This window comes from Proteus vulgaris, from assembly GCF_033708015.1.
In the GTDB taxonomy this organism is placed as follows: domain Bacteria; phylum Pseudomonadota; class Gammaproteobacteria; order Enterobacterales; family Enterobacteriaceae; genus Proteus.
In genome coordinates, this window is sequence record NZ_CP137920.1 from 288,358 (window position 1) to 346,028 (window position 57,671).

57 protein-coding genes and 2 tRNA genes (1 of these 59 running past the window's edge) are annotated in these 57,671 nt (G+C 40.0%); 43 read left to right on the forward strand and 16 right to left on the reverse strand.

All coding sequences use genetic code 11. The features are described from left to right. The first annotated feature begins 45 nt into the window (after positions 1-45). Genes rpsF through rplI form a run of 4 tightly spaced genes read left to right on the forward strand, consistent with a single transcriptional unit; the run spans position 46 to position 1,495 of the window. Positions 46-444, forward strand: a complete 399-nt coding sequence (rpsF, locus tag SB028_RS01505) for a 30S ribosomal protein S6 (RefSeq protein ID WP_023583607.1) — start codon at positions 46-48, stop codon at positions 442-444. An 8-nt stretch (positions 445-452) separates the two neighbouring features. Next, positions 453-773 carry a primosomal replication protein N gene (priB, locus tag SB028_RS01510; RefSeq protein WP_069369873.1) on the forward strand — a complete coding sequence of 107 codons (321 nt, stop codon included), beginning with the start codon at positions 453-455 and terminating at the stop codon, positions 771-773. Between the two features lie 4 nt (positions 774-777). Beyond that, positions 778-1,005 (forward strand): 30S ribosomal protein S18, encoded by a 228-nt coding sequence (rpsR, locus tag SB028_RS01515; RefSeq protein WP_000135199.1) that lies wholly within the window; start codon positions 778-780, stop codon positions 1,003-1,005. Between the two features lie 40 nt (positions 1,006-1,045). Then, positions 1,046-1,495 carry a 50S ribosomal protein L9 gene (rplI, locus tag SB028_RS01520; RefSeq protein WP_023583606.1) on the forward strand — a complete coding sequence of 150 codons (450 nt, stop codon included), beginning with the start codon at positions 1,046-1,048 and terminating at the stop codon, positions 1,493-1,495. Positions 1,496-1,577: 82 nt separating this feature from the next. Here rplI and SB028_RS01525 read toward each other — a convergent pair whose 3' ends face one another. Together SB028_RS01525 and SB028_RS01530 are read right to left on the reverse strand one after the other, a co-directional pair. Further along, a complete protein-coding gene (locus SB028_RS01525) occupies positions 1,578-2,222 on the reverse strand; it encodes a LysM-like peptidoglycan-binding domain-containing protein (protein ID WP_286139130.1) in 645 nt (214 codons plus the stop codon). A gap of 61 nt (positions 2,223-2,283) precedes the next feature. Next, on the reverse strand, positions 2,284-3,984 hold the full coding sequence (locus SB028_RS01530) for a hypothetical protein (protein WP_318859754.1): 1,701 nt from the start codon (positions 3,982-3,984) through the stop codon (positions 2,284-2,286). 235 nt (positions 3,985-4,219) lie between these two features. On the opposite strand from SB028_RS01530, the gene SB028_RS01535 reads away from it, so the two are divergent. Genes SB028_RS01535 through zinT form a run of 3 tightly spaced genes read left to right on the forward strand, consistent with a single transcriptional unit; the run spans position 4,220 to position 5,256 of the window. After that, positions 4,220-4,468 (forward strand): type B 50S ribosomal protein L31, encoded by a 249-nt coding sequence (locus SB028_RS01535; RefSeq protein WP_069369870.1) that lies wholly within the window; start codon positions 4,220-4,222, stop codon positions 4,466-4,468. Positions 4,469-4,478: 10 nt separating this feature from the next. Beyond that, a complete protein-coding gene (ykgO, locus tag SB028_RS01540) occupies positions 4,479-4,604 on the forward strand; it encodes a type B 50S ribosomal protein L36 (protein ID WP_006535739.1) in 126 nt (41 codons plus the stop codon). 4 nt (positions 4,605-4,608) lie between these two features. Beyond that, complete coding sequence (gene zinT / locus SB028_RS01545; RefSeq protein WP_069369869.1) at positions 4,609-5,256, forward strand: metal-binding protein ZinT; 648 nt, start codon at positions 4,609-4,611, stop codon at positions 5,254-5,256. Positions 5,257-5,401: 145 nt separating this feature from the next. On the opposite strand, the gene SB028_RS01550 is transcribed toward zinT, so the two are convergent. Next, positions 5,402-6,850 (reverse strand): NAD-dependent succinate-semialdehyde dehydrogenase, encoded by a 1,449-nt coding sequence (locus SB028_RS01550; protein ID WP_069369868.1) that lies wholly within the window; start codon positions 6,848-6,850, stop codon positions 5,402-5,404. 260 nt (positions 6,851-7,110) lie between these two features. Between SB028_RS01550 and SB028_RS01555 the strand changes: the two genes are divergently transcribed. Beyond that, entirely contained in the window at positions 7,111-7,731 is a 621-nt protein-coding gene (locus tag SB028_RS01555) for a peptidylprolyl isomerase (protein WP_006535733.1), read from the forward strand. Positions 7,732-7,873: 142 nt separating this feature from the next. Beyond that, positions 7,874-8,614, forward strand: coding sequence for a 3'(2'),5'-bisphosphate nucleotidase CysQ (cysQ, locus tag SB028_RS01560; protein WP_318860130.1), 741 nt, complete (start codon positions 7,874-7,876; stop codon positions 8,612-8,614). 53 nt (positions 8,615-8,667) lie between these two features. On the opposite strand, the gene SB028_RS01565 is transcribed toward cysQ, so the two are convergent. After that, positions 8,668-9,228 carry a YtfJ family protein gene (locus SB028_RS01565; RefSeq protein ID WP_077885165.1) on the reverse strand — a complete coding sequence of 187 codons (561 nt, stop codon included), beginning with the start codon at positions 9,226-9,228 and terminating at the stop codon, positions 8,668-8,670. Positions 9,229-9,511: 283 nt separating this feature from the next. Here SB028_RS01565 and SB028_RS01570 point away from each other — a divergent pair, with 283 nt between their 5' ends. Continuing rightward, positions 9,512-9,718: a DUF1107 domain-containing protein gene (locus tag SB028_RS01570; RefSeq protein WP_069369866.1), complete on the forward strand. Its 207-nt coding sequence runs from the start codon at positions 9,512-9,514 to the stop codon at positions 9,716-9,718. Between the two features lie 79 nt (positions 9,719-9,797). On the opposite strand, the gene SB028_RS01575 is transcribed toward SB028_RS01570, so the two are convergent. Together SB028_RS01575 and msrA are read right to left on the reverse strand one after the other, a co-directional pair. After that, complete coding sequence (locus tag SB028_RS01575) at positions 9,798-11,177, reverse strand: hemolysin family protein (protein WP_069369865.1); 1,380 nt, start codon at positions 11,175-11,177, stop codon at positions 9,798-9,800. A 150-nt stretch (positions 11,178-11,327) separates the two neighbouring features. Then, complete coding sequence (msrA, locus tag SB028_RS01580) at positions 11,328-11,954, reverse strand: peptide-methionine (S)-S-oxide reductase MsrA (RefSeq protein ID WP_171729965.1); 627 nt, start codon at positions 11,952-11,954, stop codon at positions 11,328-11,330. A gap of 138 nt (positions 11,955-12,092) precedes the next feature. On the opposite strand from msrA, the gene tamA reads away from it, so the two are divergent. From tamA to SB028_RS01610, 6 genes are all read left to right on the forward strand, one after another. Continuing rightward, entirely contained in the window at positions 12,093-13,835 is a 1,743-nt protein-coding gene (gene tamA / locus SB028_RS01585) for an autotransporter assembly complex protein TamA (RefSeq protein WP_069369863.1), read from the forward strand. Continuing rightward, the gene (gene tamB / locus SB028_RS01590) at positions 13,832-17,656 is read left to right on the forward strand and encodes an autotransporter assembly complex protein TamB (RefSeq protein WP_069369862.1); all 3,825 of its coding nucleotides are present in this window, start codon (positions 13,832-13,834) and stop codon (positions 17,654-17,656) included. Before tamA ends, tamB begins: the two co-directional genes overlap by 4 nt. Positions 17,657-17,661: 5 nt before the next feature. After that, the gene (locus SB028_RS01595) at positions 17,662-18,009 is read left to right on the forward strand and encodes a gamma-glutamylcyclotransferase (protein ID WP_069369861.1); all 348 of its coding nucleotides are present in this window, start codon (positions 17,662-17,664) and stop codon (positions 18,007-18,009) included. A gap of 350 nt (positions 18,010-18,359) precedes the next feature. Further along, positions 18,360-18,623 carry an XRE family transcriptional regulator gene (locus SB028_RS01600; protein WP_069369860.1) on the forward strand — a complete coding sequence of 88 codons (264 nt, stop codon included), beginning with the start codon at positions 18,360-18,362 and terminating at the stop codon, positions 18,621-18,623. A 48-nt stretch (positions 18,624-18,671) separates the two neighbouring features. After that, positions 18,672-19,964 (forward strand): dTDP-4-dehydrorhamnose 3,5-epimerase family protein, encoded by a 1,293-nt coding sequence (locus SB028_RS01605; protein WP_069369859.1) that lies wholly within the window; start codon positions 18,672-18,674, stop codon positions 19,962-19,964. A gap of 8 nt (positions 19,965-19,972) precedes the next feature. Next, positions 19,973-21,163, forward strand: coding sequence for an MFS transporter (locus SB028_RS01610; RefSeq protein WP_069369858.1), 1,191 nt, complete (start codon positions 19,973-19,975; stop codon positions 21,161-21,163). Between the two features lie 40 nt (positions 21,164-21,203). Here SB028_RS01610 and ppa read toward each other — a convergent pair whose 3' ends face one another. Both ppa and fbp read right to left on the reverse strand, forming a co-directional pair. Then, positions 21,204-21,731 carry an inorganic diphosphatase gene (gene ppa / locus SB028_RS01615; protein ID WP_004246260.1) on the reverse strand — a complete coding sequence of 176 codons (528 nt, stop codon included), beginning with the start codon at positions 21,729-21,731 and terminating at the stop codon, positions 21,204-21,206. 199 nt (positions 21,732-21,930) lie between these two features. After that, positions 21,931-22,938, reverse strand: a complete 1,008-nt coding sequence (gene fbp / locus SB028_RS01620) for a class 1 fructose-bisphosphatase (RefSeq protein WP_036939388.1) — start codon at positions 22,936-22,938, stop codon at positions 21,931-21,933. A 165-nt stretch (positions 22,939-23,103) separates the two neighbouring features. Here fbp and mpl point away from each other — a divergent pair, with 165 nt between their 5' ends. After that, positions 23,104-24,483, forward strand: a complete 1,380-nt coding sequence (gene mpl, locus SB028_RS01625; RefSeq protein ID WP_069369857.1) for a UDP-N-acetylmuramate:L-alanyl-gamma-D-glutamyl-meso-diaminopimelate ligase — start codon at positions 23,104-23,106, stop codon at positions 24,481-24,483. A 58-nt stretch (positions 24,484-24,541) separates the two neighbouring features. Here mpl and argR read toward each other — a convergent pair whose 3' ends face one another. Next, a complete protein-coding gene (gene argR / locus SB028_RS01630; RefSeq protein ID WP_069369856.1) occupies positions 24,542-25,012 on the reverse strand; it encodes a transcriptional regulator ArgR in 471 nt (156 codons plus the stop codon). A 446-nt stretch (positions 25,013-25,458) separates the two neighbouring features. On the opposite strand from argR, the gene mdh reads away from it, so the two are divergent. After that, the gene (mdh, locus tag SB028_RS01635; protein WP_069369855.1) at positions 25,459-26,397 is read left to right on the forward strand and encodes a malate dehydrogenase; all 939 of its coding nucleotides are present in this window, start codon (positions 25,459-25,461) and stop codon (positions 26,395-26,397) included. A 102-nt stretch (positions 26,398-26,499) separates the two neighbouring features. Here the strand turns inward: mdh and SB028_RS01640 are convergent, their stop codons facing one another. Further along, positions 26,500-26,766 (reverse strand): helix-turn-helix domain-containing protein, encoded by a 267-nt coding sequence (locus SB028_RS01640; protein WP_069369854.1) that lies wholly within the window; start codon positions 26,764-26,766, stop codon positions 26,500-26,502. Positions 26,767-26,952: 186 nt separating this feature from the next. Between SB028_RS01640 and SB028_RS01645 the strand changes: the two genes are divergently transcribed. Beyond that, complete coding sequence (locus SB028_RS01645) at positions 26,953-27,303, forward strand: DNA-binding protein (RefSeq protein WP_069369853.1); 351 nt, start codon at positions 26,953-26,955, stop codon at positions 27,301-27,303. Between the two features lie 78 nt (positions 27,304-27,381). Further along, entirely contained in the window at positions 27,382-27,798 is a 417-nt protein-coding gene (locus SB028_RS01650) for a DNA-binding protein (RefSeq protein WP_023583583.1), read from the forward strand. Between the two features lie 48 nt (positions 27,799-27,846). On the opposite strand, the gene ispB is transcribed toward SB028_RS01650, so the two are convergent. Continuing rightward, positions 27,847-28,818: an octaprenyl diphosphate synthase gene (gene ispB / locus SB028_RS01655; protein WP_069369852.1), complete on the reverse strand. Its 972-nt coding sequence runs from the start codon at positions 28,816-28,818 to the stop codon at positions 27,847-27,849. Between the two features lie 263 nt (positions 28,819-29,081). Here ispB and rplU point away from each other — a divergent pair, with 263 nt between their 5' ends. From rplU to cgtA, 3 genes are all read left to right on the forward strand, one after another. Next, positions 29,082-29,390, forward strand: coding sequence for a 50S ribosomal protein L21 (gene rplU / locus SB028_RS01660; RefSeq protein ID WP_006535707.1), 309 nt, complete (start codon positions 29,082-29,084; stop codon positions 29,388-29,390). A gap of 19 nt (positions 29,391-29,409) precedes the next feature. Then, positions 29,410-29,667 (forward strand): 50S ribosomal protein L27, encoded by a 258-nt coding sequence (gene rpmA / locus SB028_RS01665; RefSeq protein ID WP_006535706.1) that lies wholly within the window; start codon positions 29,410-29,412, stop codon positions 29,665-29,667. A gap of 130 nt (positions 29,668-29,797) precedes the next feature. Continuing rightward, entirely contained in the window at positions 29,798-30,970 is a 1,173-nt protein-coding gene (gene cgtA / locus SB028_RS01670; protein ID WP_069369851.1) for an Obg family GTPase CgtA, read from the forward strand. A gap of 79 nt (positions 30,971-31,049) precedes the next feature. Here the strand turns inward: cgtA and dacB are convergent, their stop codons facing one another. Further along, a complete protein-coding gene (gene dacB, locus SB028_RS01675; protein ID WP_069369850.1) occupies positions 31,050-32,492 on the reverse strand; it encodes a serine-type D-Ala-D-Ala carboxypeptidase in 1,443 nt (480 codons plus the stop codon). A gap of 410 nt (positions 32,493-32,902) precedes the next feature. Between dacB and greA the strand changes: the two genes are divergently transcribed. Next, on the forward strand, positions 32,903-33,379 hold the full coding sequence (gene greA, locus SB028_RS01680) for a transcription elongation factor GreA (protein ID WP_069369849.1): 477 nt from the start codon (positions 32,903-32,905) through the stop codon (positions 33,377-33,379). Between the two features lie 121 nt (positions 33,380-33,500). Here greA and yhbY read toward each other — a convergent pair whose 3' ends face one another. Next, complete coding sequence (gene yhbY, locus SB028_RS01685) at positions 33,501-33,794, reverse strand: ribosome assembly RNA-binding protein YhbY (protein ID WP_036914752.1); 294 nt, start codon at positions 33,792-33,794, stop codon at positions 33,501-33,503. A gap of 144 nt (positions 33,795-33,938) precedes the next feature. Between yhbY and rlmE the strand changes: the two genes are divergently transcribed. From rlmE to SB028_RS01770, 17 genes are all read left to right on the forward strand, one after another. Continuing rightward, complete coding sequence (rlmE, locus tag SB028_RS01690; RefSeq protein WP_069369848.1) at positions 33,939-34,568, forward strand: 23S rRNA (uridine(2552)-2'-O)-methyltransferase RlmE; 630 nt, start codon at positions 33,939-33,941, stop codon at positions 34,566-34,568. A gap of 47 nt (positions 34,569-34,615) precedes the next feature. Next, positions 34,616-36,562: an ATP-dependent zinc metalloprotease FtsH gene (gene ftsH, locus SB028_RS01695; RefSeq protein WP_074454112.1), complete on the forward strand. Its 1,947-nt coding sequence runs from the start codon at positions 34,616-34,618 to the stop codon at positions 36,560-36,562. 82 nt (positions 36,563-36,644) lie between these two features. Continuing rightward, complete coding sequence (folP, locus tag SB028_RS01700) at positions 36,645-37,487, forward strand: dihydropteroate synthase (RefSeq protein ID WP_069369846.1); 843 nt, start codon at positions 36,645-36,647, stop codon at positions 37,485-37,487. Further along, on the forward strand, positions 37,484-38,821 hold the full coding sequence (glmM, locus tag SB028_RS01705) for a phosphoglucosamine mutase (RefSeq protein WP_069369845.1): 1,338 nt from the start codon (positions 37,484-37,486) through the stop codon (positions 38,819-38,821). The genes folP and glmM overlap by 4 nt, the downstream gene beginning before the upstream one ends. Positions 38,822-38,986: 165 nt before the next feature. Further along, a complete protein-coding gene (secG, locus tag SB028_RS01710; protein ID WP_036914692.1) occupies positions 38,987-39,331 on the forward strand; it encodes a preprotein translocase subunit SecG in 345 nt (114 codons plus the stop codon). A 58-nt stretch (positions 39,332-39,389) separates the two neighbouring features. Further along, positions 39,390-39,479, forward strand: a tRNA-Leu gene (locus SB028_RS01715). 60 nt (positions 39,480-39,539) lie between these two features. Continuing rightward, positions 39,540-39,616 (forward strand) — tRNA-Met (locus tag SB028_RS01720). Between the two features lie 202 nt (positions 39,617-39,818). Next, positions 39,819-40,271, forward strand: a complete 453-nt coding sequence (gene rimP / locus SB028_RS01725; protein ID WP_036914691.1) for a ribosome maturation factor RimP — start codon at positions 39,819-39,821, stop codon at positions 40,269-40,271. A 20-nt stretch (positions 40,272-40,291) separates the two neighbouring features. Continuing rightward, entirely contained in the window at positions 40,292-41,800 is a 1,509-nt protein-coding gene (nusA, locus tag SB028_RS01730; RefSeq protein WP_069369844.1) for a transcription termination factor NusA, read from the forward strand. Between the two features lie 22 nt (positions 41,801-41,822). Continuing rightward, complete coding sequence (infB, locus tag SB028_RS01735; protein WP_069369843.1) at positions 41,823-44,579, forward strand: translation initiation factor IF-2; 2,757 nt, start codon at positions 41,823-41,825, stop codon at positions 44,577-44,579. Between the two features lie 303 nt (positions 44,580-44,882). Continuing rightward, the gene (gene rbfA / locus SB028_RS01740) at positions 44,883-45,284 is read left to right on the forward strand and encodes a 30S ribosome-binding factor RbfA (protein WP_069369842.1); all 402 of its coding nucleotides are present in this window, start codon (positions 44,883-44,885) and stop codon (positions 45,282-45,284) included. After that, entirely contained in the window at positions 45,284-46,237 is a 954-nt protein-coding gene (gene truB, locus SB028_RS01745; protein ID WP_069369841.1) for a tRNA pseudouridine(55) synthase TruB, read from the forward strand. Before rbfA ends, truB begins: the two co-directional genes overlap by 1 nt. Before the next feature lie 123 nt (positions 46,238-46,360). Then, the gene (gene rpsO, locus SB028_RS01750; RefSeq protein ID WP_069369840.1) at positions 46,361-46,630 is read left to right on the forward strand and encodes a 30S ribosomal protein S15; all 270 of its coding nucleotides are present in this window, start codon (positions 46,361-46,363) and stop codon (positions 46,628-46,630) included. A 250-nt stretch (positions 46,631-46,880) separates the two neighbouring features. Further along, a complete protein-coding gene (gene pnp / locus SB028_RS01755; protein ID WP_069369839.1) occupies positions 46,881-49,010 on the forward strand; it encodes a polyribonucleotide nucleotidyltransferase in 2,130 nt (709 codons plus the stop codon). Positions 49,011-49,122: 112 nt separating this feature from the next. Further along, positions 49,123-50,010, forward strand: coding sequence for a lipoprotein NlpI (nlpI, locus tag SB028_RS01760; RefSeq protein WP_069369838.1), 888 nt, complete (start codon positions 49,123-49,125; stop codon positions 50,008-50,010). Between the two features lie 171 nt (positions 50,011-50,181). Beyond that, a complete protein-coding gene (locus SB028_RS01765) occupies positions 50,182-52,035 on the forward strand; it encodes a DEAD/DEAH family ATP-dependent RNA helicase (protein ID WP_069369837.1) in 1,854 nt (617 codons plus the stop codon). A 143-nt stretch (positions 52,036-52,178) separates the two neighbouring features. Next, positions 52,179-52,679, forward strand: coding sequence for a hypothetical protein (locus SB028_RS01770; RefSeq protein ID WP_260664038.1), 501 nt, complete (start codon positions 52,179-52,181; stop codon positions 52,677-52,679). A 12-nt stretch (positions 52,680-52,691) separates the two neighbouring features. On the opposite strand, the gene SB028_RS01775 is transcribed toward SB028_RS01770, so the two are convergent. The 3 genes from SB028_RS01775 to SB028_RS01785 are packed head-to-tail and all read right to left on the reverse strand — an operon-like array spanning position 52,692 to position 55,527. After that, positions 52,692-53,081: a YjaA family stress response protein gene (locus SB028_RS01775; RefSeq protein WP_069369836.1), complete on the reverse strand. Its 390-nt coding sequence runs from the start codon at positions 53,079-53,081 to the stop codon at positions 52,692-52,694. Positions 53,082-53,104: 23 nt separating this feature from the next. Next, positions 53,105-53,821, reverse strand: coding sequence for a two-component system response regulator BtsR (gene btsR / locus SB028_RS01780; RefSeq protein ID WP_069369835.1), 717 nt, complete (start codon positions 53,819-53,821; stop codon positions 53,105-53,107). Then, positions 53,821-55,527, reverse strand: coding sequence for a sensor histidine kinase (locus tag SB028_RS01785; protein ID WP_069369834.1), 1,707 nt, complete (start codon positions 55,525-55,527; stop codon positions 53,821-53,823). Before SB028_RS01785 ends, btsR begins: the two co-directional genes overlap by 1 nt. A gap of 234 nt (positions 55,528-55,761) precedes the next feature. On the opposite strand from SB028_RS01785, the gene SB028_RS01790 reads away from it, so the two are divergent. Continuing rightward, positions 55,762-56,733, forward strand: coding sequence for an HlyD family secretion protein (locus SB028_RS01790; protein ID WP_069369833.1), 972 nt, complete (start codon positions 55,762-55,764; stop codon positions 56,731-56,733). Positions 56,734-56,742: 9 nt separating this feature from the next. Then, positions 56,743-57,671: the 5' portion of an ABC transporter permease gene (locus tag SB028_RS01795; RefSeq protein ID WP_069369832.1), read on the forward strand. The gene runs 217 nt beyond the window's last position; the window shows 929 of its 1,146 coding nt (coding positions 1-929); it begins with the start codon at positions 56,743-56,745; its stop codon lies beyond the right edge, outside the window.

The window sequence follows — 57,671 nt, forward strand, 5'->3', positions numbered from 1 at the left end:
CTGACCCTGACAGGAGGCTGATAAATCCGTAAGGAGCAATATCAAATGCGTCATTACGAAATCGTTTTTATGGTTCATCCTGACCAGAGCGAACAAGTTCCGGGCATGATCGAGCGTTATAAAACCGCTATCACTAATGCAAATGGTCAGATCCACCGTCTAGAAGACTGGGGTCGTCGTCAATTAGCTTATCCAATCAACAAACTGCATAAAGCACACTACGTTCTAATGAACGTTGAAGCGCCGCAGGAAGTGATTGATGAACTGGAAACTACTTTCCGTTTCAACGATGCCGTTCTCCGCAACATGATTATGCGTACTAAACACGCAGTAACTGAAGCTTCTCCAATGGTTAAAGCAAAAGACGAACGCCGTCGTGATATCGCTGATGACCTCGATGATGAAGATGAAGTTGATGATGTAGCAGAGGATTCTGAAGAGTAATTAGTGCTGTGACGGCTAATAATCATTTGGTGCTAACTGGCACAGTGTGCAAAGCATTAATTCGAAAAGTTAGCCCCGCTGGGATCCCGCACTGTCAATTTGTTATTGAACATCGTTCAATTCAAGAAGAGGCGGGATTGAAAAGACAATCATGGTGCCGAATGCCCATTGTTGTTAGCGGGAAAGCGTTACAAGCAGTTACTCACAGTATAACGGTCGGCAGTCAAATCACCGTTTCTGGATTCATTAGTAGCCATCAGGCGCGAAATGGATTGTTTAAATTGGTGCTTCATGCCGAGCAGATTGAATTGATAGATTCTGGAGACTAGCCATATGGCACGTTATTTCCGTCGTCGTAAGTTCTGCCGTTTCACAGCAGAAGGCGTACAAGAGATCGATTATAAAGATATCGCTACGCTGAAAAACTATATCACTGAAAGTGGTAAAATTGTACCAAGTCGTATCACCGGTACTCGTGCAAAATACCAGCGTCAGCTGGCTCGTGCTATCAAGCGCGCACGCTACCTGTCTTTATTACCTTATACTGATCGTCATCAGTAATAGGTATATAGTCCATTAATGACTTGTAGAGGATAAGGTAATGCAAATTATTCTGCTTGATAAAGTAGCGAATCTGGGTAGCCTGGGTGATCAGGTTAACGTAAAATCGGGCTATGCTCGTAACTATTTAATCCCACAGGGTAAAGCTGTTTCTGCGACTAAGAAAAACATCGAGTTTTTCGAAGCGCGTCGTGCTGAGTTAGAAGCTAAATTAGCTGAAACTTTAGCAGCAGCTGAAGCTCGTGCAGCGAAGATCAATGCACTGGGTTCTGTCACTATCAGCTCTAAAGCGGGTGACGAAGGTAAACTGTTTGGTTCAATCGGTACTCGTGACATCGCTGATGCAGTAACTGCTGCTGGCGTTGAAATGTGTAAGAGCGAAGTTCGCCTACCAAATGGCGTTCTGCGTACTACTGGTGACCACGAAGTTCACTTCCAAGTTCACAGTGACGTATTCGCTGAACTGAATGTTATCATCGTTGCTGAATAATCTCTGATTAAACAGTTAATGTTGATAAAGAAAAACGCCAGCTTAGCTGGCGTTTTTTTTGGTAAATAAAATACCCTTCTTACTATGGTGTACGGTAATAACTTCCATCACTCAAACGTGTGTAAGTGATCACAGTACCCGCACTATTTGTCACTTCTAGCATACTGACATCACCTTGTGGATTACGCTGTAAACGAATAGATTGCCCTGAGCGTAATTGGCTTAATGATTTTTGTTGGTCTTCTGACTTCGCCATAGAGAATGCATCATTAACAGGTAGTTGATTATCTCTAAAAAGTTGCGCTAAAGTTTGCCCCTCTTTAATGGTATAAGTTTGCCATGTTTGCGCGGGTATTGATTGCGTGTTTTGTAATGGCGTTGTTTGAGCAATGTTTTCCTCCGGATCTTTTGTCGTTGGATCCTCTATTGATGGCGAAACGTCCGGCTCGGCATTTAAACTATCTTGTGTTTGAGGGATCGGTGTTTGATACACGGGATCATTTGTAGATGCGATTGGCACAGGGAGATCATGCGTTGACGATGCGGGTTGAGGTGGCTCACTCGTGTTTTCACTGGTCGGCCAAAAAAACACGACTAATAAAGCAATTGCAACAACCAGTATTGCTCGACGATGTAAGCCAGGGAATTTGCCCATATTCACCTCATTATTGCTCTGTGAATCAGTATTATGAATTGCTGTAACATCTTTTTTATTCCTTGTAGCCATACTAGCACGAACCATGATCCTTACCTGCTCCCTGAATTCTTTTCAGAATTATCTATCCGCTCTAATTGTTAATGTTTTTATTTCCTTGATGGTTAACTAAAAATAGTTTCATACGTTGATACACATTTTTATCCGTTTCTATGGTTAAAGCTTGGGTTAATTCACCATAAAGATCATGAGGCAATAATGTGTCAGACCATGTTGAAAGAACATTCAGCGCCATATTTCTATCACGCAATGTCGGGCTGCGTAATTGCCTTTTGATAAGTGACCAGCCGATACCAGGAAAACCACCAAGATCCTGCATAATATATTCAACGGCATGATGAGACCGATATTCAGTGTCGGTAGCTGTTAATGGATCATCTGTGCTATCAAATGCCATTAATTCAATTTGTTGTTCTGCAAGTTTCACTACTCTTTCTATTTTGTGAGAAGTATCTGTTTGCATTAATTGGTGCCACCAATCTGCATTGGGATCCTCTTTTTGTAGTGAGAAGAGCAATTCCCAAATATCAAGATGCAGAGATTTAGCAACAAGGCTTGCTTGGTAATTTTTTGAACGTGAAGGACTTTGTAATGCTTCGATAATGAACGTCGACCATTCTGGTTTTTGAATAATTCTTTGTGAAACGGAGATAATTTGTTGTTGGCAATGATCGTCCCAGCCAAGAGACTCGAGCAATAGCCAATCTTCACCACGACTTTGCACAAAATCGGCGATTTCGCAGACGCAATATAAGTGTTTTAATTCTTTAGGTGGCAAAGTATCGACTTGTGAAATAAAAGTATTACACGCTTGAGCGCCTTCTACATAATCATAGATGTCTTTTGCTGGGCCTCCATTAATCAATGCGCGTACAAGATCGCTACAACCAAGCAGTAAGTCATTATCTAAAGGATGCGTGTGCAACATCTCTAATAATGCCCCTTTTGTGACACAATCATAGGCGACATATTCTGTCATTACATTATTTTTATATCCTTCAGTCAGCAACCAATAGCGATTATTAACAGACAGCGTTGAAGGTAGATGTTCGATAAATTGAATACGTCCCCAGCCTTTAGTTCGTTGACCAAGGGAATATAGAAAAGGCTCAAATTCTTCACAAGAAAGGCGCTGTTTTAGCGAACGAATAGCATAAAGTGTAAATTCAGGATGAAGGGAAAACAATAAAAGCAAACGTTGAGAAGTACTGTCGTTGAACGATCCTAATAGTCCTAAAGCGATTTTGATCGGGTTTTTATCAGGACTTAACTTCAAGAGCCATAAGATGAATTGAAAATAGATTTCATTATTAATCAGTGTTTCATCTTGTTCTATTTTATCTATCAGATATGCAATATAGGTAATCGGTGCCAGTTTATCTTGGCAGGATATTAAATAAAAAGACTCGACATGCTCTTTATCTGGCAAAAGAACGACATGTTTGATTGCATGATAGAGTGACAATGCAAATTCCTCACATGCTTTTTGAGAAGGCTGTTGTTCAATTGCTTTACCTATTCGTTGGTGCAAAATAATGCCTTCACGAGCGCCTGCTGACCAACTAAAAGGTACTGAATTATCATCAGGTTTTATTTTTAGGTGCGCGCATGACAATAGATTTAATTCATCGGGTAAAGGTGTATCACCTATTTCATAAGGTGCTAATTGTGAAAGAATTGAAGGAATAGAAGAAGGATAAACGTTAGGAAAGTCTATTGTGAGGTCGATAGACAGAGGTGACTTACTGAAAAGCTTATCGCGCCAATTAGTCATAATACGCCCTATTTGTTTTGCCGTCTTAGTATAACTTTAGCGGAAAATAGGATAGTGGGACAAAAAAAGACAGAAAATCCACTTATATCACTTAAAAAATTCCCATCAAAAATATGTTTCTCTTCTTGATATAAAAGATCAAATCAAAAAAAACTGGTCAATAAAATTAAAACGCGGTACATTAGCAACACTCTTAAATGTAATATTATAACATTACAATAAAGCGAGGTTTATTATGAAACTCGGTATTCACCCTCAATATCGGACAGTGATTTTCCATGACACGAGTGCAGATGCTTATTTTAAAGTGGGTTCAACCATCCAAACAGAAAAGACAGTAGAGTATGAAGGGAAAACATACCCTTATGTGACATTAGATGTCTCTTCTCAATCACATCCATTTTATACCGGTAAGCAAAAGACGCATTCTCAAGAAGGTAATGTGGCACGCTTTAATAAACGTTTTGGTCAATTTATTAAGTAAGGAAGAAACAATGCAAGTATTAAGTTCATTAAAAAGTGCAAAACAACGTCACCCAGATTGTAAAGTAGTGCGTCGTCGTGGCCGCCTTTATGTCATTTGTAAGTCAAATCCACGTTTTAAGGCCGTTCAGGGGTAAGATTATGCCAAAGCCTATTTTTTCTTGTGTTTTAATTATGGGAATATTGGGGAGTGCTATGTCTGTTTTAGCACATAGCCACCATCATGAAAAAGTCCAAACACAAGCCCAACGAAATGCTGCGAATGGAATTTTTGAAGATAAGGATGTTCTCGATCGCCAACTCAGTGATTGGGATGGCGTATGGCAATCTGTGGAGCCTTACCTTCTCAGTGGCGAACTCGATGAGGTTTTACAAAAGAAAGCAGAAACGAAAAAAGACAAAACGATGGCAGAATATCGCGCTTACTATACACAGGGCTATAAAACTGATGTAGATATGATTGGTATTGAAAACAATATTATTGAGTTTCATCGTAGCGAAAAAGTTGATAGTTGCGAATATCACTATGATGGTTATCGTATTTTACATTATGAATCGGGTAAAAAAGGGGTTCGTTACTTGTTTAGATGTGATGATCCTAAAAGCCAAGCGCCAAAATTTATTCAATTTAGTGATCATATTATTGCACCAGAAAAAGCAGGGCATTTTCATTTATATATGGGGAACACATCGCAAGATGAATTGCTTAAAGAACTCAATAACTGGCCAACATATTATCCTTATTCAATGAAAGCAGATGATATTGTTCACGAGATGCTTTACCACTGATCACTAATTGATAAGAACATTTCGCTGACACCTTATACCCTTGGTTATTATCGAGGGTATTCTTCCTTAAAAATAATGATAAAAAAGAAAAAGCAGTAGCATCCTTGCTGACTTACTTTTATCAGTTAAATAGCGTTAAAAATGATTATAACCCCTGGCAGAGATACTTCATTTCCATATAGTCTTCAATACCGTGTTCAGAACCTTCACGGCCTAAACCTGATTGTTTAATACCACCAAATGGGGCAACTTCGTTGGAGATTAAACCCGTATTAATTCCGACCATGCCGTATTCTAAATTTTCAGCAACACGCCAAATGCGTTGTGGATTTTCACTATAAAAATAGGCTGCTAAGCCATAAATAGTATTATTGGCTAAGTGCACCACATCATCTTCATTTTCAAACACCACTAAAGGCGCTACAGGACCAAAGATCTCTTCTTCAAGAATATGACTATCGGCGGGGACATTACCAACAACCGTAGGCTGGAAAAAATTTTCACCCGCTTTATCACTTTCTCCGCCACAAAGCAGTGTTGCACCGCGTTTTAACGTGTCAGTGAGTAAAGATTGTGATTTCTCAACCGCTTTGCGATTAATAAGAGGTCCAATAGTGACACCTTCTTCAAAACCATTTCCCACTTTAAGCTTTTTAACAGCGGCAACAAAGCGTTCACTAAATTGTTGGTAAACATCTTTGTGAATATAAAAACGGTTAGCACAAACACAGGTTTGCCCTGCATTACGGAATTTAGCGCCCATTGCTCCTTCAACAGCTTTATCAATATCAGCATCATTAAACACGATAAAGGGGGCATTACCGCCTAATTCTAAAGAGACTTTTTTTACACTATCTGAGCATTGGCGCATTAATAAACGTCCTACCCCCGTAGAACCTGTAAAACTTAATTTGCGAACACGGTTATCAGAGGTAAAGACTTCGCCAATTTTAATCGCATCTCCAGTCACAATATTAATCACACCAGCGGGAATACCTGCTTGAGCCGCTAACGCCACTAACGCCAATGCGGTATAAGGTGTTTCATTGGCAGGCTTAATTACCATAGTGCAACCCGCAGCTAATGCAGGAGCGGCTTTGCGGGTGATCATAGCGGCTGGAAAGTTCCAAGGCGTGATAGCCGCACAAACACCAATACCTTGTTTAATTACCATCAAACGTTTATCAGCAGAAGGTGAAGGAATAATTTCACCGTTTGTTCTTTTACCTTGTTCTGCAAACCACTCGATAAAAGAAGCTGCATAAGCAATTTCACCTTCCGCTTCAGCGACAGGTTTACCTTGCTCAAAAGTCATTAATTCAGCCAGTTTTCTTTTATTTTCAGTGATTAATCTAAACCAATTTTGCAATAATGCTCCGCGCTGATGTGCGGTAAGTGCGCGCCATTTGGGTAAGGCTTTTTGTGCAGCATCAACAGCCATTATTGCTTCTTCTGTTGCCATATTGGGTATAGTACCAAGTAAAGTACCCGTGGCAGGATCGATAACCTCAACAGTTTCATTGTTTTTAGCATTACACCAAAGACCATCAATATAGCCTTGTTCGCGGAAATAGGGGTTTGTCGTTATCTTCACTTAATACCTCTCTGAACACATTATATATTGATATTTATAAGGCTAGGCAGCTCTGTGCCTATTTATAATTATATGCCTGTGTTGCTATGTTGTGAAAATAAGTATGACAAATGCTAATAAAAAAATGTCAAAAAGCGGAGAATAGGGGTAATGGCTTACGTTTTTAATGAATAATTCCCATTACTCAAGACTGAAGGTTTACGCTGTACCTTACCACTGTTATTCTTGGATCTAACTTTCATAAAAAACAGGTATTTTTCATGTCAAAACCATCATTTGATTCTATTGAATCACAGGCAAGTTACGGTATTGGTCTGCAAGTCGGTCAACAACTGACTGAATCAGGTCTTCAAGGATTAGAGCCCGCAGCACTGTTAGCTGGCTTGACCGATGCATTAGAAGGTAATGCGCCTTCTGTACCTGTTGAAACATTACACAACGCTTTACGTACTATGCACGAGCGTGCTGAAGCTGTTCGTCAAGAACGCCAAGCAGAGTTGGCTGATGCTGGTAAAGTTTTCTTAGAAGAAAATGTGAAAAACGAAGGTGTTCAAGTTACAGAATCAGGTTTACAGTACAAAGTACTGACAGCGGGTGAAGGTGCAATTCCTGCACGTACTGATCATGTTCGTGTTCACTACACGGGTCGTTTAATTGATGGAACTGTGTTTGATAGCTCAGTTCAACGTGGACAGCCGGCTGAATTCCCTGTAAATGGCGTTATCGCAGGCTGGATTGAAGCATTAACATTAATGCCAGTCGGTTCAAAATGGGAATTATATATTCCTTACCAATTAGCTTATGGCGAACGTGGAGCAGGTGCGGCTATCCCTCCATTCGCAACATTAGTATTTGAAGTAGAATTATTAGAAATTTTATAATTTCTTATTCTGCAGTGGATTAGAGTAAAGAATAGCCGGTTTTTGCCGGCTATTGTTGTCTTTGGGCTAAAATAAAGAGACTGTAGAGTAATTAATTTTTATAAGAGAAGTTATCTGCTTATAGAAATAAGAGAGGTGCATGATGTTAGAACAAGTCAGCAAAATAGCCCGCCAAGCCGGTATGGCGATAATGCAAATCTACCAGCAATCAGAGCCTATCCAAGTACAGGAAAAAAGTGATAATTCACCTGTCACAGAGGCTGATTTGGCCGCTCACCAAATTATTAAACAAGGACTTGCTTCTATTGCTCCTGATATACCTCAATTATCTGAAGAAGATCCACCTGAATGGGAAGTTCGCCGTCATTGGGAGCGCTATTGGTTGATTGATCCTCTAGATGGCACTAAAGAATTTATCAGTAAAAATGGTGAGTTTACGGTAAATATTGCCTTAATTGAAAAAGGTATTCCTGTTTTAGGGGTTGTCTATACACCTGTGCAAAATGTGTTATATGCAGCAGCAAATAAGCAGGCATGGAAAGAAGTGTGCGGCCAGCGATTACCTATTCATGCAAGTCAGGCTGAACCCCCTGTGATAGTGATCAGCCGTTCTCATCAAGATGACGAGTTAAAAGAATATTTATCACAGCTAGGTGAACATCAAACGGTCGCGGTCGGCTCATCGCTAAAATTTTGTCTTGTTGCTGAAGGCAAAGCACAGCTTTATCCCCGCTTTGGACCTACGCATACATGGGATACCGCAGCAGGTCATGCTGTTGCGATTGCAGCAGGCGCACATGTTACGGATTGGAAAGGAGTAACGTTAGATTATTCCCCAAAAGAGTCACTGATAAATCCAGGATTTAGAGTGTCTATCTTTTAGTACCAATTTAAGAAATCGGAGCCCTTTGTTTAACAAGGGCTCTGACACAGGAATTATTCTTTAATTAAATCGTTGATAAGGTTGATTGCGGTTGTAATTTCGGCACCACTTAATACACCTTCTTTGACGAAACGGACTTTACCTTGTTTATCTAAAACAACAATAGCTGAACTCTCTTTTTCTAATCCCCAGCCTTTTAATGCAGCACCATTGGCATCAACAATAAACTGTGACCAAGGAAATTCTTTTTTACTGTCTTCAACACTACCACGAACAAATGGGCCGGTACCAAATACTGCATCATCAGTATTAATAATTGTTGTCGTTTGATAATTGTCATGTGGGAATTTAGCCAGTTTTACGGCTTCAATAAACGGCGCATTCATCTCCTTAGCTTTGCTACGTCCTGCTATATGCTGAACAGTACGTACTTTTCCACTGAGCAGACCACTGTTCCAGTTTTGATAGCTAAACTTATCCTTGGTTGTGTCATAAAGTAGCTCACCTTTGTCATTAATTGTGACCGCGGGAAGTAGTGTATTTTCAGTGATGTTATGTGCAAATGCCCATGTAGATGTACTGAATAAAAGAGCAGCTAAGGTTATTTTGTGCATAGCCATTGTCCTATTATTGAAATCGACGTTAGTTTCTATCTAAGCATAGAAGCTAGTGAGGAATAATACCTCATCATTGATACAATTATTTAACATTGAGTGGGTAAAATAGCGTACACACTATCTTTATTTATATTCTTTACTGTCAATAAATGTAAAAACAGATAAGGAAATCAAATAAGTTGAACCTAGTACTTATAATTAGGTCTTTAAATTTGATATATAAAGATAAGTCTTTATGACTTATTAAACTCAACAACGAGCATGGGAGACTAACTGAAAGATGAAAATCTTCAATCGCTATAACCCTGAAAAAATTGCTCTCTACGTTAAGACATTATTTCGTGGACGGTTTTACATCAAAGGAATGGGTGCATTTGAATTCGATTACGGTAAAATTTTATTACCTAAAATAAGAGATAAGCTACATTTTAATGTCATGAGTGAAGTGAACCAGCAGGTCATTTTACTGAAAGCAGAAATGGGCTAACTTTTATCTAATAGATAACTGAGTCTTTCTCGTGAGTGCCTTCGATAAGACTCAGTTATTAATTTCAACTCGTTACTTTTTAGCTCGCCGTTTTATTCTCATCTGCCTTTGTATCGACTTCGGTTGTTGTCTGCATAACAGGGACATGTTCTTGTAAAACAGGCTTAACAGGTGGAATATCATCAATTTTGGTGACAAGCAGTTGATCTATTTTGTAATTATCAATATCAACAACTTCAAATTTATATCCTGAAAACTTCACATAATCCGTGCGTTTCGGAATTTTACGTAAGCGATACATCATAAAACCTGCGATGGTTTCGTAGTTACTTGAATCTGGGAAATCGTCGATATCAAGTACACGCATGACATCATCAATTGGCGTACCGCCTTCAACTAACCATGAGTGTTCATCACGACTCACAATTTGCTCTTCTTGCCCTGGCCCAATTAAATCGCCCATTAAGGTTGTCATTACATCATTTAACGTAATGACCCCCATCACCATCGCGTACTCATTAAGAATGATCGCGAAGTCTTCACCAGATGTTTTAAAACTTTCCAGCATATCTGAAAGCGTTAAGGTATCAGGAATAATCAGTGCCTTACGGATATGAACACCTTCATTGAGATTTAGGCTTTGTCCGTTAATAACGCGATTAAGAAGCTCTTTAGAATCTACATAACCAATAATATGGTCGATATCACCTTCACAAACTAAAAATTTAGAGTGAGGCTGGGTCGCAATTTTCTCTTTGATATCGCTTTCTGTTTCTTCGCGATCAAAATAGACAACATCTTCTCGTGGTGTCATTGCGGAGGGGACTGTACGAGATTCTAATTCAAAGACATTCTCAATCAACTCATGCTCTTGTTTGCGTAAAACCCCCGCAACCGCACCGGCTTCGACAATGGCAAAAATATCATCAGAAGTAATGTCTTCATTTCTGACCATTGGGATTTTAAATAATTTGAAAATAAGATCTGCCATACCATTAAATAACCACACCAAAGGGCGGAAAAAGGCAAGACAGAAACGCATGGGGTTCACAATTCTTAATGCAATCGCTTCTGGTTTTATCATACCAATGCGTTTGGGGGTTAAGTCAGCCAATAAAATGAACATCGATGTGACAATAATAAAGGAACAAATAGATCCCAGTTGTTGCGCTAATGGTTCTTCAAAAAACTGGAGGTAAAAGTTTTTCAATGAAGGAGAGAATGCTGATTCGCCAACAATACCCGCTAAGATAGCGACGGCATTTAATCCAATTTGCACGACGGTAAAAAACATGCCCGGCATTTCTTGCATCTTTAATACGCGTGCGGCGTTAATATTGCCCTCATCAACAAGTTGTTTGAGCTTAATTCGACGAGAAGCAGCAAGAGAGATTTCAGACAGCGAAAAAAAGGCGCTGATAGCACAAAGCAAAAGCACAATGAGTAAACTATTAAGCATATAAGGCTCACACCACCCCAAGTATTTAATCCAAAGGGTAATACTGGAGTGTTAAAAATAGAAGATAAATCAATATATTGTGATGAAATTAGTCACAAAGAGAGATAAGAGGGCGTAATTATATCATCGCCCTACTATTTTCTGCTAGTTTTACTTTTCGGGAGGATAACAGATGCCTATCCCACCTAAACCACAATAACCTTGTGGATTTTTGTATAAATATTGCTGGTGGTAATCTTCAGCAAAATAAAAAGGACCCGCTGGCTGAATTTCTGTGGTGATTGCTTCAGTCACACCTTGAATATTCATTGCTTGTTGATAACGTTTTTTGGACTCAATAGCTTGTTCATATTGCTCTGCATCAACAGTGTAAATGGCAGAACGATATTGGCTACCAATATCGTTACCTTGACGCATACCTTGTGATGGGTTGTGGTTTTCCCAAAAAAGAGCCAAAAGTTGTGAATAGCTAATCACCGAGGGATCAAAAACAATTCTCACCACTTCACTATGGCCTGTTAAACCTTGGCAAACTTGTTGATAGGTTGGATTTTCTGTTACACCACCGCTATAACCTGCACTTGTTGAATAAACACCTTTTTGCTGCCAAAAAAGACGTTCAACTCCCCAAAAACACCCCATCGCAAAATAAGCGATACTCATTTTTTTAGGGATCTCATTAATAGAATGCCCATTTACTGCATGATTAGCAGATATTTCTAATGGTGTTGATGTACCCCTTAAGGCATTCTCTGGTTGGTAAGCTTTATGTTGCAAGGTAGACTCCAGTTTTTATATTTGTAAACGCTTTACTATGGTAAAGGCTTAATATTGTTATAAACTAAATCTACAATAAAGCTTAAAATAGTTTGTCGTCAATTCATCACATGGATTAAATCATATTGAGGAGAAAACGTGCCGAGATACTCCGTTATCTACGTTCTCTGTCTGTCTTTTATCGCACCTGTTGCCTATGGGGCAAATTTGCGTTTAAAAGTAGAAGGTTTAGAAGGGCAACTCGAAAAAAATGCGCGAGTTCAGCTATCAAACATTACAACAGAAGAAGTTGCACCTGACGGGCGTTTTCGTGCGCGTGTTGAAAAGGCAATTCAAGAAGGGCTTCGCCCTTTAGGCTATTATCAGCCTACGGTGACATTCTCTTATCAAGAAAATACACCACCTGCTCGATCTGTATTAACCGCTAAAGTAGAACCGGGTATTCCTATTTTACTGAAAGGAGTCGATGTAGTTCTCGAAGGTGGCGCGAAAACAGATAGCCAATATGCGAAAGTCATTAAAGAAAATACACCTCCTCTTGATAGTGTTTTAAACCATGCAGACTATGAGAAACTCAAAGGTTCATTAACAGGGCTTGCAATTCGTCGTGGTTATTTTGATGCGGAAATGCAAAAAAGTCAGTTGGGCGTTTCTTTAGATAATCATGCTTCATATTGGGATTTTATTTTCGATAGTGGAGAGCGCTATCGTTTTGGTAAAGTGAATTATACGGGATCACAAATCCGTGAAGATTACTTACAAAATATCGTTCCTTTTAAAGAAGGACAATATTACACCTCAGAAGATTTGGCTGAATTTAATCGCCGTTTAGCGGCAACAGGGTGGTTTAATTCTGCGGTTGTGACGCCTGATATTGCTAAAGCACGCAGTGAACATTCTTATTTGCTACCTATGGATGCAGTTGTTACTCCTCGCTCTCGTAACTATGTTGAGCTTGGTGGGGGTTATGCTACTGATGTTGGTCCTCGCCTTAATATGCAGTGGGATAAACCTTGGATGAACTCACGAGGTCATAGCTTAACGTCTAATATCAGTGTTTCTCAGCCAGAACAATCTATTGGTGCTAATTATAAAATTCCACTGAAAGTCAATCCATTAGAGCAGTACTATGGTGTTCAGGGCGGGTTTAAACGTACCGATTTAAATGACACTCGTTCTGATACTACAACACTTAATGTGTCCCGTAACTGGGATATGTCAACAGGCTGGCAATACAGTGTGAATACACGTTGGAGCCTCAGCCACTTTACTCAAGGTGAAGTCACTAATACAACCATGCTGCTTTATCCAGGGGTAACGGCGAGCCGTGTACGCCAACGGGGCGGTATGATGCCTTCTTGGGGGGATAGCCAACGTTATACATTAGATTACTCCAATAAAATATGGGGCTCTGATGTCGAATTTGCTGCATTCCAAGCACAACATGTTTGGATACGTACACCATGGGACGGACATCGTTTTGTGGTAAGAGGCAATTTCGGTTGGATTGAAACTAACGCGTTTGAGCGAGTGCCGCCTGAATTACGTTTCTTTGCCGGTGGTGATAGAAGTGTCCGTGGTTTTAAATACCAAAGCATCTCACCAGAAGATGGAAAAGGAAATTTAACAGGGGCATCAAGAATGCTGGTAGGTTCGCTCGAATATCAATATAACGTCACTGGTAATTGGTGGGGCGCTGTCTTTATTGATAGCGGTGAAGCCGTTAATGATTTTACGCGCAGTGATTTTAAAACAGGTGCCGGTGCTGGTGTGCGTTGGGCATCACCGGTTGGTCCTATCAAATTTGATTTAGCATTACCCGTCAGTGATGTTGATAAGCGTAGACTCCAGTTTTATATCGGGTTAGGAGCAGAGTTATGAAGAAGTGGTTGAAATGGATTGCACTTACCCTCCTTATCATTATTTTGCTTACTTTTGGTGCTGTCGCTTGGATTTTGGGAACACAATCAGGTTTGCATTTCGCTATTAATAGCGCAGCACGGTGGGTTCCTGGTTTAGCCATTAAAGACGTTAATGGTGGTTGGCAAGATCTGCGTTTAACGGGTGTTGAGTATCAAATGCCCGGTGTTGATGTTAATGTCGGTGAATTATCATTGGGATTACGTTTAGCGTGTTTGACTGATAAACAAGTGTGCATAGATACGGTAGGAACACGCGATGTTATCGTCAATGTCGATACCAGCGCTTTTCCTCCTTCTGAAGAAACACCGCCTTCAGAGCCTTTAACAGAGCTGAATGCACCATTACCTATCTATTTAAATTTACTTTCATTAGAAAATACGCATGTGAAGATTGACGATATGGCAATCTCACTCGGTGAATTTAAAACTGGCGCACAGTGGGAAGGTCGTCAAGTTACATTAAATCCAACACTCATTAATGATTTGCTGGTGGCGTTACCCAAAACGCCAGAAGAAGGCAGTATTGAGGCGGTTGCCCAAGATGTAAAAGAGGTTGCAACGGAAAAGCCGCCAGTGAAGCCGGCAACATCAGAAGAAAAAGAACAGGCATTAGCTGAGACAATTAAGGCGATTTTCGCAAAACCAATATTAGCCGAATTACCTGAGATTATTATTCCTGTTGATATCAATATTGAAGGAATTGAAGGTAAGCAATTACAGATTAGCAGTGATGCCCCCGTTACAATTAACCAATTATCATTTGAAGCAAAGACCCAAGGTAAGCGAGTTAATCTCACTAAATTAAATGTTGATGCACCTGAAGGTGAAGTGAGTTTAAATGGGGAAATTACTCTAGATAAAGAGTGGCCTGTTAATTTAGCCGTGAATGCGACTATTCGTGATGTTGCTGGGCTTGAAGATTTTAAAGATCAAAAAGCAACGCTTTCTTTGCAAGGCGCATTACTTGAAGAGCTTAAATTAGCACTTTCTTTAACAGGAACGGTTACAGCAACTTTAGATGCTCAAGCTGAACTGGCAAAACCACACCTTCCATTAAAATTGACGCTTGAAAGCCAGAAAGTGCGTTGGCCATTAACGGGAGATGTTCAGTATCAACTTAACGATACTCGATTACGTTTAAATGGTCAGACAGATAACTATGATCTTTCATTACGCTCCGATATTAAAGGTCAGGAGATCCCGCCAGCAAAATTAACGCTGGATGCGAAAGGGAATGAAGAGAAAATAGAGCTAACGCGTTTACGCTTAGCCGCTTTGCAAGGTCATGCCGATATTACGGGTGTTGCTGATTGGAGTAAGGCAATTAGCTGGAATGCATTGCTGACTATTTCGGGAATTAATACGGTAAAACAGTACCCAGATATGCCGGCGAAACTAGAGGGACGTATTGCAACAACAGGTAGCCTCTATGGCGGAAGTTGGCAATTACGTGTTCCTGAAATTACCTTAGATGGCAATATCAAAAACAATATTATCAAAGCGAGAGGTAATGCTTATGGTAATGATTCTGGTCAATGGAATATCCCTCAGTTAAAACTTATTCTTGGTAAAAATAACCTAGATATTGAAGGGCATTTAGGTGATAAATGGGCATTAGATGCCAATATTAATGCACCTGGCTTAAATGGTTTAGTGCCTGGATTGGCTGGAGTCATTAAAGGTAAGGTTAATATTCGTGGTGATATTAATACGCCTAAGATTATCGCAGATATCAATGCTCATGGTATTAAATGGCAAGATCAAGTCAGTGTTGAATCCATCGCTATTAAAGGTGATGTTCAATCGGACAAAGAAATTGGTGGCAAATTAGCGATTACTGCACATCAGTTAAAACAAGCTGATTTAATTATCCGTAATTTAACCCTGGATGCTGCTGGTACAGAAAAACAGCATAAACTGACGCTAAAAATGGAAGGGGAGCCTGTTTCAGGAGGGCTGACATTAGCGGGTTCATTCGATAAAGAAAAACAGCAATGGAAAGGAACATTAAATAATACGGCATTTGATACTCCTGTGGGTGAGTGGCGTTTAAATAAAGCGATCGCATTGAATTTGTTGGCAGAAAAGCAGGAAGTCACCATTGGTTCCCATTGTTGGGTAAATCCAAATGCACAAGTTTGTGTTCCTAAAGCGATAACAGTGGGTGAAAGCGGATCTGCGGCCATTACATTGACGCGTTTTGATCTCGCGATGATCAAACCTTTCTTACCACCAGAGACTTCTGTTCGAGGTGTATTTACTGGTGATGCGACGGCAACCTGGAACTCAAAAGGTGGGTTACCGAAAGCATCAGTAAACCTGAAAGGGCAAGGTGTTGCAGTAAAACAGAATATTGAAGGTACTATTTTACCGATCGATTTTGATGCTATCACCTTAAATGCAGGCGTTAACAATGGCAAAGCATCATTACAATGGCTGATTAGCATTGCGGGCAATGGTGATATTAAAGGTAATGTACACGTTGCGGATCTTGAGAAAAAACGCCAGCTATCAGGTACGGTGGATATCGATAATCTGACATTAGATTTAATCAAACCATTCTTAGGTAAAGGCGAAATTGCTCAAGGTCGTATTGGTGCGCAATTGCGTTTAGGCGGTAATGCTCAATCTCCACTGTTATTGGGTCAATTTGGTATTAATCAATTAAAAGTGGTTGGGCATTGGATCCCGTTTGATATTACGAAAGGGAACGTTGATGTTCAATTCAATGGTGCGACGTCTGATTTAAGTGGCAGAATCGAAACCCCAGAAGGTTATTTAAATCTTACTGGTAATGCCGACTGGCGTAAGTTAGATGAATGGCATGCAGTCGTGGCTGCAAATGGTAACAAATTACGTGTTGCATTACCTCCGATGGTACGTATTGATGTTAATCCTGATTTAGTGTTTGAGGCTAGTCCAAATTTACTGAAACTTGATGGGCGCATTGATATTCCTTGGGCACGTATTGTTGTTCAGGATTTACCTGAGTCTGCCGTATCCGTTTCTTCTGATGAAGTTATGCTGGATAAAAACTTGCAGCCAATTGCACCAAAAGAGACATCGATTCCAATTCAAAGTAATTTAGCGATTAATATTGGCGATGATGTGACACTGAACGCATTTGGGCTTAAAGCTAGATTGACGGGGGCACTTAAAGTCAATCAGAATAAACAAGGACTCGGTTTAAATGGTCAAATCGATATTCCAAAAGGTGAATTCAAAGCCTACGGACAAGATTTACAAGTCCGTAAAGGACAAATCTTGTTCTCAGGACCTGTTGATCAACCTTACTTAAATATTGAAGCTATTCGTAATCCTGAAAATACGGCAAATAATGTGATTGCTGGCGTCAGGGTGACAGGGCTTGCAGATAAACCTAAAGTTGAGATTTTCTCTGAACCTGCTTTTACACAGCAAGAAGCATTATCCTACTTGCTAAGAGGTGAAGGACTCGATAAAAGTGGTGACGCGGATTCATCACAAATGACAGCAATGCTGATAGGATTAGGCGTTGGACAAAGTGGTCAGCTTGTAGGGCGTATTGGTGAAACCTTTGGGGTTTCGGACTTAGCGCTTGATACACAAGGTGTGGGGGATAGCTCACAAGTTGTGGTTAGCGGTAAGATCACAAACGATCTACAAGTGAAGTATGGTGTGGGTATATTTGATTCGCTAGCGACGTTAACTTTACGTTATCGCTTGATGCCCAGGTTGTATTTACAAGCAGTGTCTGGTATGAATCAGGCAATAGATCTGCTTTATCAATTTGAGTTTTAAATTATATGCGAATTATTGTTTATGGTAGTTTACGGCAAAACCAAGGTAACCATCACTGGATGACTTATGCACAGCTTTTGGGTGAACATAAATTAGTGGGATATAAACTTTATGATTTAGGTTTTTACCCTGCGGTTATTGAAGGTGAGGGTGAAATAGAGTGCGAAGTCTATCGGATCACGCCTTCTATCTTGACAGAGCTTGATGAATTGAAAAAGAACGATCAAGATTACAAGCGCCAACTGATTTCAACACCTTATGGTAGTGCTTGGATCTATCTTTATCAAAAACCCGTTGATGGCTTGAGAGAAATCAAAAGCGGAGATTGGTTAAAACGTCATGAGGAAGAGTAATAGGTAAATTTAGCTATTACGATAGATAACTTAATAATAACAAAAAAACTCGATATAAATATCGAGTTTTTTTTATAAAAATATTATTTTCTATAAATTTAATTATGGGTTTAATTTTTAACTGCCATTTAATTATTTATAATAAAATTAGTCTATTTTTAATAAATTTAAATATTTATATTTTTTAAAATTTAAATAAGTAATTATTAATTTAATTTTTATCTGTATCGATATGAAAATTATTAATGGTAGACCTGATTGACAGCAAAATAAATTTAATGTTAAAACAGCTTTGCTTAAGAAGGAAAGAGATAACTATCTTATTATTAAATAGTGAAATAAGGTAATTTATGGATAAATTAAATGACATTACTCAACTTTATAATAATCCTCCCAAAGACGTAAAACATAATAGAGTAAATCATGGTTTTACTGACATGATATTACAAACAAAAAACGTAGCAACAGATACATTAGATAAACTCGCTTATCTTGCAGGTATTAAAAATGCACCTGCCGATGATAAGTATTTAAAATTAAATACAACTAATTTAGATGCATTGCTAAAAAGTGCAAAGTCACTGGGTTATGATATCGAAGTTGTCAGTATTTAATTCCAAAGCAGCCATAAGGCTGCTTTTTTAAATGTATAGGAGGCAGTCGTGAATAAGGATATTAATGAACTTAATAAAAATATTAATATTGTAGGATTACATTGGATTACTCGCTGGCGAGTGAATAACGGAAAACAACAGTCTTATGTTATTCCCTTCGCAACAACTTATCCTATTAATATTGTTTACCATGGTAAAAGTGAATTTAAATATGGGCAGTACGGTATTCATCTTGGTCAACAAGATACATTAACTTTTTTAGGTGATGAAAAACAAAAGATACTGGCTAAATTTATTGATTGTCGTAAAAATTCACCAACATTTAAATCAGAATTAAGTTTTGAGATAACACCATCATCCGCAAGAACACTAATTATTCCCCCAGGGGTCGCCCATACTTTTTCTCATCTAGAGAATGTTTTTACCTTAAATAACTATTCTCTTTTTTTACCTACAATCGAGCAATTAGCAAGTGAAACGTTTAATTGGTCACCTAATAATGATGTGATAAATCTTCCTGAGAATATCGATATTAATGAGATTGAAGGCTATGAGCCAATGACAGAAGAAGCCTCTGCACTGGTCTATCATCGGATCGCAGAGATACAACAGCAATGGTTAAGTCAACATCGATTTCTACACTCTGAAACCCGTAAAATCCGTTTAGATAATGGCGATGAGATTAATTTAAGATTTCGAGAGAAAATAGCAGATACTCAAAAACAACAATTACCTACATCGACTATTTTAGGTGTTGAATTTCATGAAATGGCGACCTTACATACTGGTAAAGAGAGTGGTATTGTCCCATTAACGCGACAATCCCCTATGTATCTAGTTGAACATGGTCATGAGGATTATGATTTTGACTCTTATGGATTACATTTAGGGCAAGAAGATCATTTAACTTTTCTAGGTGATATATCTCATGAAATCACCGTTAAGCTGGTGGATATGCGTGAAAATTCCCCCACGCTATTTTATGAAGATGAAATTATTTTTAATCCTGCACCCAATATTGAGTTAGTGATCCCTTGTGGTGTTGCCCATGCCTTATTTAATATGGCGAATATCATTACTGTTAATCGACCAGTTATCTATTTAGACAAAGAAAAAGAATATATTCCAGGCTATGATGTCATTGATTGGAAAATTGCTAATAAAAATTATCAATCTTATCACGTTAATAAAATAGCAGCAGACTTAAGCTATTATCAATTCCTCGTTTCTAAACAACAGGAGTTAATGAAACACAAGCCCACCCATCATACTCCAAAATCGATTGTTATTTATGATGAAAATAACCAGCCTATTAAAGTATTAATTAAAGAAAAGGTATAACTTCGATTATGCGTATTGTCTTTTTCTATATGCTTTTTTTGGTGTTAAGTGCTGATGGCTTAATGGTTTTTTTAACACCTGTTATTGTTTATCAATTAACAACAAGTATTGAGTATGCGGGATTGACATACGCCTTATGGTGGTTACCACGCATTTTTTTAATACCGCTTATTGGTCAATATATTGATACTCTAGGTGTGCGCCCTGTTTCTATTCTTTCTGATAGTAGTAAAATTATTGGCTGTTTATTTTTATTAACTTCAGATTTTTCCTCTGATTTAGTGATTGCAATTAGTTTTGGATTAGTGGGAAGTTTAATTTCTATTGGTAATTCACAGACGCTGATTTCATATGAAAAAATTATTGCATTGATGAGTCACCATAAAGAACATCATATTAATATAATGTCACGAATAGATTTTTTGGGCATGATCACCGGTCCATTCATTGGGATGTTATTTATTGAGCATGGATACCGTTATTTACTTATTATTCCCTGTTTATTCTATTTTATTAACGCAGTATTCTTTTTGTTCTTTTATCTAGAGCCAAAAGAGAGTCACGCTGCCACTCAATTACATAGCCAAGCAGAGACGTTACGAGTCACTAAAAGGATGGTAATGATTTTTACATCTCCTATTTTGATTTTTTCTATTTTAATTGCTATTGGGAATAATATGTTTGATGGATTAATTGAATCGAGTGGTATGGCATTAATTGATCAATCGATGAACTTACCGATTAAATACTATGGCTTTATTGATATTTCTGCGGGGATCTGTGGTGTAATAGGTACTTATTTATATGGCTATTTAACTCATTATTTAAATCGAAAATTATTACTGTCTCTGTCAATTTTCATCATCACAATAAGTTCTTCTTTACTGATTATTTTTCAACAAGATATCACTATTTTTATTATCTTTTATGCCCTATCCATTATTGGTAAGGTTTTTTCAGGGAATATCTTGCGAATGTTCAGAATAGAAATCATTCCTGTGACGCAATTAGCCAGTACTTCCTCACTGATTATTTTATTTAATCAACTGATCTTACCCATTGTGGGTGGGCTTTTGTTTTTCTCTACTGGTGAAGTCGCCTTTATTTATACACTGATGGCGATTGCGATAGGGATAACATTGATAAGTGGTGTATTGCTTGTGACGTTTCATCATAAAAAAAGCCCTTCAATAAAATGAAGAGCTTATTTATCAGTAAGTTATTCTGAGTGGGTCAGAATTATTTTTTAGCGCGTTCGAAAGAAGACAGAATTTCAGCTTTAGCTGCCTCTACGCCTTCCCAACCATCAACTTTTACCCATTTACCAGATTCTAAATCTTTGTAATGTTCGAAGAAGTGTTTGATTTGTGCTTTTAACAGTTCAGGCAGATCGTTCACATCTTTAATGTGGTCGTATTCTTTGCTCAGTTTAGTGTGTGGAACTGCAACGAGTTTCGCATCTTCACCTGATTCGTCAGTCATTTTCAGTACGCCAACAGGACGGCAACGAATAACTGAACCTGGTTGTAATGGATATGGTGTTGGAACCAGAACGTCTACTGGGTCACCATCTAAAGATAACGTGTTATTGATGTAACCGTAGTTGCATGGGTAGAACATTGCAGTTGACATAAAACGGTCAACGAATAGTGCGCCACTTTCTTTATCAACTTCGTATTTGATAGGATCCGCATTTGCTGGGATTTCAATAACAACATAGATATCTTCTGGTAGTTCTTTACCAGCAGGAACATGATTCAGGCTCATAAAAAATTTCCTATAAAAAAATTAATTTTACGTGGCCGTTAGTATAGCGAAAAGTTTTTAACAATACCCGTTTTTTGCCAAACATGTTGCGTTCTGACGTAAAAATAAGCAACAAATAAAAGAAAGGGATATTTTCAAAGATGAAAAAACCGGACGAATAAGAAGCCCGGTTTATCTATGTGAATGTGAAACGAATGGATTATTCTTCGTCTGGATATTGCGCCATAAAGCTTTCAGCTTGTTCAACCATCGATTTAGTCCCTACAAAGAAAGGCATACGTTGGTGAAGCTCTTTTGGTTCGATATCAAGAATACGCTCTTTACCGTTGCTTGCTTTACCGCCAGCTTGTTCGGCTAAGAACGCCATTGGATTGCATTCATAGAGTAAACGTAATTTACCAGTAGGGTGGCTTGCAGTACTTGGGTAAATATAAATCCCCCCCTTCAGTAAATTGCGGTGAAAATCAGCAACTAAAGAACCAATATAACGGGTGGTATAAGGGCGGTTTGTTGCTGCATCTTGTTCTTGGCAATACTTAATGTATTTTTTTACCCCTAATGGGAATTTGATGTAGTTACCTTCGTTGATTGAGTACATATTTCCTGTTGGTGGGAAATGTACACTTTCATGAGATAAACAGAATACACCTAAAGAAGGGTCGTAAGTAAAGGCATGAACACCACAACCTGTTGTATAAACGAGCATGGTTGATGAACCATAAACGACATAGCCAGCGGCGACTTGGCGATGACCTGGTTGTAAGAAGTCATCTAAAGTGACAGGTTGTCCAATCGGTGTAATACGGTGGTAAATAGAGAAAATTGTTCCGACGGAAACGTTTACATCAATATTTGACGAACCGTCTAAAGGATCCATTAGTACAACATACTTGGCATTTTCAGCACGATCACCTTCAAAGATAACAATATCATCTTCTTCTTCTGATCCGATACCCGCAACTTCACCGCGTGCTTTTAATGCAGCTTTCAGTTTCTCATTCGCGTAAAGATCCAGTTTCATCTGGGCTTCACCTTGAACATTAGAAACACCGTTAGTACCAAGAATATCGACTAACCCTGCTTTGTTAATATCACGGTGGATAATTTTAGCCCCAAGCTTAATTGCTGAAAGTAATGCAGTAAGTTCACCCGTTGCATGGGGAAAATCTTGTTGTTTCTCGACGATAAATTCGCCTAATGTTTTCATGACGCAGGTCCTGAATGTGAGTGGGTAAAGTAAAAAAGGAGAGAAAATCTCCTTGGTGGTGGCAAGTTTAGCCAAAGAATCGGATGATTCAAAGGTTAATCCGTTTCTTATCTGCTTTTTGATCGTTAGAATAGTGACCAACTTCATGCTATTGGACAGAAATTCATGCACATTCATATTCTTGGTATTTGTGGCACCTTTATGGGAAGTCTTGCCATTCTCGCTAGAGCGAAGGGACATAAAGTTACAGGCTCAGACGCTAATGTCTATCCACCCATGAGTACTTTACTAGAAAATCAGGGAATCGAACTGATTGAGGGATATGACCCAAAACAATTAGAACCTGCCCCTGACATGGTGATTATTGGTAATGCAATGACACGAGGAAACCCTTGTGTTGAAGCTGTACTTGAAAAAGGTTTGCCTTATACCTCAGGCCCTCAGTGGCTACATGACTATATTTTACCTGAACGTTGGGTGTTAGCCGTCGCTGGAACTCATGGTAAAACTACAACAGCAGGTATGCTGGCTTGGGTTTTAGAAGATTGCGGTTATAAACCTGGCTTTTTAATTGGCGGTGTACCGGGTAATTTCCAAGTATCTGCACAGTTAGGTGAAAGTCCTTTCTTTGTGATTGAAGCTGATGAATATGACAGCGCTTTTTTTGATAAGCGTTCTAAATTTGTTCATTATTCTCCACGCACATTGATTTTAAATAACCTTGAATTCGATCACGCTGATATTTTTGATGATTTAGCGGCAATTCAAAAACAATTCCATCATTTAGTTCGTATTGTCCCGGGCACAGGAAAAATTATCATGCCTGATAGCGATATGAATTTAAAACAGACCATTGGAATGGGATGTTGGAGTGAGCAAGAGTTCACAGGTGAAACAGGAGATTGGCAAGCCAAAAAACTCAATAATGACAGTAGTCATTTTGAGGTATTCCACAAAGGTGAGCGAGTCGGCGAAGTGTCTTGGGGACTTTCAGGTGAACACAACATGCAAAATGGTCTAATGGCGATTGTTGCAGCGCACCATGTTGGTGTTTTACCCGCTGATGCTTGTGAAGCATTAGATAAGTTTATTAATGCACGTCGTCGCTTAGAGCTACGTGGTGAGGTCAACCAAGTCAGTGTTTATGATGACTTTGCGCATCATCCCACTGCGATTTTGGCAACGCTTGAAGCGTTACGCAGTAAAGTTGGTGGAACCGCTCGTATTATTGCCGTATTAGAACCTCGTTCAAACACTATGAAAATGGGAATTAGCAAGGATGATATCGCCCCGGCATTAGGGCGTGCTGATGAAGTCTTTTTATTCCAGCCACCTAATATTCAATGGTTAGTGAGTGATATTGCTGAGCATTGTGTACAGCCAGCTCGTTGGAGTTCAGATCTGGATACGCTAGTTGATATGATTGCGAAAGAAGCGCAAGCGGGCGATCATATTTTGATTATGAGTAATGGCGGTTTTGGCGGTATTCACGAAAAATTGCTTACAAAATTAGCACAGCCTAAAGAGTCGGATAGACAGTATTAAAAATAAGCAAGCCACTGAAAATTCAGTGGCTTGCTTTTTGAAGTTGTCGAAAGGCTAATTATAATTCTTGATCAAAAAGATTTAGAATCGCATCTCGTAATTCTTCTGTGGAAAATCCCGGTGCCGGTGTTGAGAAAATAGTATCATCACCTGCAATACTGCCAAGGATCCCTTCTGCTTTGCCTAATGAGTCTAATAAACGTGCAATAAGTTGTGCCGCACCTGGACTCGTTCTTATCACCACAACAGAATGATTATGATCGATATCGAGTACCAGATTTTTTAGTGGGCTGCTTGCTGTTGGTACGCCAAGCTCAGTAGGAAGGCAATACACCATTTCCATTTTGGCGTTACGGGTTCTTACTGCACCAAATTTTGTTAGCATACGAGAGATTTTTGACTGATTAATATTATCAAATCCAGCCTCTTGTAATGCAGTCACAATCTCGCCTTGTGAACTGAATTTTTCTTCTTTCAGCAGGGCTTTAAACGCTTTAACCAAGTCTTCTTGCTTAGAAGGAATGCGCATAGTTCACCTTTAGTGAGTTATCAATAACCTGCGTATTATGCAGAGAAGTGAATTTTTATGCAACATAAGACGAAGAAAGATGAGTGATAGCCTCCTTAAAATTGTAAAGTAGAATGTACTACAAAAAATTTTATTTACAGTGCGTGAATGTGATAATTTAAAGAAAGTAAAGCATTTGTTAAATAAATGATAAGCTTAAATGATTATCACGAGGATGATGGTGCACTTAACATTTTGTCATATTTATTGAAATTATTTATCAAAAGAGTGTCCACTATCTCATTAACAGATAAGCAATTTGTTTAGAATAACCGAAGTGTTATTTTTCACTGTAAATGCCTTATTATGCAATGTTACTGTTAAATAATTGTTTTTTTAAAGGTGAGTTGCGTAAGAGTGAGTATCTCGAAGGCGTTCCACTATCTCGTAAACTAAGGAGTATCAGAATGAAAGTAGCAGTTCTCGGTGCAGCAGGTGGTATTGGTCAGGCACTGGCACTTCTTCTTAAAAATCAGCTTCCAGCTGGTAGTGAACTCTCTTTATATGATATCGCTCCCGTTACACCGGGTGTCGCAGCTGACTTAAGCCATATCCCGACTCAAGTGACTGTAAAAGGTTTTGCGGGTGAAGATCCTTCTCCTGCGCTAAAAGGCGCTGATGTTGTCCTGATTTCTGCGGGCGTTGCTCGTAAACCAGGCATGGATCGTTCAGATCTTTTCAATGTTAACGCAGGTATTGTGCGTAACTTGATTGAAAAGGTTGCACAAAATTGCCCGAAAGCACTTATCGGAATCATTACTAATCCTGTGAATACAACCGTTGCTATCGCAGCAGAAGTGCTTAAGAAAGCAGGCGTTTATGATAAGAAACGTCTTTTCGGGATCACCACTCTTGATATTATTCGCGCCAATACCTTTGTTGCAGAACTAAAAGGTAAAGATCCACAAAAAACCAATGTTCCGGTGATTGGTGGACACTCTGGTGTGACTATTCTCCCTCTATTATCTCAAGTTGATGGCGTTTCATTTACCGATGATGAGGTCGCGGCATTAACTAAACGTATTCAAAACGCAGGTACTGAGGTTGTTGAAGCAAAAGCGGGTGGTGGATCAGCAACACTATCTATGGGTCAAGCCGCTGCTCGTTTTGGTCTTTCATTAATTCGCGCCCTAAATGGCGAGAAAAATGTTATTGAATGTACCTACACAGAAGGCGACGGAGAATATGCTCGTTTCTTCGCACAACCTATTCTTTTAGGTAAAAATGGTGTAGAGGAATATTTATCTATTGGTAAATTAAGTGATTTTGAAATGCAATCTCTTAATGGCATGTTAGATGTATTGAAAAAAGATATAATTCTTGGTGAAGAATTTATTAATAAATAAAGAAATTCTTTTTTTGCTATAAAAATAATGCAAATTTAAATAAAAACCGCTGATACTATATCAGCGGTTTTTTTTATTAATTATAATGTATGTAATTATTAGTTAATTATTAGTTTTGGTACGAATCTTTCGTTCAAGTAATTCTCCTGTCTCAGGATGAAAATAACGGCTAGGCCAAATTTCACTAGGAGCGATACCAAGATAATCAGCAATGATTTTCTCTCCTTTAGGCCAAGGGCGTGACAACGCATTAGCAAGTGTTGAAGAGCTTAACCCTGCTTGGCGAGAGATGGCAGCAAGTGTTGTTCCTCGTTTTCTAAGTGCGGCAATAATATCGGCAGGATGCCAATCAGATTTCCTTGAAATCATTTTTAATCCTTTTTCTATAAAATTGATTGCTGTGTTAGTGGTATAAATAACAGTTTATTAGAAATGTCCTAAAGCATTTAAACTGATTATTTAGAAAATAAAATAACATTATTTTTCTAAAAAGATTTCTGATTTTTTTCTTAATAATTTCTTTTTTGAAGTTGATAACAATTTTAGAGAAACATAATGAAAAAAGAGTGGTATACGGCAAAGGAATTGACGGGTATAGGTGGATTACCTAAATCACCACAAGGTGTAAATTCAAAAGCGAGACGAGAGTCTTGGCAAAAACAAAATGTAAAAAATAAGCAAGGTAATGGTGTTGAATATCATTATTCTTGCTTACCAGAAGAAACTTTAATTGCTCTAGAACTTTATGAGCCATTAGCACATTACAAACTAAATAAAAAAGAGGAGCCACTCGTTATCTGGGTGAAAGCATTCCAACAACTAAATAATGGTGAACAAAAAACATTAACAGAGCTGATATTGCGGGATGGTATTAGAAGTTTTTTAGAAAAAGTCGTCAATGATTAAGCGATTTTAAAGAATCTATTATTGCGTTATCCGCAACAGATATCTGACTAACCTCTTAGTTGAATGTGAGATGAGATCATGAAAAAAGAATGGTATACAGCGAAAGAATTAGTGGGGCTTGCGGGGTTACCTAACTCACCGCAAGGCGTTAACTTGATGGCGCGTCGTGAAGGATGGGAAAATCGTCGTAAACGTGGAGTGCAGGGAAAAGCTGTCGAGTATTCCGTAAAAAGTCTGCCTGATGAGGTGATTAGTGTACTCGCTGCACATGAACCTCCAGCTGAATATTTATCAAAACGTCAGGATGCCTTTTTGATTTGGGTTGAAGCTTATTATCAATTGACTAAATCAGAACGAGAAAAGATTGTGAAATTCGTACTGCGCGAAGGGCTGGCAAAGCTCATTAGTTATATTGATGCAGATAATCAAGATGCTATCGAGCGAGAAAACGAAGAAGTCCTCAATAAATTGAAAAGCCCACCAGAATCGACGTAGTCGCTCTAGTGGGCTTCTTTAATTAATGGGGCGTATATAAAGCCAAAGTTATGATTGACGTTGTACTGCGACGTGAGCAAGCCCAATAAGCGCATCTTTATACGGTGAGTCAGGTATAATTGATAAAGCTTCAATCGCTTTGTCTGCTTCTTCTTCCGCTTTTTGACGGGTATATTCCAAAGAGCCACACTGTTTCATTGTATTTAAAACAGTATCTAATAAATGGCGACCATTACCTTGTTCAATGGCTTGGCGAATTAATTGGGAGTCTTCTTCATTGCCATTATGCATAGCATGAAGTAATGGCAACGTTGGTTTACCTTCATCAAGATCATCACCAGTATTTTTACCTAACTGGTTGTTATCTGCATCATAATCAAGTAAATCGTCAATGAGCTGGAAAGCAGTCCCAAGATAACGACCATAATCTTGGAATGCTTTTTCTTGCTCAGGCGTTGCTTCCGAAAGGATCGCTGATGCATGAGAAGCGGCTTCAAAGAGACGAGCTGTTTTGCTGTAGATAACTTGCATGTAGTCATCTTCGGAAATGTCCGGATCGTTACAATTCATTAGTTGCAAAACTTCACCTTCAGCGATCACATTGGTGGCGCTAGACATTAATTTTAATACACGCATCGAATCAAGATCCGTCATCATCTGAAAGGATCGTGTATAAATAAAGTCGCCAACAAGTACACTGGCAGCATTTCCAAAAACAGCATTTGCCGTTTGTTTTCCCCTACGCATATCAGATTCATCCACAACATCATCATGTAACAACGTTGCTGTATGAATAAATTCGATAAGCGCTGCGACCGAGATATGTTTGTCGCCTTGATAGTCCAATGCTCGTCCAGTGAGCACTGCGATCATTGGTCGGATCCTTTTACCACCACCACTAATGATGTAGTAACCAAGTTGATTTATCAAAGAAACATCTGAATTAAGCTGGTAAAGGATTGCCTCATTTACCGCAGTCATATCAGCGGATGTTAGTTTTATAATAGATTCTAAATTCATGTTTTTTCGACTTTGGCTCGCCAATGAGCGCGTTATTATTAATAAAAAATGATCATGCCATAGATTTTACTCTCTTATAATTTAGATTGTACTTTAAAAATGGCTGAAATAAATATCGTGTAAAAAACTCTTTTTTTTAACGCTAGTTTGCGATCTGTACTTGTCATCGGCACTAAATTTGCGTAGAATTCGCGCCCTATGTGAATATTTTAATTGTGCACTCAAATTATACATATTGGGAGTGTGCGGAAAGCGGAGTTTATATGTACGCGGTTTTCCAAAGTGGTGGTAAACAACACCGAGTCAGCGAAGGTCAAACTATTCGTTTAGAGAAGCTGGAAGTAGCTACTGGCGAAACAATCGAGTTTGATACTGTAATGATGGTCGCTAATGGCGATGACATTCAAATTGGCGCTCCAATCCTTGCGGGCGTTAAAGTTAAAGCGGAAGTGGTTGCTCACGGTCGCGGCGATAAAGTTAAGATTGTTAAGTTCCGTCGTCGTAAACACAGCCGTAAACAACAGGGCCACCGTCAGTGGTTTACTGATGTTAAAATCACTGGTATCGCTTAAGGTTTAGGAGAGTAGTTCAATGGCACATAAAAAGGCTGGCGGCTCGACTCGTAACGGTCGTGATTCCGAAGCAAAACGTCTGGGTGTTAAACGTTTCGGTGGTGAAGCTGTATTAGCAGGTAGCATCATCGTTCGTCAACGTGGTACTAAGTTCCATGCAGGTACTAACGTTGGTTGTGGTCGTGACCATACCCTGTTTGCATTAGCTGACGGAAAAATTAAGTTCGAAGTTAAAGGTCCAAACAACCGTAAATTTATCAGCATCGAAGCTGAATAATTACTGGTCCTTTAAGCACCGAGTCAAAAGCCCTGCAAATCTGTTGCGGGGCTTTTTATATTTAAAAAAGGCCATCTCTGGGTAATTTCGGCCATCCAGCACGTTAATGGCTACTATACGGAGTAAAATCATGAAATTTGTTGATGAGGCCAAGATCCTAATCGTCGCGGGCGATGGTGGTAACGGCTGTGTAAGCTTTCGTCGCGAAAAATATATCCCTAACGGGGGACCAGACGGTGGTGATGGTGGTGATGGTGGTGATGTCTACATGATTGCAGACGAAAACCTTAACACCTTAATTGATTACCGTTTTACAAAATCTTATCGCGCAGAACGAGGTGAAAATGGTCACAGTCGTGATTGCACCGGTAAGCGTGGTCAAGATATTACTATTAGTGTTCCTGTGGGAACGCGTGTCCGTGATTTAGCAACAAATGAAATCATTGCTGACTTGACTGCTCACGGTCAAAAACAAATGGTTGCTAAAGGCGGCTTCCACGGTTTAGGTAATACGCGTTTTAAATCGTCGGTTAACCGTGCTCCACGTCAACGTACAATGGGTACGCCGGGTGAATCTCGAGAAGTACTATTAGAGCTAATGTTATTAGCTGATGTGGGCATGCTTGGTATGCCAAATGCGGGTAAATCTACATTTATTCGTGCGGTATCAGCAGCAAAACCTAAAGTTGCAGATTATCCATTTACGACGTTAGTACCAAGCTTAGGTGTGGTTCGTATGGATAATCACCAAAGCTTTGTTGTTGCCGATATTCCCGGATTAATCGAAGGCGCCGCTGATGGTGCAGGTCTTGGAATCCAATTCTTAAAACACTTAGAACGTTGCCGAGTACTATTACACTTGATCGATATTGATCCTATTGATGGATCAGATCCAGTGGAAAATGCAAAAATTATTATTGCTGAACTCGAGAAATACAGCGAAAAATTAGCACAAAAACCACGTTGGTTAGTGTTCAATAAAGTCGATCTTCTTGATGCTGAAGAAGCAAAAGAGAAGGCAAAAGCTATTGTTGATGCGCTAGGTTGGGATGAAAACTATTACATGATAGCGGCCATCAACCAAGAAGGTGTCAAAAAGCTTTGCTGGAATATCATGGAATTCTTAAATGTTACTCCGCGTGAGCAAGATATCGTTGCAACAAAAGCAGAGCCAGGAAAAGTTGACTTTATGTGGGATGATTACCACAAAGAACAGCTAGAAAACCCTGATTTTGAAGAAGATGACGACGACGATTGGGATGAAGATGATGATGAAGGTATTGAATTTATCTACCAACGTTAACTCTCAGGCTGATTAAAATAGAAAACGCCTGATTAATCAGGCGTTTTTTATATATCGTTTATACTTATTGAGTATAAATCTAGCGGTTATTGTACATATCTTTATACAGATTAGTTTCAAAACGCACTAAATAAGCACGTCCAGCATTACGATTCTTTGTCGGTGGTGAATACGCTGAAACGTATTGTACAAACGCAACTTTCTGCCCATTTGCCGTAGTCATAAAGCCCGCAAGATTGTAGACACCTTTTAATGATCCCGTTTTGGCAGAAACTTTGCCATCAACACCCGCTTCATGAAAACCACCTCGATATTGCAATGTACCGTCATGCCCTGCAAGGGGAAGCATAGTCATAAAGTTTAATTCACTTTCATGTTGTCCAATATATTGAAGGACTTGCATCATGGTTGCAGGTGAAATGAGGTTATGGCGAGAAAGACCTGACCCATCAACCATAACGGTATTTTCTAAATCGATTCCCGCTTTTTGTTTTAAAATAGCGCGAGTTGCTTCTGCGCCAGAACGCCAAGTACCTGCAACGCCATAATACTCACGACCAATGGTTCTAAACACAGTGTCTGCAATCATATTATCAGACTCTTTTAGCATGGTGGTCAGTAAGGTATGTAGCGGTTTTGATTGTGTCTGTGCCAGTACAGTCACAGGTGCTTTTAGTTGAGATCGACGTTTAATATATCCATCAAGTTCAATATTAGCGCGTTGCAACTCTTCTTTTAAAATTGTACCAGCCCAATGAGCACCATCTTGAATAGAAAACATTAAAGGTACTGCATCGTCGCGTTTAGGAATACAACCAGTGATTACATAGGTATTTAAGTCACGAACAGTGACATCTAATTCACAAAAGCGGGTACGAGTTGAGCCTTTCTCATAAGTTTCAACTTCACTTAAAACGGTGACAGGATAGAAAGATGCTTTACGTATTGTGGCAATATCACCCTCTTTGTTGCCACTTTGTAGTAAGACGGAAAAACAGTTCTTATCAACAATGGCTGCACTAGGGGGCGCACTAAAACATTGAGTCAGATCATTCCAAACCCAACCAGGTGCTTTGTCATGGCTTGAAAAAGCAGAAGTATCAATAAGTAAATCACCCTGCACTTTTGTAACACCAGTTTGCTTTAATATGGCAACCATTGCTCTTAATTGCTGGCGAGTTAATGTAGGATCACCCGTAAAACGAAAGATTAAATCACCATTAAGCTGATTGTTTTTTATCTTGCCTTCTGTTTCCATTGTTGTGATGAATTGATAATTTCCACCTAATTGAAGTAATGCAGCAAGTGCAGTCACGACTTTCTGTGTACTTGCTGGAAGTGCTAATTGATCGGCATGATAATTAAGAGTAGGAGAAGCAGCGCCAACGGGTTGAGTTATTAAACCTACTTGTGTTCCTTCAGGAAGAAGGGATGTGTAGTTTTCAACAGGAATTGCTTGGGTTGAAAAACTAATGATACTTAATGTGTAAAGTATCCGTCGAAATGTTGATAGTAAGTGCATAATTTCTCTATCCGTGACTATAGCGTGTAACGTTACAGTATTGATTGCCAGAGGCTAATACTAAAGGGCAATGAGGGCAAAAGTAAACGGCAACAAACAGGATTAACGCATTATCGGAAAAAGTCTGTTTATCTCTTTATAAAGAGAGATAAGGCGTGAAGCGATGCGTCTGTTGTGTTAGATTTAGTTTTAAGTATGGGAGGGGGTAGTTTATGTCCCAATAGCATGAATTGGGAATATCATAGCGTCCCCTCATTCACCGAATATATGTAGAGACAGGCCCAATTTAAGGTTGCCTGTGTCTTTTTTTGTCTTGAGAAGAGTAAATAGATCCTTTTCTCTGTGTTGTTAGTATAAAAAATCAGGATGATACCTATTTTTTATTAGGAATAGTATTGAGGTATTAACACATGAATCAGATCCCTATGACAGTTCTAGGTGCAGAAAAATTACGCGAAGAGCTGGAATATTTAAAAGGTGTTCGTCGTCCCGAGATTATTGCTGCTATCGCTGAAGCTCGTGAACATGGAGACTTAAAAGAAAACGCGGAATATCATGCTGCAAGAGAGCAACAAGGTTTCTGTGAAGGTCGTATACAAGAAATTGAAGCCAAATTATCAAATGCTCAAGTCATTGATGTTACAAAGATGAATAACAATGGCCGCATTATTTTTGGTTCAACAGTTACACTGTTAAATGTTGAAACTGAAGAAGAGCAAACTTACCGTATCGTGGGTGATGATGAAGCGAATATTAAAGAAAATTTAATTTCTGTTAATTCACCGATTGCACGTGGGTTGATTGGTAAAGAGTTAGATGATGTCGTTGTTATCACTACACCGGGCGGACAAGTCGAATACGAAGTTTTAAACGTAGAATATATTTAATTTATAATTTTACGTTTCTATAGAAAACTAGACTGCCATCCTGTGGTAATATAAAAAAGGCCTTAAAAGGCCTTTTTTGCCATAGAGTTAGTTATGGCATTTTTATATAAAGGTACAAGTTTTATTTCGGTAAAATAATCTTACGTGCTTCTGAAGGACGATAAAGAACAAGAATTTTTCCGATAACTTGTACATTCTGTGCACCGCTTTCGCGTACAATCGCTGCCACGATCAAGTTTTTAACATCTCGATCTTCGCCTGCGATTTTGACTTTGATAAGCTCATGGTGTGCCAGAGCGAGTTCAATTTCTGCAAGAACGCCTTCAGTCAACCCGTTGTTACCAATCATAACGACTGGATTCAGGTGATGAGCGAGCCCTTTCAGGTGTTGAATTTGTTTTTTGTTAAGAGTCATCATTAATTTTTGCTTTGTTGGGATTGAAAACGATCTATTCTAACGCCATCTCTCAATTATCACCATAAAATGTCGTTATACGGGGTTAAATGAGTGAAAGAGTAAAAATATTGATAGCTAAGTGTATGATAGTTGGAAAACGCAATGGCCAATAAGAAACGTTCGGCAAGCTCTAGCCGCTGGTTACAAGAACATTTTAGTGATAAATATGTTCAGCAAGCACAGAAAAAAGGGTTTCGCTCTCGTGCTTGGTTTAAACTGGAAGAAATTCAGAAAAGTGACAATATTTTTAAACCAGGTATGACCGTTGTCGATTTAGGGGCTGCTCCTGGAGGGTGGTCTCAATACGTTGTACAGCAGTTAGGAAGTAAAGGTCGAATCATTGCATGTGACCTTTTACCTATGGATCCTATAGTTGGAGTCGATTTCCTTCAAGGCGATTTCCGTGATGAACTTGTGTTGAAGGCATTGCTTGATAGAGTAGGTGAAAACAAAGTCCAGGTTGTCATGTCTGACATGGCTCCAAACATGAGCGGTACACCCGCGGTCGATATTCCTCGATCCATGTATTTAGTAGAATTAGCGCTTGATATGTGTCGTGATGTACTGGCTCCCGGGGGAAGTTTCATTGTCAAAGTGTTTCAGGGAGAAGGCTTTGATGAATACCTGGGGCAAATACGCTCCCTGTTTACGAAAGTAAAAGTTCGTAAACCAGACGCTTCGCGGTCTCGTTCTCGTGAGGTATATATTGTAGCCACAGGGCGTAAACTTTAGTACCCTAAAGCTATTTGTTAACACAGTTGTAATATGAGGTTAATCCCTTGAGTGACATGGCGAAAAACCTGATCCTCTGGCTAGTTATTGCAGTCGTTTTGATGTCATTATTCCAGAGCTTCGGACCCAGCGATTCGAATAGTCGTAAGGTGGATTACTCTACCTTTATCAATGAGTTAACTAATAACCAGTTACGCGAGGTCAGCATAAGTGGTTATGATATTAATGTAACTAAAACAGATAACTCAAAGTACAGCACGTATATGCCTATGCGTGATGATAACCTGCTGACCACTTTAATGAACCGTAATGTAAAAGTAACGGGTGAACCACTTGAAGGCCAAAGTCTTCTGACTCAAATTTTTGTGTCTTGGTTCCCAATGCTATTACTGATTGGTCTTTGGATTTTCTTTATGCGCCAAATGCAAGGTGGTGGCGGTAAAGGTGCGATGTCTTTCGGTAAAAGTAAGGCGCGCATGTTGACAGAAGACCAAATCAAAACAACTTTTGCTGATGTAGCGGGTTGTGATGAAGCGAAAGAAGAAGTAAGTGAATTAGTTGAGTATTTACGTGATCCAGGTCGTTTCCAGAAATTAGGGGGTAAAATCCCTAAAGGTATTCTGATGGTCGGGCCTCCAGGTACAGGTAAAACATTATTAGCAAAAGCCATCGCAGGTGAAGCTAAAGTCCCATTCTTTACTATTTCAGGTTCTGATTTCGTTGAAATGTTCGTCGGGGTGGGGGCTTCTCGTGTTCGGGATATGTTTGAACAAGCTAAAAAAGCAGCACCTTGTATCATCTTTATTGATGAAATCGATGCAGTCGGTCGTCAACGTGGTGCAGGTTTAGGTGGTGGTCATGATGAGCGTGAGCAAACCTTGAACCAAATGCTAGTTGAAATGGATGGTTTCGAAGGTAATGAAGGTATTATCGTTATCGCGGCAACTAACCGTCCAGACGTGTTAGACCCAGCATTACTTCGTCCAGGTCGTTTTGACCGCCAAGTGGTTGTTGGTTTACCTGATGTGCGTGGACGTGAGCAAATCCTTAAAGTCCATATGCGTCGTGTTCCTTTATCACCAGATGTTGATCCAGCAATTTTAGCGCGTGGTACCCCTGGTTTCTCGGGTGCTGACTTAGCTAACTTAGTTAACGAAGCCGCTTTATTTGCTGCGCGTGGTAATAAACGCGTTGTCTCAATGGTTGAGTTTGAGAAAGCGAAAGATAAGATCATGATGGGCGCTGAGCGCCGTTCAATGGTGATGACTGAAGAACAAAAAGCATCAACCGCTTATCATGAAGCGGGTCACGCAATCATTGGCCGTTTAGTACCGGAGCATGATCCTGTGCATAAAGTGACGATTATTCCTCGTGGACGTGCATTAGGTGTGACTTTCTTCTTACCTGAAGGCGACCAAATTAGTGCAAGCCGTCAGAAATTAGAGAGCCAAATTTCAACACTTTACGGTGGCCGTTTAGCTGAAGAAATTATCTATGGTGTAGAGCATGTTTCTACGGGCGCTTCTAATGATATCAAAGTTGCAACCAATATCGCACGTAACATGGTGACACAGTGGGGCTTCTCTGAAAAATTAGGGCCATTGTTGTACGCAGATGAAGAAGGTGAAGTGTTCTTAGGTCGTTCTGTTGCTAAAGCACAACATATGTCTGATGAAACAGCTCGTACAATTGACGAAGAAATTAAAGCTATCATTGATCGTAACTATGTTCGTGCTCGTCAGATATTAATGGATAACCTTGATATTCTGCACTCAATGAAAGATGCACTGATGACTTATGAAACTATCGATGCACCTCAAATTGATGATTTAATGAATCGTCGTGATGTTCGTCCACCTGCGGGTTGGGAAGGCAATAATGGTAATAGTGGTACAACGACTACTGCCCAGCCAGCACAAACGCATGTAGCGAGTGAGCCAAAAGATAAATCTGAGTCAGAAAGTGATACGCCTTCTGATAAAAATACTCATTAATCCTTATCGGGTTATACATATTGAGTAAGCTATAAATACAAACCCCAGGCTTCTGGGGTTTTTTTATGAAGGTATCAATGAAATGAAATTAATGGTCAGAGGAACAGAATTTAACTTATCAACACCTCAAGTTATGGGGATTTTGAATGTCACTCCAGACTCTTTTTCTGATGGTGGCACTCATAATTCACTTAATGATGCCGTTGACCATGCTGCAAAATTAATTGCTGAAGGAGCTTCTATCATCGATATTGGTGGTGAATCTACCAGACCTGGCGCAAGTGATGTCTCTATTGATGAAGAGTTGCAGCGTGTTGTTCCTGTTGTTGAGGCTATTCGTCAGCGTTTTGATGTTTGGATCTCTGTTGATACATCCAAAGCTCAAGTCATTACTGAATCAGCAAATGTAGGTGCTTCAATTATCAATGATATTCGTTCGTTACAAGAGCCAGGAGCACTTGAAGCAGCGGCTAAAACGGGTCTGCCAGTGTGTATTATGCATATGCAGGGTGATCCTAAAACCATGCAACAATCGCCACATTATGAGAATGTGATGATGGATGTTGATCGTTTTTTACAAGAAAATATTCAACGTTGTGTTGATGCAGGGATCGAAAAAAATCAAATTATTCTTGATCCAGGATTCGGCTTTGGTAAAAATTTAGCGCATAATTACCAATTATTAGCACACTTAAGTGAACTTCATCACTTTGGTCTACCCATACTTGCCGGAATGTCACGCAAATCAATGGTTGGACAACTATTGAATGTGCCACCAAAAGAGCGTGTTGCTGGTAGCGTGGCATGCGCAGTCATTGCAGCAATGCAAGGCGCACAAATTATTCGTGTACACGATGTTAAAGAGACGGTTGATGCGATGAAAGTTGTACAGGCGACTCTTTCTGCAAAGGAAAATAATGAATGAGCGAACGTAAATACTTTGGAACAGATGGTATCCGTGGAAAAGTAGGTGATAGTCCAATTACACCTGATTTTGTATTAAAACTAGGTTGGGCTGCGGGCAAGGTATTAGCACGTCATGGCTCTCGCAAAATCATTATTGGTAAAGATACACGTATCTCTGGCTATATGTTGGAATCAGCATTAGAAGCGGGTTTAGCCGCAGCAGGCTTATCGGCTTCATTTACAGGGCCAATGCCAACACCTGCTGTTGCTTATTTAACGCGTACATTCCGCGCTGAAGCAGGGATTGTGATTTCAGCTTCTCATAACCCTTATTATGATAATGGGATCAAATTTTTCTCTATTGATGGTACAAAATTACCTGATGAAGTAGAAGAAGCGATCGAAGCTGAAATGGAAAAGCCAATTACCTGTGTTGAATCAGCAGAATTGGGACGTGCAAATCGTATCGTGGATGCGGCAGGTCGTTATATTGAATTTTGTAAAGGGACTTTCCCGAATGAAAACAATCTTAATGGTCTAAAAGTGGTTGTCGATTGTGCTCATGGTGCCACATACCATATTGCACCAAACGTATTTCGTGAATTAGGTGCTGAAGTGATCACTATTGGTTGTGATCCAACGGGTATCAATATCAACGAAGAGTGTGGTGCAACAGATGTTCGTATGTTGCAAAAACGCGTATTAGAAGAAGGCGCGGATGTTGGTTTAGCTTTTGACGGCGACGGCGACCGTATCATCATGGTTGACCATCAAGGTCTAAAAGTTGATGGTGACCAAATTCTCTATATTATTGCGCGAGAAGCATTACGCCAAGGTCAATTACGTGGTGGTGCAGTGGGTACTCTAATGAGCAATATGGGATTAGAAATTGCACTTAAACAACTAGGTATTCCTTTTGCAAGAGCAAAAGTAGGCGACCGTTATGTGCTTGAAAAATTACAAGAGAAAGGTTGGCGTTTAGGTGCTGAAAACTCAGGTCACATTATTTTATTAGATAAAACGACTACGGGTGACGGTATTGTTGCCGGTTTACAAGTTTTAAGTGCAATGGTGCGTAACCATATGAGTCTGCATGACCTATGTAGTGGAATGAAACTATTACCACAAATTTTAGTGAATGTTCGCTTTACGGGTAGTCACGATCCGCTACAAACATCTGAAGTTCAGAATGTCGCTAAAGCAGTTGAAGAAGAACTGGCTGGCAAAGGTCGTGTATTGCTGCGTAAATCAGGAACAGAACCTTTAATTCGTGTCATGGTTGAAGGTGAAAATGAAGAGCAAGTCACGGCGATGGCAAATCGTATTGCTGACGCGGTGAAGCACGTCGGTTAATTGATGATTTTTTCTTCAATCAATCACTTTGTAGAAAAATAACCTTGCTTGTCAGTTCAGCTTTGGTTAGTATTCACACCCGCTTAGTAAGGTCTTGAACTAAAGCGGGTGAAGCAATCGAAGGTTATCGTTAAGTCGATAAGTTCCATAGAAAAGGTAACGCAAATGTATACGGCACTCATTGTTATTCTTATCATTGTAGCAACAGGGCTAGTTGGTCTGATCCTGTTACAGCAGGGTAAAGGTGCTGATATGGGCGCTTCTTTTGGTGCAGGTGCTTCCGGTACAGTATTTGGTTCAAGCGGTTCAGCTAACTTTATGACCCGTATGACCGCTGTTTTAGCGACAGCTTTTATTGTACTTGCCCTTATTTTAGGTAATCTAAGTGCCAATAAAACTGTGCGTGAAGACAGCAAATGGATGTCTATCGAGCAGACTACAGAAGAAGCTAAAAAAGCTGAGCAGTTAGCAGCGCCTGTAGCGCCAGCAAATACAGATATTCCGCAGTAAACTAAGTAAAGATTTAAATGGGATTGTTAATTGTTACGCAGTAACAGTCTCATTAAGTGCCGAGGTGGTGAAATTGGTATACACGCTACCTTGAGGTGGTAGTGCCTATAAAACGGGCGTACGGGTTCAAGTCCCGTTCTCGGCACCATTATTCCAGATAGCTTGCGTTTTGCTTGTTATCAGCGTAAAATTTGCCACGTTTTTCGAACGCGGGGTGGAGCAGCTTGGTAGCTCGTCGGGCTCATAACCCGAAGGTCGTCGGTTCAAATCCGGCCCCCGCAACCACTTCTAACAATACAGCACTTTTCTCATTAATCATCTAGTTGAACCGATTATGATCCTGAGTGGAATGTGCCGTAAGAAGAGGTTATTCTCGAATGGCAAGTTACAGGGTCCAGTTGCATAAAGCCCCGAATTTCGGGGTTTTTTGTTATCAGAGAATAGAATACTGGGCTATAGGCCCTTTTTTTATGCCTTGGGGGTGGGTTTGTCCACATTAGAGCAAAAATTAACAGCGATGGTTTCAGCACCAGTAGAAGCATTAGGCTTTGAATTTGTCGGTCTTGAATTTATTCGTGGCCGAGAATCAACATTGCGCATCTATATTGATAGTGAAGACGGTATCACTGTTGATGATTGTGCTGATGTTAGCCACCAGGTCAGTGCTGTGCTGGATGTCGAAGATCCAATTCAAACAGTTTATAACCTTGAGATTTCTTCTCCTGGTTTAGAACGACCTTTATTCACTGCAACGCATTATGAGCAATTTATCGGCGAAGAAGCCGCTATCGTATTACGAATTGCAATGCAAAACCGCCGTAAATGGCAGGGCATTATTAAGTCTGTCGCTGGCGAAATGATCACGGTTACTGTGGATGGTAAAGACGAAGTGTTCGCACTGAGCAACATCCAGAAAGCTAACCTGGTACCCCACTTTTAAGTTTTGAAGAGGCAACTAGGATGAACAAAGAGATTCTGGCTGTTGTGGAAGCGGTCTCTAACGAAAAATCTCTTCCTCGTGAAAAGATTTTTGAAGCACTGGAAACCGCACTAGCGACAGCAACTAAGAAAAAGTACGAGCAAGAAATTGACGTTCGCGTATGTATCGACCGTAAAACGGGTGATTTTGATACATTCCGTCGTTGGGTTGCCGTTGAGGAAGTGACTCAACCAACTCGTGAAATCACACTTGAAGCAGCGCAATATGAAGATCCTAGTATTGAACTGGGTGGTTATATTGAAGATCAGATTGAATCTGTCACTTTCGACCGTATTACAACACAAACTGCGAAACAAGTTATCGTACAAAAAGTACGTGAAGCTGAAAGAGCAATGGTTGTTGATCAATTCCGCGAACAATTAGGCGAAATTATCACGGGTGTTGTGAAGAAAGTGAATCGTGAAAATATCACGTTAGACTTAGGCAATAACGCTGAAGCGGTTATTTTACGCGAAGATATGTTACCGCGTGAAAATTTCCGTCCAGGTGACCGTTTACGCGGTGTTTTATACGACGTACGTACAGAAACTCGTGGTGCACAACTTTTCGTGACACGCTCTCGCCCTGAAATGCTGGTTGAACTTTTCCGTATTGAAGTACCAGAAATTGGCGAAGAAATCATTGAAATTAAAGCTGCAGCGCGTGATCCAGGTTCTCGTGCCAAAATCGCAGTAAAAACTAACGACAAGCGTATTGACCCTGTGGGTGCTTGTGTTGGTATGCGTGGTGCACGTGTACAAGCCGTTTCCAGCGAATTGGGCGGCGAACGAATTGATATTGTTCTGTGGGATGATAATCCTGCACAATTCGTCATTAATGCAATGGCTCCGGCAGATGTTGCTTCTATTGTTGTCGATGAAGACAAATGTACAATGGATGTTGCAGTTGAAAGCAGTAACCTTGCGCAGGCAATCGGCCGTAATGGTCAAAATGTTCGTCTAGCAGCACAGTTACTGAAAAAACATCGTGGTGATGACAAGTGGGAATTAAACGTCATGACTGCTGATGAATTAAATGCAAAACATCAGGCAGAAGCAAACGCAGCCATTGAAATATTTACTAAGCATCTCGACATTGATGAAGACTTCGCAACTGTTTTAGTTGAAGAAGGTTTCTCTACCCTTGAAGAGTTAGTTTATGTGCCAATCAGTGAACTGCTGGCTATTGACGGATTAGATGAAGATACCGTTGAAGCTCTACGTGAAAGAGCAAAAGCTGCACTCACAACGATTGAGTTGGCTCAAAAAGAAAGCCTAGGCGATAACCAGCCAGCTGAGGACTTATTAGCTCTCGAAGGCTTGGAGCGCTCTTTAGCATTTGATCTAGCTGCCCGTGGTATCTGCACACTGGAAGATCTTGCCGAACAGGGTATCGACGACCTAACTGATATTGAAGGTTTAAATAGTGAGCGCGCAGGCGAACTCATTATGGCCGCACGTAATATCTGCTGGTTTGGGAATGATGCGTAACAACTGAGCAGGAAGGAACAGAATGACAGATGAAACAGTAAAATCACTGGCAGAAGAGATTCAGACACCGGTTGAACGTTTGGTACAGCAGTTTGCTGATGCCGGTATTAAGAAGACCGTCTCTGATTCTGTCTCCCAAAAAGAGAAAGAAACCTTACTGGCTTGGTTGAATCGTGATAAAGACGTATCAACCAGCCAACCAGAAAAATTAACGTTACAGCGCAAAGTGCGCAGTACGTTAAGTGTTCCTGGTACAGGTGGCAAAAGTAAATCAGTAGCCATCGAAGTCCGCAAAAAACGCACTTATGTGAACCGTGACGCCGTTGAAAAAGCGCAAGCGGATGAGCAAGCTCAGCGTGAAGCGGAAGAAAAGGCGCATCGCGAAGCAGAAGAAAAAGCCCAGCGCGAAGCACAAGAGAAAGCACAGCGCGAAGCTGAAGAAAAAGCAAAACGTGAAGCTGAAAAGGCAAAGAAAGACGCCGAAGAAAAAGCGAAACGTGAAGCTGAAGAAGCAAAACGTGAAGCAGCGGAATTAGCTAAGCGCGAAGCAGCGGAAAAAGATAAAGTGAAACAAAACGATAAACCAAAAGCTGATAAAGCAGCAGATCAGGAAAAAGCGCGTCGCAATGCTGAACAAGCTGAACTGAAGCGTAAAACGGAAGAAGCACAGCGCCGTAAAGCGGAAGAAGAAGCACGAATTGCAGCAGAAAAAGCACGTCGTTTAGCTGAAGAAAATGCTGATAAATGGACTGCTGAACCTAAAGCGCCAGAAACTGAAGGCTCAGACTATCATGTAACAACATCACGTTATGCTCGTGATGCAGAAGATGAGAGTGATGCTGAAGTTGAAGGTGGCCGCGGTCGTGGTCGCAACGCTAAGGCTCCTCGTCCTAAGAAAAACAACCGCCATTCTGAAAAAGCAGATCGTGAAGAAGCGCGCGCTGCGGGTCGTACTAACAAGAAAGGTAAACGCAAAGGTAGCTCATTACAGCAAGGCTTCAATAAGCCAGCAGCTGTTGTAAACCGTGATGTTATTATCGGTGAGACTATTTCTGTTGCCGAACTTGCTAACAAAATGGCAGTAAAAGGGTCTGAAGTTATTAAAACTATGATGAAAATGGGCGCTATGGCGACCATTAATCAGGTTTTAGACCAAGAAACGGCACAGCTTGTTGCTGAAGAAATGGGTCACAAAGTTATCTTACGTCGTGAAAACGAGTTAGAAGAACAAGTCATGAGCGATCGTGATACTGGTGAAGAAAGCGCAGTATCTCGTGCACCTGTTGTAACTATCATGGGTCACGTTGACCACGGTAAAACATCATTACTGGATTACATTCGTTCAACGAAAGTCGCTTCAGGCGAAGCGGGTGGTATCACCCAGCATATCGGTGCTTACCACGTTAAAACTGACAAAGGTGAAATCACCTTCCTAGATACCCCAGGTCACGCCGCATTTACTTCAATGCGTGCTCGTGGTGCTCAGGTAACGGATATCGTTGTTCTGGTTGTTGCGGCAGATGATGGTGTCATGCCACAAACTATCGAAGCAATCCAACACGCAAAAGCAGCAAACGTACCTGTTGTGGTTGCCGTGAACAAAATTGATAAACACGAAGCTGATCCTGATCGCGTTAAAACTGAACTGTCTCAATATGGTATTCTGCCAGAAGATTGGGGTGGCGAAACTCAGTTTATACACGTATCTGCAAAACAAGGTTTAGGTATTGACGAATTGCTGGATGCTATTCTTTTACAAGCTGAAGTTCTTGAACTGAAAGCAGTTAAAGAAGGTATGGCAAGCGGTGTTGTTATCGAATCTTACCTTGATAAAGGTCGTGGTCCAGTTGCTACTATTCTTGTCCGTGAAGGTACACTGAATAAAGGTGACATCGTTCTGTGTGGTTTCGAATACGGTCGTATTCGTGCAATGCGTAACGAATTAGGTCAAGACGTTCAATCTGCTGGTCCATCAATGCCAGTTGAGATTTTAGGTCTGTCTAACGTTCCTTCTGCGGGTGATGAAGCAACGGTTGTTCGTGACGAGAAGAAAGCGCGTGAAGTCGCCTTATACCGACAAGGTAAATTCCGTGATGTTAAACTGGCTCGTCAGCAGAAATCTAAACTGGAAAACATGTTTGCTAACATGGAAGAAGGTAAAACGTCTGAACTGAACATCGTTCTGAAAACTGACGTTCAAGGTACTTGTGAAGCGATTACTGATGCATTAGCTAAACTGTCTACTAATGAAGTTAAACTAAAAATCATCGGTTCAGGTGTCGGTGGTATTACCGAAACTGACGCAACATTAGCAGCCGCATCTAACGCAATCATTCTTGGCTTCAATGTTCGTGCTGATGCATCTGCTCGTCGTATCATTGAACAAGAAAGCGTTGATTTACGTTACTACTCCGTTATCTATAGCCTGATTGATGAAATTAAACTGGCAATGAGCGGTATGTTGGAACCTGAATATAAACAAGAAATCATGGGACTTGCAGAAGTTCGTGATGTGTTTAAATCACCTAAATTTGGCGCGATCGCGGGCTGTATGGTGGTTGAAGGTAACATTAAACGTAATAACCCAATTCGTGTTCTACGTGATAACGTGGTTATCTATGAAGGCGAACTTGAGTCACTGCGTCGCTTTAAAGATGACGTCAACGAAGTACGTAATGGCATGGAATGTGGTATCGGTGTGAAAAACTACAACGATGTCCGTGTTGGCGACATGATTGAAGTCTTCCAAGTTATCGAAATCAAACGTTCTATTGATTAATTTAGTCCGTTTTGTTTTAAAAGGGAGCTCAAGGGCTCCCTTCTTAATTCCTTTCTTTGCTGTATTCTCCTTTTATTTTCTCTTCATTTTTCAACATAACCGAAATAGATTGCCCTTCAGTAATTTATGAAAGTGAAATAACAGGGTAAAATAGCACCAAAGAAACATTTTATTTCTAAAGAAAGAAATCAGAGAAAGCGGTTGTTAAATATCACTTCATGTATACTCTTTAGATATCATTGATTTTAGATTTGAATTAACAATGACAACTAGGACGATAGCCTATTGTCAGGGAGAAATAAAATGGCAAGAGATTTTAGCCGTAGTCAGCGTGTTTCTCAGGAAATGCAAAAAGAAATCGCCATCATTTTACAACGCGAAGTCAAAGATCCACGTATTGGAATGGCAACAGTTTCTGGTGTTGAAATTTCTCGTGATTTGGCTTATGCCAAAGTGTTCGTCACCTTTTTAAACTTGTCAGGTGGTGAAAAAAGCGAAGAAGAGATGGTTGATGATGGTTTAACTGCACTTAATGAAGCGGCTGGCTTTATTCGTTCTTTGTTAGGCAAAGCAATGCGTTTACGTATTGTACCTGAACTGACATTTGCTTATGACAACTCATTAGTTGAAGGTATGCGTATGTCTAACTTAGTTTCTAATGTCGTTAAAAACGATGAAGAGCGTCGTCATAAAGAGGACAAGTAATGGGGCGTCGTCGTAAGGGGCGTGAGATTAACGGCGTATTGCTACTCGATAAACCCCAAGATATTTCCTCTAACGATGCACTCCAAAAAGTTCGCCGTATGTTTAATGCCAGTAAGGCTGGGCATACGGGAGCATTGGATCCCTTAGCAACAGGTATGCTCCCTATTTGTTTAGGTGAAGCAACGAAATTTTCACAGTTTCTATTGGATTCTGATAAGCGTTATCGCGTTATTGCACGTTTAGGGCAACGAACAGATACCTCTGATGCACATGGCGAGGTGATTCAAGAGCGTCCTATACAATTTACACAGCAAGCCTTAGATGATGCCTTGGATAGTTTTCGTGGAGAAACATTGCAAGTTCCTTCAATGTATTCTGCTTTAAAGCATCAAGGTAAACCGCTTTACGAATACGCTCGACAAGGTATTGAAGTTGAGCGAGAAGCAAGACCCATCACGGTCTATGAACTCCAGTTTATTCGCTGGGAAGGTGATGAGCTAGAGCTGGAAATTCATTGTTCTAAAGGGACTTACATTCGAACAATTATTGATGATCTTGGTGAGAAATTACAATGTGGTGCTCACGTTATTTTCTTACGTCGATTAGAAGTCGCAGATTATCCTAAAGAGCGAATGGTAACGTTAGAGCAATTAAGAACGATGATAGAGGATGCACAAACTGTGCAAGAAGATCCTTTCTTGGCGCTTGATGCACTACTATTGCCTATGGATACCGCTGTTGCTCATTTTCCTGTTGTGAATTTGAGCACAATTATTGCGGGTTATCTCAAACTGGGGCAGCCTGTTCGTGTTAATCATGATATCAATGAAGGCGAATGGGTAAGAGTGACAGAGGGTGATGAAAAAAAATTCATTGGTCTTGCTATCATTAAAGAGGGTCTCGTTGCTCCGAAAAGAGTGGTTGTAGACTATAGCGCACAAGATAACACTTAATAGCAATCTTGCGCTAAAAGTGTTTGAAGCGTAGAATAATGCGGCTATCTGTTTAGGTGGCTGAGTTGGATAGCTGAATTAGAGATTGGCTATCTGAAAATTTTACTTAATTTGGAGTTTATTATGTCTCTAAGTACTGAAGCGAAAGCACAAATCGTTGCTGAATTTGGTCGTGATGCTAACGATACTGGCTCAAGCGAAGTTCAGATTGCACTGCTGACTGCAGAAATCAACCACCTGCAAGGTCACTTTTCAGAGCACAAAAAAGATCACCACAGCCGTCGTGGTCTGCTGCGTAAAGTTTCCAGCCGTCGTAATCTGCTGGACTACCTGAAACGTAAAGATGTTGCTCGTTACGCTGCACTGATTGAACGTTTAGGTCTGCGTCGCTAATTAAGTGAGTTTCAGTGGAAAGGGGCCTGTTGGCCCCTTTTCTACTAGAAAGTGCTATTTTTAATATTAGTCGTTATGTTTTAATGTGGTGATTGTTATTTAGTCTCTCTAGTTACGACAATTCGCGCGGCTAATGAAAGTGTTTATCATTAAGTGGTCAATATTTTCATTAGTCGCGAGGGGACGTAGCGGAGAAAAGATCATTCATCGTCGCTAAACATCTGGCGACAATAAGATAAAGGATATTATTTTGCTGAATCCTACAGTTCGTAAATTTCAATACGGTCAACATACTGTTTCATTAGAAACAGGTATGATGGCTCGTCAAGCAACAGCAGCTGTTATGGTCGATATGGACGGCACCGCTGTTTTCGTTACTGTTGTAGCCAAGAAAAAAGTTAAAGCTGGACAAGACTTCTTCCCATTAACTGTTAACTACCAAGAGCGTTCATACGCTGCTGGTCGTATTCCAGGTAGCTTCTTCCGTCGTGAAGGCCGCCCTGGTGAAGGCGAAACGTTAATTGCGCGTTTAATTGACCGTCCTTTACGTCCATTATTTCCAGAAGGTTTTTTAAACGAAATTCAAATCGTTGCTACTGTTGTTTCAGTTAACCCACAAGTTAACCCAGATATCGTTGCAATGATTGGTGCTTCTGCGGTATTAGCGCTGTCAGGTGTTCCATTCAATGGTCCTATCGGTGGCGCTCGTGTTGGTTTTATCGATGGACAGTATGTTCTAAACCCAACTGTTGATGAGCTGAAAGTTAGTAAATTAGACTTAGTGGTTGCAGGTACTGCAGGTGCGGTACTGATGGTAGAATCAGAAGCTGATTTATTATCAGAAGAAGAAATGTTAGGTGCGGTAGTCTTTGGTCATGATCAACAACAAGTTGTGATCGAAAACATCAATGCATTAGTTGCAGAAGTGGGTAAAGAAAAATGGGATTGGGCGCCAGAAGCTATCAACCAAACTTTACATGACCGCATTGCGCAATTAGCTCAAACTCGTATTGGTGATGCTTACCGTATTACTGAAAAACAAGAGCGTTATGAACAAATCGAAGCGATCCGTGATGAAGTTATCGCGACGTTAGTCGCTGAAGATGAAACTTTAGATGAAGCTGAAATCAGCGAAATCTTCTCAGGTCTTGAGAAAAATATCGTTCGTGCTCGTGTATTAGCTGGCGAACCACGTATTGATGGCCGTGAAAAAGATATGGTACGTGCATTGGATATTCGCACGGGTTTATTACCACGTACTCACGGTTCAGCACTGTTTACTCGTGGTGAAACTCAGGCGCTGGTAACGGCAACATTAGGTACTGCTCGTGATGCTCAAACTATCGATGACATCATGGGTGAGCACACTGATACATTCTTACTGCACTATAACTTCCCTCCATACTCTGTTGGCGAAACAGGCATGATGGGTTCACCAAAACGTCGCGAAATCGGTCATGGCCGTTTAGCCAAACGTGGCGTATTAGCCGTAATGCCAACTATTGAAGAATTCCCATATACCGTTCGTGTGGTTTCTGAAATCACTGAATCAAATGGTTCATCTTCAATGGCATCAGTTTGCGGTGCTTCTTTAGCACTAATGGACGCAGGTGTACCAATTAAAGAATCTGTTGCAGGTATTGCAATGGGTCTAGTGAAAGAAGGTGACAACTTTGTTGTTCTTTCCGATATTCTGGGTGATGAAGACCATTTAGGCGATATGGACTTTAAAGTTGCGGGTAGCCGTAACGGTGTCAGCGCATTACAGATGGATATCAAAATCGAAGGTATCACTCGCGAAATCATGCAAGTTGCGTTAAACCAAGCGAAAAGCGCACGTCTACACATTTTAGGCGTAATGGAAGATGCAATTAGCCAACCTCGTGCTGATATTTCTGAATTCGCACCACGCATTCATACTATCAAAATTAATCCAGACAAGATCAAAGACGTTATCGGTAAAGGCGGCTCTGTTATCCGTGCATTAACGGAAGAAACTGGCACAACTATCGAAATCGAAGATGATGGTACAGTGAAGATTGCTGCGACAAGTGGCGATCAAGCAAAACAAGCTATCGCTCGTATCGAAGAAATTACTGCTGAAGTTGAAGTGGGTCGTATCTACAACGGTAAAGTAACACGTATCGTAGATTTCGGTGCATTCGTTGCTATCGGTGGCGGTAAAGAAGGTCTGGTTCATATTTCTCAAATCGCAGACAAACGTGTTGAGAAAGTGAGTGACTACTTAGAAATGGGTCAAGAAGTGCCAGTTAAAGTACTGGAAATTGACCGTCAAGGCCGTATTCGCTTAAGCATGAAAGAAGCTCAAGCTAATCAGCAGGAAGCAACAGAAACTTCTTCTGAAGATTCTGCGAATTAATGATATTCTACTACCGATATCTAGACATAGGTATCGGTAGAGACTTATTATGATTGACAAGTAGGACGTCTAGAACGCTTTTTGTTGAAAGGTCTGACTTTGGGAGTGAGAAATGAAAACATTTCTGCGCAGTTGTTCTATTGCTGTTTTCATCTTTATTTCCGGATGCAGCACTAGTCCAGAGTGGCGTCAGAATGCGATTTTTGCCACACCATTGCAGCCTTCTTTACAACAAGAAGTGATATTGGCTCGTATAGAACAAATCTTAGCGAGCCGCTCATTAACCGAAGATGAGTACGCACAGCTTTTATATGAGCGTGGTGTGCTGTATGATAGCCTCGGTTTACGAGCTTTAGCGCGTAATGATTTTTCAATGGCGCTATCAATACGACCAGATATGCTAGAAATTTTTAATTTTCTAGGTATCTATTTTACGCAAGCAGCAAATTACGATGCTGCTTATGAAGCGTTTGATTCTGTTTTAGAGCTTGATCCAACTTACAATAATGCGCGTTTTAATCGTGGTATCGCTTCGTACTACGGTGGCCGATTGAAATTGGCGCAGGATGATCTGCAGGCGTTTTATCAGGTCGCTCCAAATGATCCTATTCGTTCGCTTTGGTTATATCTTGTAGAAAAAGAGATAAACACTGATTTGGCTAAACAACAGCTAAAACAGCGATACCAACAGGCGGATAAAACGGGGCAATGGGGATGGAATATAGTTGAGTTTTATTTAGGTGATATTAATGAGAAAACATTAATGTTGAAACTAAATGAGGCTTCAACCGATAACACTTCGCTCGCTGAGCATCTTAGTGAAACTAACTTCTATTTAGGTAAGTATTACCTAAGTCTGGGGGATACGGATAGCGCAGAAGCGTTATTCAAGCTGACGGTTGCCAACAACGCACATAACTTTGTTGAGCACCGCTACGCATTGTTGGAATTAGCACTGTTAGGCCAACAAGAAGACCTAGCGGAATCGGACCAGCAATAGCTGACGAACATTTCTCTGATCAGTTTGAAAGCCATCATCTGCATAGGATGAGGGCTTGTTTGTTCGTTTAATAATATAATTTGAGCCAGTTCACATTTTAGATGATAAAGACCGACAAACCATGCGGTATGTTATGTCAACTGGCTGCCATAATGAATGAGGCACAGTGACATGACTACTGAAACCGATATGACTTTTGCTGATCTAGGTTTATCAGCACCTATTTTGACTGCACTGAATGACTTAGGCTACGAGAAGCCTTCTCCAATTCAGCAACAATGTATTCCTTTCCTTTTAAACGGTAATGATGTTTTGGGCATGGCACAGACAGGTAGTGGTAAAACTGCTGCATTTAGCCTGCCATTATTACACAATCTTGATGAATCATTAAAAGCACCACAAATTTTAGTTTTAGCACCGACTCGTGAACTTGCGGTTCAGGTTGCTGAAGCAATTGAAGATTTTTCTAAGCATTTACCAAAAGTAAATGTTGTTGCTCTGTATGGTGGTCAGCGTTACGACGTTCAATTACGCGCGTTACGCCAAGGTCCACAAGTTGTTGTAGGTACACCGGGTCGTTTATTAGACCATTTAAATCGTGGCACATTAGATTTATCGAAACTAAAAGGTTTAGTATTAGATGAAGCTGATGAAATGTTACGTATGGGCTTTATTGAAGATGTTGAAAATATTTTAAGTAAGATCCCAGCGGAACACCAAACAGCGCTGTTCTCTGCAACAATGCCAGAAGCTATTCGTCGTATTACTCGTCGTTTTATGAACGATCCGAAAGAAGTGCGCATCCAAAGTAGCGTAACGACACGTCCAGACATTAGCCAAAGCTATTGGATGACATTCGGCGCACGTAAAAATGAAGCATTAATTCGTTTCTTAGAAGCGGAAGATTTTGATGCGGCAATTATTTTCGTTCGTACTAAAAACGCAACATTAGAAGTTGCTGAAGCTTTAGAGCGCAATGGGTATAACAGCGCAGCGTTAAACGGTGATATGAACCAATCACTGCGTGAGCAAACATTAGAGCGTCTAAAAAATGGTCGTTTAGATATTTTAATCGCGACTGACGTTGCTGCTCGTGGTCTCGACGTTGACCGTATCAGCCTAGTTGTGAACTATGATATCCCTATGGATTCAGAATCTTACGTTCACCGTATTGGTCGTACGGGTCGTGCTGGCCGTGCTGGTCGTGCAATTTTATTCGTTGATAACCGTGAACGCCGTTTACTGCGTAATATCGAACGTACAATGAAGATGACTATTCCTGAAGTAGAGCTGCCAAATGCAGAACTTATCAGCCAACGTCGTCAGGAAAAATTTGCACAGCAAATCGCTCAGCAATTAGAAACAAGCAACCTTGATCAATATCGCGCTCTGTTACCTAAATTAGCGCCACAAGGTGAAGAAGCGCTGGATATGGAAACACTGGCTGCGGTATTACTGAAGATGGCTCAAGGTGAGCGTGCGCTTATTTTACCACCCGATCCTGTTCGTCGTCCTCGTCGTGAATTTAACGATCGTGATGATCGCCGTCGCGGTGATAACGATCGTGAGCGTTCTCCTCGTCGTGAGCGTCGTGATGCAGGCGAAATGGATTTATACCGTATTGAAGTGGGTCGTGATGATGGTGTGGAAGTTCGTCATATCGTTGGTGCGATTGCTAACGAAGGCGATATCAGCAGCCGTTACATTGGTAATATCAAACTGTATGGTTCTCACTCAACCATCGAGTTACCAAAAGGTATGCCAACAGATTTATTAAGCCATTTCACACGTACACGTATTATGAATAAACCCCTCAATATGCAATTAGTGGGTGATGCTCAATCTCAGCCTTTCCGTGAGCGTCGTAATAACAGCCGTCGTGATGGTCAGCCACAAGGTGGTCGTCGTTTTAACAACGGTGATCAACGTCGTGGTAATAATGATCGTGGTGGTGAACGCGGTAACTTCCGTGGTCGTAACAACGAAGGTACACCACGTCGTCGTAGCAGCACTCATAACCAATAAGAGTGGGTAATTAACTTAATTTTAAATTGAGTTGATGACAAAAATAAAACCAGTCAATGTATATTGGCTGGTTTTTTTATGCTTATTTAATGATATAAAATATATTACATCAAGTTGTTATCAATCTAAAAATAGACATCTTTATGAAAAATAATTGGCTAGAATTACGCTGTATTCAACAAAACAATAATATTCAACGCGCTGACTTTAATTTTTATGTTGATGGTAAGGCATTAGACGAATGGTTAGGTTTTGATCGGCAAACGGATTGGCGGTTTTTAAATTTTGATTTTGATATTTTTGTTGTTGATAAAACGCGTTTTCCGAATTACGACCGTCATAAAATAATTCGAAGTACAATCGAACAATATTTAGGTATTAAACCTATTTATACTCAATTAGATAATAATCGATTAGTGCTCTACCGTTGCCATTGTGGTAGTGATTATTGCTCTGTGATTTCTTGTGATTTAGATATTACAGACCATTACGTGAAATGGAATAATATTGCTTATGAAGATGGGTTAGATAAAGAAGACGCACTAGAGCTTGATGAACATGGTATTACACCTATTGAACAGCTTATTTTTGATCGTAAGCAGTATCAGCAAGTGTTTAATCAGTATTTAGAGGCCTATTTGTAAATGACTAAATACTCATTTTATGTCGTGTAACGATTTATTAATTAATTCAATTACCTCTGTATCTATAAGAGGCGTGAGTTTTGCACTAATAATAAATTTTTTGTACTTATTATTAAACCCCGCAGCGACAACTTCATTAAATAATCGGATTTCTACTTTTGATAATCCGTCTTCAGTACATTCTAAAGGATGAATAACCACATCTCTTTTTTTGAAAAAAAATGCGGATGGATTAATACTAAGATTATTTAGCGCAATATGAATCGCTTCAATAGCAGGATAAAAATCGCCAATTAACATTCGGCGATGAGAAAAATTACGTTGTGCTATCGCTTCTTTTTTCGTGTGAAGATCTCGTACTTCAATACGGTTGGTATAAACTCTAATATAAATCGGTTCCATCCTATTTCTCTCCTTATCAGTTATTAACTCAAACCAATCGCTTCTTTTAACGGTTTTAGATATCGACGACTAACAGGAATTTGGCTGTTATTATTTAATATCAATTCGGCCTGCCCATTATCGCCAAAAACAATCTCATTAACATAATCCATATTGACTAAATATTGGCGATGGCAACGGACTAATGGTGTCCGTGTTTCTAACGTGCGTAATGTTAATTCTGTAAAACCTTCTTGGCCTTGATTATTGGTGACATAAACACCGCTGAGTCTTGATGTTGCAAATACCGCTTCATCAATTGGCATTAACCAAATACGGCTATGACCTGTACATGGTATACATTTTAACCGCTCTTCAGGCGGTGTGAGGAGATCAATATTCTGCTTATTACCTTGGCGTAGACGATTTAATGTTTTTGTTAGGCGCTCTTGCTCTAATGGTTTGAGTAGATAATCAAAGGCGTGCTCTTCAAAAGCCTGAATGGCATACTCTTCAAATGCGGTGAGAAAGACGATATAAGGGCGATGTTCAGGATCAAGCATGGTGACCATTTCAAGACCCGTAATACGAGGCATTTGAATATCAAGAAAAACCACATCGGGCTTTTTGCGATGTATTTCTCCTATGGCTTCAATCGCATTACTGCATTCACCAACTATATGAATATCTTTTTCAACTTCAAGTAAACAACGTAAGTTTTCACGAGCCAACGGCTCATCATCAACGATTAATATATTCATTATAATGTAACGTCATCCATGCTTTTTTCGAGAGGTAAGCAAATTTTCACCTTTGTATATTCATCGGCTTGGCATTCCACTAAAACACCATAAAGCTCGCCATAGCGTAATTTTAATCGCTTATCCACTAGTCTCATGCCTAAGCCTAATTGATGCGATGGGCATTGAAGACGGTAAAGTCCGGCATTATCACAAATTTCGATAATGATTAAATGATGCTCTTGATGTGCTCTAATTGTAATCTTTCCTGTGTCTAATAACTGTGACGTTCCATGTTTAATTGCATTTTCGACCATAGGTTGAAGTGAAAAAGCAGGTAAACGAGCATTCGCTAAGCTTTCCGGAATCTGAATATCAATCTGTAAACGTTCCTGAAAACGCGCTTTCTCGATTTGCAAATAGGCATTTACATGCTCAATTTCGTCACTTAATGTCACCACGGCTTCTGGTCTTTTTAAATTCTTACGAAAAAACGCAGAGAGAAATTGCACAAGCTGATTTGCTTGTTCGCTATCACGGCGAATAACCGCTTGTAATGTATTTAGTGCATTAAAAAGAAAGTGAGGATTCACTTGAGCATGTAAGAGTTTAATCTCTGATTCTAAAAGAGATTGCTTATTTCGCTCATATTGTCCCGCTAGAATTTGTGCAGATAATAGACTGGCGATGCCTTCACCTAAGGTACGATTAATAGAACTAAATAGGCGATTTTTAGCCTCATAAAGCTTTATTGTGCCAATGACTTGATTATTTTCCCCTCTTAGGGGAATAACTAAGGTTGAGCCTAACTTGCAATGAGGGGAAAGCGTACAACGATAAGGGGTTTCATTGCCATCAGCATAGACAACTTCATTATTATTGATGGCTTGCTTGGATTGAACTGAGGAAATAGGTGTACCTGGTAAATGGTGATCAGCACCGATGCCAATAAAAGCGAGCAGTTTTTCTCTATCTGTAATGGCAACCGCACTGACCCTCAACTCCTGATAAATCACTTTTGCCACACGGGTGCTATTATCTTGGTTAAATCCTTTACGTAAAATACCTTCAGTGCAAACAGCGATTTTTAATGCTTGAGCTGAGAATGCGCTGGTATATTTTTCAAATATCGCGCGTCTATCTTGTAATATTCGAATAAACATCGCTGCACCCACCGTATTTGCTACGATCATCGGGGCGGCAATATCTTTCACTAAAGCAAGTGCTTCATTAAACGGACGAGCCAATAATAGGATGATGCTCATCTGTATTATTTCAGCAAAGAAGGTAACGACTGCCGCTGTCCATGGGTTAAATATTCGATGCATCTGCCCGTGTTTTACGTAATAACGGTGAACTAATCCGCCAATTAATCCCTCGACAATGGTCGATACCATACAGCTAAACGCAGTCATACCTCCGAGTGAATAGCGGTGTAACCCTCCCGTAAAACCGACGAGAAAGCCGACGTAAGGACCACCTAGCAACCCACCTAAGACAGAGCCAATAGCACGTGTATTAGCAATAGAATCATTAATATGTAGCCCAAAATAGGTACCCATAATGCAGAAAATAGAGAATATGACGTAACACATCAATTTATGTGGTAGTTTTATTGTGACCTGCAAAAGTGGCGTGAATAGAGGTGTTTTGCTTAAAAACCAAGCAATAATTAAATAAACACACATTTGCTGTAATAACAGCAAAATAAGATCAAATTCATACATAAATATGAGTACCGTTCTCTTTTCTATCTGGATAAATATAAAAAGTTCAGATAAAACGGGGATATTAATTAGGCGATAAAGTTTGATATAAGAATAACTTAATCGCACTATCAAAGAAAATATTCCTTTACGTCAGTGATCTGGCGCACAAAATTCTTAAAGAAATTCTGAGTTATTGTGTAATATAACTCTGTCAGTGAGTGTTCTACTTCACTATTAAGGTCTAATCGTTATATGAAAAAAAGAGCCATTTATCTTATTTTATTAATGCTAATACTCATTGCATTAGCCGTACTTTTCCGTGCGCATAATCAATATTTATTATTGCAAGGAGAAGTTGATGCACCAGAAGTGATTGTTGCCTCTAAAGCGAAAGGTCGTGTTATTGAACGCCATATAGAGCGAGGTGATGATGTCAAAAAAGGGCAATTAATGATCACATTAGAAAGCCCTGAACTCAATGCTCAAGTTGCTGCACTTGAGGCGGCTAAAGCACAAGCTCAAGCTCAATTAGATTTGTCATTACACGGCACAAGAGAAGAGAGCATTCGTAACCTAGAAGCAATGTTATCTCAAGCCAAAGTAGAAGCAGCTAATGCGGCAAGAGATTATCAGCGTATCAGCGCAGTGGCTAACCAAGGTTATGTATCCGCGACAGAGCTGGATAATGCGCGCCGTAGTCGTGATGTTGCATCACAACGAGTCAAAGGTGCACAAGCAGAATTGGATGAAGCTAAAAATGGCGATCGTATTGAATTACGCCATAAATATACAGCAGCAGTACAACAAGCAGAACAACAGCTTATCGAATTGAAGATCCAGCAAGAGGATTTACAAGTTAAAGCACCTGTTGATGGTGAAGTGGGACCTATTCCGGCGGAAATTGGTGAGCTTTTTAATGCCAATAGCCCACTTGCAACCCTTATTCGTATTCCTGATGCCTATTTTGTTTATAACCTTCGTGAAGATATCTTAGCGGATATTCGCAAAGGTGATCGCATTACGATTATGGTTCCTGCATTAGGTAACAAAGAGATAGAAGCTGAAATTCGCTATATCGCTCCAATGGGAGACTACGCAACAAAAAGAGCGACAAGAGCAACGGGTGATTTCGATCTAAAAACGTTTGAGATCCGACTGTATCCAGTGACGCCAATTGAAGGGCTTCGCCCTGGTATGAGTGCATTATGGCGTTGGGATAAATAAGGACAAACAATGAGAGTAAAGGCAGCTTGGCGTGGCTTTAGTAGCGCATTTTCACGAGAAACGCATATGGCGGTTCGTAGCCCTGTTTTTCACTGGCTAAGCTGGCTATTTCCATTGATGTTATTCACGTTAATCAGTGCTAATTTTTCTGAAGGTACATTGCTGAATTTGCCAGTTTCAGTGATCAATAATGACAATAGCCCATTATCGAGAACATTGATCAGAGACTTAAATGCAGGCTCTCATGCACAATTAAATACGCTAGATGGAAACCCTCGGACAGCAATGGAGCGGCTTGGTAGTGCGAAGGATTATGCAATACTGACCATTCCTAGACACTTTGAAAGTAAGGTCTTAGCTGGAAAACAACCCACCACACGCATGTATTACAACGGCTTGTATTACGCTGCTGGGAGCTATGCAATACAGGATTTTAGTGGACTAATAGCAGAGCTGAATGCGCAGTATCGCACTGTTTTAGCTCAAGAAATGAATAAACCTGTTCCACCATTAGCACAAGTCACTCTCTCTTATGACAGTTTATTTAATGCGAGTGGTAGCTATATTTATTATCAGCAATTTGCGGCTACGATCCATATGCTCCAGCTATTTGTCGTGACCTGCACGATTTATTCATTGTCGCGCGGTAATATGCTATTGAATATTAAACCCTTCACCTTTGCACTGATTGGTAAGCTTGCACCTTACACCCTGTTTTTCTTAACGTTATTAATTGTTGAATTAGCCGCATTAGTGCATTTTTCGGGAGCGAAAGTGAACGGTAATCCGCTATATATGGTGTTAGTGGGATTTTTCTATATTATTGCCGCTCAAAGTGTGGGATTGCTACTCTTTGCGTTTACTAATAGTGCGATAACGGCATACAGTATGATTGGTATGTTGGTGAGTATTGCATTGGCATTTTCAGGCATGGCTGT

Coding starts and splice junctions, on each gene's coding strand:
- fbp (WP_036939388.1), bottom strand. CDS start 22,938: ATGAAAACATTAGGCGAATTTATCGTCGAGAAACAACAAGATTTTCCC.
- SB028_RS01555 (WP_006535733.1), top strand. CDS start 7,111: ATGTCAAAACCATCATTTGATTCTATTGAATCACAGGCAAGTTACGGT.
- cysQ (WP_318860130.1), top strand. CDS start 7,874: ATGTTAGAACAAGTCAGCAAAATAGCCCGCCAAGCCGGTATGGCGATA.
- infB (WP_069369843.1), top strand. CDS start 41,823: ATGACAGATGAAACAGTAAAATCACTGGCAGAAGAGATTCAGACACCG.
- SB028_RS01575 (WP_069369865.1), bottom strand. CDS start 11,177: ATGCTTAATAGTTTACTCATTGTGCTTTTGCTTTGTGCTATCAGCGCC.
- SB028_RS01525 (WP_286139130.1), bottom strand. CDS start 2,222: ATGGCTACAAGGAATAAAAAAGATGTTACAGCAATTCATAATACTGAT.
- mpl (WP_069369857.1), top strand. CDS start 23,104: ATGCACATTCATATTCTTGGTATTTGTGGCACCTTTATGGGAAGTCTT.
- rpsR (WP_000135199.1), top strand. CDS start 778: ATGGCACGTTATTTCCGTCGTCGTAAGTTCTGCCGTTTCACAGCAGAA.
- SB028_RS01530 (WP_318859754.1), bottom strand. CDS start 3,984: ATGACTAATTGGCGCGATAAGCTTTTCAGTAAGTCACCTCTGTCTATC.
- SB028_RS01785 (WP_069369834.1), bottom strand. CDS start 55,527: ATGTATGAATTTGATCTTATTTTGCTGTTATTACAGCAAATGTGTGTT.
- cgtA (WP_069369851.1), top strand. CDS start 29,798: ATGAAATTTGTTGATGAGGCCAAGATCCTAATCGTCGCGGGCGATGGT.
- rpmA (WP_006535706.1), top strand. CDS start 29,410: ATGGCACATAAAAAGGCTGGCGGCTCGACTCGTAACGGTCGTGATTCC.
- ispB (WP_069369852.1), bottom strand. CDS start 28,818: ATGAATTTAGAATCTATTATAAAACTAACATCCGCTGATATGACTGCG.
- rplI (WP_023583606.1), top strand. CDS start 1,046: ATGCAAATTATTCTGCTTGATAAAGTAGCGAATCTGGGTAGCCTGGGT.
- btsR (WP_069369835.1), bottom strand. CDS start 53,821: ATGAATATATTAATCGTTGATGATGAGCCGTTGGCTCGTGAAAACTTA.
- SB028_RS01650 (WP_023583583.1), top strand. CDS start 27,382: ATGAAAAAAGAATGGTATACAGCGAAAGAATTAGTGGGGCTTGCGGGG.
- SB028_RS01765 (WP_069369837.1), top strand. CDS start 50,182: ATGACTACTGAAACCGATATGACTTTTGCTGATCTAGGTTTATCAGCA.
- SB028_RS01770 (WP_260664038.1), top strand. CDS start 52,179: ATGAAAAATAATTGGCTAGAATTACGCTGTATTCAACAAAACAATAAT.
- SB028_RS01640 (WP_069369854.1), bottom strand. CDS start 26,766: ATGATTTCAAGGAAATCTGATTGGCATCCTGCCGATATTATTGCCGCA.
- rbfA (WP_069369842.1), top strand. CDS start 44,883: ATGGCAAGAGATTTTAGCCGTAGTCAGCGTGTTTCTCAGGAAATGCAA.
- ykgO (WP_006535739.1), top strand. CDS start 4,479: ATGCAAGTATTAAGTTCATTAAAAAGTGCAAAACAACGTCACCCAGAT.
- SB028_RS01775 (WP_069369836.1), bottom strand. CDS start 53,081: ATGGAACCGATTTATATTAGAGTTTATACCAACCGTATTGAAGTACGA.
- secG (WP_036914692.1), top strand. CDS start 38,987: ATGTATACGGCACTCATTGTTATTCTTATCATTGTAGCAACAGGGCTA.
- zinT (WP_069369869.1), top strand. CDS start 4,609: ATGCCAAAGCCTATTTTTTCTTGTGTTTTAATTATGGGAATATTGGGG.
- mdh (WP_069369855.1), top strand. CDS start 25,459: ATGAAAGTAGCAGTTCTCGGTGCAGCAGGTGGTATTGGTCAGGCACTG.
- SB028_RS01535 (WP_069369870.1), top strand. CDS start 4,220: ATGAAACTCGGTATTCACCCTCAATATCGGACAGTGATTTTCCATGAC.
- rplU (WP_006535707.1), top strand. CDS start 29,082: ATGTACGCGGTTTTCCAAAGTGGTGGTAAACAACACCGAGTCAGCGAA.
- rpsF (WP_023583607.1), top strand. CDS start 46: ATGCGTCATTACGAAATCGTTTTTATGGTTCATCCTGACCAGAGCGAA.
- SB028_RS01565 (WP_077885165.1), bottom strand. CDS start 9,228: ATGCACAAAATAACCTTAGCTGCTCTTTTATTCAGTACATCTACATGG.
- SB028_RS01570 (WP_069369866.1), top strand. CDS start 9,512: ATGAAAATCTTCAATCGCTATAACCCTGAAAAAATTGCTCTCTACGTT.
- SB028_RS01595 (WP_069369861.1), top strand. CDS start 17,662: ATGCGAATTATTGTTTATGGTAGTTTACGGCAAAACCAAGGTAACCAT.
- rlmE (WP_069369848.1), top strand. CDS start 33,939: ATGGCCAATAAGAAACGTTCGGCAAGCTCTAGCCGCTGGTTACAAGAA.
- yhbY (WP_036914752.1), bottom strand. CDS start 33,794: ATGACTCTTAACAAAAAACAAATTCAACACCTGAAAGGGCTCGCTCAT.
- SB028_RS01790 (WP_069369833.1), top strand. CDS start 55,762: ATGAAAAAAAGAGCCATTTATCTTATTTTATTAATGCTAATACTCATT.
- folP (WP_069369846.1), top strand. CDS start 36,645: ATGAAATTAATGGTCAGAGGAACAGAATTTAACTTATCAACACCTCAA.
- tamB (WP_069369862.1), top strand. CDS start 13,832: ATGAAGAAGTGGTTGAAATGGATTGCACTTACCCTCCTTATCATTATT.
- SB028_RS01610 (WP_069369858.1), top strand. CDS start 19,973: ATGCGTATTGTCTTTTTCTATATGCTTTTTTTGGTGTTAAGTGCTGAT.
- SB028_RS01600 (WP_069369860.1), top strand. CDS start 18,360: ATGGATAAATTAAATGACATTACTCAACTTTATAATAATCCTCCCAAA.
- truB (WP_069369841.1), top strand. CDS start 45,284: ATGGGGCGTCGTCGTAAGGGGCGTGAGATTAACGGCGTATTGCTACTC.
- nlpI (WP_069369838.1), top strand. CDS start 49,123: ATGAAAACATTTCTGCGCAGTTGTTCTATTGCTGTTTTCATCTTTATT.
- SB028_RS01645 (WP_069369853.1), top strand. CDS start 26,953: ATGAAAAAAGAGTGGTATACGGCAAAGGAATTGACGGGTATAGGTGGA.
- rpsO (WP_069369840.1), top strand. CDS start 46,361: ATGTCTCTAAGTACTGAAGCGAAAGCACAAATCGTTGCTGAATTTGGT.
- ppa (WP_004246260.1), bottom strand. CDS start 21,731: ATGAGCCTGAATCATGTTCCTGCTGGTAAAGAACTACCAGAAGATATC.
- glmM (WP_069369845.1), top strand. CDS start 37,484: ATGAGCGAACGTAAATACTTTGGAACAGATGGTATCCGTGGAAAAGTA.
- argR (WP_069369856.1), bottom strand. CDS start 25,012: ATGCGCATTCCTTCTAAGCAAGAAGACTTGGTTAAAGCGTTTAAAGCC.
- dacB (WP_069369850.1), bottom strand. CDS start 32,492: ATGCACTTACTATCAACATTTCGACGGATACTTTACACATTAAGTATC.
- greA (WP_069369849.1), top strand. CDS start 32,903: ATGAATCAGATCCCTATGACAGTTCTAGGTGCAGAAAAATTACGCGAA.
- nusA (WP_069369844.1), top strand. CDS start 40,292: ATGAACAAAGAGATTCTGGCTGTTGTGGAAGCGGTCTCTAACGAAAAA.